The organism is Bradyrhizobium sp. USDA 10063 (assembly GCF_054063735.1).
The window spans coordinates 7,906,155-7,963,825 of sequence record NZ_JBSSGP010000002.1; the positions used below are offsets into that span (position 1 = coordinate 7,906,155).

General features: G+C 60.0%; 44 protein-coding genes and 13 pseudogenes (1 of these 57 only partly in view). 36 read left to right on the forward strand and 21 right to left on the reverse strand.

Annotation, left to right across the window (positions count from 1 at the left end; genetic code table 11):
- Positions 1–26 precede the first annotated feature (26 nt).
- Positions 27–458, reverse strand: a complete 432-nt coding sequence (locus tag ACVJGD_RS39215; RefSeq protein ID WP_456640603.1) for a hypothetical protein — start codon at positions 456–458, stop codon at positions 27–29.
- On the opposite strand from ACVJGD_RS39215, the gene ACVJGD_RS39220 reads away from it, so the two are divergent.
- The 10 genes and pseudogenes from ACVJGD_RS39220 to ACVJGD_RS39265 all read left to right on the forward strand — a co-directional run.
- Positions 387–1,994 (forward strand): 2OG-Fe(II) oxygenase, encoded by a 1,608-nt coding sequence (locus ACVJGD_RS39220; protein WP_456640524.1) that lies wholly within the window; start codon positions 387–389, stop codon positions 1,992–1,994. The two genes, ACVJGD_RS39215 and ACVJGD_RS39220, sit on opposite strands and share 72 nt — an antisense overlap.
- 553 nt (positions 1,995–2,547) lie before the next feature.
- Positions 2,548–2,823, forward strand: coding sequence for a hypothetical protein (locus tag ACVJGD_RS39225; RefSeq protein ID WP_456639179.1), 276 nt, complete (start codon positions 2,548–2,550; stop codon positions 2,821–2,823).
- A gap of 573 nt (positions 2,824–3,396) precedes the next feature.
- Positions 3,397–4,218 carry a hypothetical protein gene (locus ACVJGD_RS39230; RefSeq protein ID WP_456639180.1) on the forward strand — a complete coding sequence of 274 codons (822 nt, stop codon included), beginning with the start codon at positions 3,397–3,399 and terminating at the stop codon, positions 4,216–4,218.
- 294 nt (positions 4,219–4,512) lie between these two features.
- Positions 4,513–5,022: pseudogene (locus ACVJGD_RS39235) on the forward strand (DUF932 domain-containing protein); the annotation flags it as partial.
- Between the two features lie 94 nt (positions 5,023–5,116).
- A complete protein-coding gene (locus tag ACVJGD_RS39240; protein ID WP_456639181.1) occupies positions 5,117–6,091 on the forward strand; it encodes an ArdC family protein in 975 nt (324 codons plus the stop codon).
- 258 nt (positions 6,092–6,349) lie between these two features.
- Positions 6,350–6,601 (forward strand): annotated as a pseudogene (locus ACVJGD_RS39245) (ParB/RepB/Spo0J family partition protein); the annotation flags it as partial.
- A gap of 52 nt (positions 6,602–6,653) precedes the next feature.
- Positions 6,654–7,638 (forward strand): IS630 family transposase gene (locus ACVJGD_RS39250; protein WP_456640512.1). Its coding sequence is split into 2 segments (ribosomal slippage): positions 6,654–7,048 and positions 7,047–7,638, totalling 987 coding nucleotides; the frame shifts between segments, so codons are not numbered across the junction.
- Between the two features lie 84 nt (positions 7,639–7,722).
- Complete coding sequence (locus tag ACVJGD_RS39255; RefSeq protein ID WP_456639182.1) at positions 7,723–8,262, forward strand: IS630 family transposase; 540 nt, start codon at positions 7,723–7,725, stop codon at positions 8,260–8,262.
- Between the two features lie 57 nt (positions 8,263–8,319).
- Entirely contained in the window at positions 8,320–9,486 is a 1,167-nt protein-coding gene (locus tag ACVJGD_RS39260) for an IS110 family RNA-guided transposase (protein ID WP_456640525.1), read from the forward strand.
- A gap of 305 nt (positions 9,487–9,791) precedes the next feature.
- Positions 9,792–10,349: pseudogene (locus tag ACVJGD_RS39265) on the forward strand (IS630 family transposase); the annotation flags it as partial.
- A 229-nt stretch (positions 10,350–10,578) separates the two neighbouring features.
- On the opposite strand, the pseudogene ACVJGD_RS39270 reads toward ACVJGD_RS39265, so the two are convergent.
- Positions 10,579–11,660, reverse strand: a pseudogene (locus tag ACVJGD_RS39270) (IS630 family transposase).
- Positions 11,661–12,269: 609 nt separating this feature from the next.
- Here ACVJGD_RS39270 and ACVJGD_RS39275 point away from each other — a divergent pair.
- From ACVJGD_RS39275 to ACVJGD_RS39285, 3 genes are all read left to right on the forward strand, one after another.
- Positions 12,270–12,404 carry a hypothetical protein gene (locus tag ACVJGD_RS39275; protein ID WP_456639183.1) on the forward strand — a complete coding sequence of 45 codons (135 nt, stop codon included), beginning with the start codon at positions 12,270–12,272 and terminating at the stop codon, positions 12,402–12,404.
- Positions 12,405–12,416: 12 nt separating this feature from the next.
- On the forward strand, positions 12,417–13,004 hold the full coding sequence (locus ACVJGD_RS39280; RefSeq protein WP_456639184.1) for a 3'-5' exonuclease: 588 nt from the start codon (positions 12,417–12,419) through the stop codon (positions 13,002–13,004).
- Between the two features lie 122 nt (positions 13,005–13,126).
- Positions 13,127–13,867: a hypothetical protein gene (locus tag ACVJGD_RS39285; RefSeq protein ID WP_456639185.1), complete on the forward strand. Its 741-nt coding sequence runs from the start codon at positions 13,127–13,129 to the stop codon at positions 13,865–13,867.
- A 155-nt stretch (positions 13,868–14,022) separates the two neighbouring features.
- Here the strand turns inward: ACVJGD_RS39285 and ACVJGD_RS39290 are convergent, their stop codons facing one another.
- Positions 14,023–14,634 carry an IS6 family transposase gene (locus ACVJGD_RS39290; protein ID WP_456639186.1) on the reverse strand — a complete coding sequence of 204 codons (612 nt, stop codon included), beginning with the start codon at positions 14,632–14,634 and terminating at the stop codon, positions 14,023–14,025.
- Between the two features lie 57 nt (positions 14,635–14,691).
- On the opposite strand from ACVJGD_RS39290, the gene ACVJGD_RS39295 reads away from it, so the two are divergent.
- Positions 14,692–15,600 carry a ribonucleotide-diphosphate reductase subunit beta gene (locus ACVJGD_RS39295; protein ID WP_456639187.1) on the forward strand — a complete coding sequence of 303 codons (909 nt, stop codon included), beginning with the start codon at positions 14,692–14,694 and terminating at the stop codon, positions 15,598–15,600.
- Positions 15,601–15,612: 12 nt separating this feature from the next.
- On the opposite strand, the gene ACVJGD_RS39300 is transcribed toward ACVJGD_RS39295, so the two are convergent.
- The 5 genes and pseudogenes from ACVJGD_RS39300 to ACVJGD_RS39320 form a co-directional block, all read right to left on the reverse strand.
- Positions 15,613–16,287 carry a hypothetical protein gene (locus tag ACVJGD_RS39300; protein ID WP_456639188.1) on the reverse strand — a complete coding sequence of 225 codons (675 nt, stop codon included), beginning with the start codon at positions 16,285–16,287 and terminating at the stop codon, positions 15,613–15,615.
- A 118-nt stretch (positions 16,288–16,405) separates the two neighbouring features.
- Complete coding sequence (locus ACVJGD_RS39305) at positions 16,406–16,912, reverse strand: GNAT family N-acetyltransferase (RefSeq protein WP_456640526.1); 507 nt, start codon at positions 16,910–16,912, stop codon at positions 16,406–16,408.
- Positions 16,913–17,309: 397 nt separating this feature from the next.
- A pseudogene (locus tag ACVJGD_RS39310) lies at positions 17,310–17,858 on the reverse strand (transposase); the annotation flags it as partial.
- Positions 17,859–17,925: 67 nt separating this feature from the next.
- Complete coding sequence (locus ACVJGD_RS39315; RefSeq protein WP_456639189.1) at positions 17,926–18,315, reverse strand: group II intron maturase-specific domain-containing protein; 390 nt, start codon at positions 18,313–18,315, stop codon at positions 17,926–17,928.
- On the reverse strand, positions 18,312–18,614 hold the full coding sequence (locus tag ACVJGD_RS39320) for a hypothetical protein (protein ID WP_456639190.1): 303 nt from the start codon (positions 18,612–18,614) through the stop codon (positions 18,312–18,314). The genes ACVJGD_RS39315 and ACVJGD_RS39320 overlap by 4 nt, the downstream gene beginning before the upstream one ends.
- An 821-nt stretch (positions 18,615–19,435) precedes the next feature.
- Between ACVJGD_RS39320 and ACVJGD_RS39325 the strand changes: the two are divergent.
- From ACVJGD_RS39325 to ACVJGD_RS39345, 5 genes and pseudogenes are all read left to right on the forward strand, one after another.
- A pseudogene (locus ACVJGD_RS39325) lies at positions 19,436–19,935 on the forward strand (ATP-binding protein); the annotation flags it as partial.
- Between the two features lie 130 nt (positions 19,936–20,065).
- Entirely contained in the window at positions 20,066–21,283 is a 1,218-nt protein-coding gene (locus tag ACVJGD_RS39330; RefSeq protein ID WP_456639191.1) for a tyrosine-type recombinase/integrase, read from the forward strand.
- Positions 21,280–22,242 (forward strand): tyrosine-type recombinase/integrase, encoded by a 963-nt coding sequence (locus ACVJGD_RS39335; protein WP_456639192.1) that lies wholly within the window; start codon positions 21,280–21,282, stop codon positions 22,240–22,242. The genes ACVJGD_RS39330 and ACVJGD_RS39335 overlap by 4 nt, the downstream gene beginning before the upstream one ends.
- Entirely contained in the window at positions 22,161–23,276 is a 1,116-nt protein-coding gene (locus tag ACVJGD_RS39340; RefSeq protein ID WP_456639193.1) for a tyrosine-type recombinase/integrase, read from the forward strand. Before ACVJGD_RS39335 ends, ACVJGD_RS39340 begins: the two co-directional genes overlap by 82 nt.
- A gap of 110 nt (positions 23,277–23,386) precedes the next feature.
- Positions 23,387–23,530, forward strand: a pseudogene (locus tag ACVJGD_RS39345) (ATP-binding protein); the annotation flags it as partial.
- A 6-nt stretch (positions 23,531–23,536) separates the two neighbouring features.
- On the opposite strand, the gene ACVJGD_RS39350 reads toward ACVJGD_RS39345, so the two are convergent.
- Positions 23,537–25,639: a recombinase family protein gene (locus ACVJGD_RS39350; RefSeq protein ID WP_456639194.1), complete on the reverse strand. Its 2,103-nt coding sequence runs from the start codon at positions 25,637–25,639 to the stop codon at positions 23,537–23,539.
- Between the two features lie 511 nt (positions 25,640–26,150).
- Here ACVJGD_RS39350 and ACVJGD_RS39355 point away from each other — a divergent pair.
- Positions 26,151–26,267: pseudogene (locus ACVJGD_RS39355) on the forward strand (ATP-binding protein); the annotation flags it as partial.
- Between the two features lie 555 nt (positions 26,268–26,822).
- Here ACVJGD_RS39355 and ACVJGD_RS39360 read toward each other — a convergent pair.
- Both ACVJGD_RS39360 and ACVJGD_RS39365 read right to left on the reverse strand, forming a co-directional pair.
- Complete coding sequence (locus tag ACVJGD_RS39360) at positions 26,823–26,981, reverse strand: hypothetical protein (RefSeq protein ID WP_456639195.1); 159 nt, start codon at positions 26,979–26,981, stop codon at positions 26,823–26,825.
- A gap of 974 nt (positions 26,982–27,955) precedes the next feature.
- The gene (locus tag ACVJGD_RS39365; RefSeq protein WP_456639196.1) at positions 27,956–28,249 is read right to left on the reverse strand and encodes a PAN domain-containing protein; all 294 of its coding nucleotides are present in this window, start codon (positions 28,247–28,249) and stop codon (positions 27,956–27,958) included.
- A 1,604-nt stretch (positions 28,250–29,853) separates the two neighbouring features.
- Here ACVJGD_RS39365 and ACVJGD_RS39370 point away from each other — a divergent pair.
- Positions 29,854–30,723 carry an IS630 family transposase gene (locus ACVJGD_RS39370; protein WP_456640527.1) on the forward strand — a complete coding sequence of 290 codons (870 nt, stop codon included), beginning with the start codon at positions 29,854–29,856 and terminating at the stop codon, positions 30,721–30,723.
- On the opposite strand, the gene ACVJGD_RS39375 is transcribed toward ACVJGD_RS39370, so the two are convergent.
- Positions 30,656–30,940: a hypothetical protein gene (locus ACVJGD_RS39375; RefSeq protein WP_456639197.1), complete on the reverse strand. Its 285-nt coding sequence runs from the start codon at positions 30,938–30,940 to the stop codon at positions 30,656–30,658. The two genes, ACVJGD_RS39370 and ACVJGD_RS39375, sit on opposite strands and share 68 nt — an antisense overlap.
- A gap of 61 nt (positions 30,941–31,001) precedes the next feature.
- Between ACVJGD_RS39375 and ACVJGD_RS39380 the strand changes: the two genes are divergently transcribed.
- Genes ACVJGD_RS39380 through ACVJGD_RS39395 form a run of 4 tightly spaced genes read left to right on the forward strand, consistent with a single transcriptional unit; the run spans position 31,002 to position 32,824 of the window.
- Positions 31,002–31,370 (forward strand): hypothetical protein, encoded by a 369-nt coding sequence (locus ACVJGD_RS39380; protein ID WP_456639198.1) that lies wholly within the window; start codon positions 31,002–31,004, stop codon positions 31,368–31,370.
- Positions 31,367–31,687: a hypothetical protein gene (locus ACVJGD_RS39385; RefSeq protein ID WP_456640608.1), complete on the forward strand. Its 321-nt coding sequence runs from the start codon at positions 31,367–31,369 to the stop codon at positions 31,685–31,687. The genes ACVJGD_RS39380 and ACVJGD_RS39385 overlap by 4 nt, the downstream gene beginning before the upstream one ends.
- Positions 31,611–32,435 carry an IS701 family transposase gene (locus ACVJGD_RS39390; protein WP_456640528.1) on the forward strand — a complete coding sequence of 275 codons (825 nt, stop codon included), beginning with the start codon at positions 31,611–31,613 and terminating at the stop codon, positions 32,433–32,435. Before ACVJGD_RS39385 ends, ACVJGD_RS39390 begins: the two co-directional genes overlap by 77 nt.
- On the forward strand, positions 32,330–32,824 hold the full coding sequence (locus ACVJGD_RS39395; RefSeq protein ID WP_456637033.1) for an avidin/streptavidin family protein: 495 nt from the start codon (positions 32,330–32,332) through the stop codon (positions 32,822–32,824). The genes ACVJGD_RS39390 and ACVJGD_RS39395 overlap by 106 nt, the downstream gene beginning before the upstream one ends.
- A gap of 18 nt (positions 32,825–32,842) precedes the next feature.
- On the opposite strand, the gene ACVJGD_RS39400 is transcribed toward ACVJGD_RS39395, so the two are convergent.
- Together ACVJGD_RS39400 and ACVJGD_RS39405 are read right to left on the reverse strand one after the other, a co-directional pair.
- On the reverse strand, positions 32,843–34,612 hold the full coding sequence (locus ACVJGD_RS39400; protein ID WP_456637034.1) for an oleate hydratase: 1,770 nt from the start codon (positions 34,610–34,612) through the stop codon (positions 32,843–32,845).
- 176 nt (positions 34,613–34,788) lie between these two features.
- Positions 34,789–36,408, reverse strand: a complete 1,620-nt coding sequence (locus ACVJGD_RS39405) for an oleate hydratase (RefSeq protein WP_456639199.1) — start codon at positions 36,406–36,408, stop codon at positions 34,789–34,791.
- 518 nt (positions 36,409–36,926) lie between these two features.
- On the opposite strand from ACVJGD_RS39405, the gene ACVJGD_RS39410 reads away from it, so the two are divergent.
- Together ACVJGD_RS39410 and ACVJGD_RS39415 are read left to right on the forward strand one after the other, a co-directional pair.
- Positions 36,927–37,625 (forward strand): hypothetical protein, encoded by a 699-nt coding sequence (locus ACVJGD_RS39410; RefSeq protein ID WP_456637126.1) that lies wholly within the window; start codon positions 36,927–36,929, stop codon positions 37,623–37,625.
- Between the two features lie 282 nt (positions 37,626–37,907).
- A protein-coding gene (locus ACVJGD_RS39415) for an IS630 family transposase (protein WP_456639200.1) occupies positions 37,908–38,980 on the forward strand; the annotation gives its coding sequence in 2 pieces (ribosomal slippage) (positions 37,908–38,397 and positions 38,397–38,980; 1,074 coding nt in all).
- Positions 38,981–38,992: 12 nt separating this feature from the next.
- Here the strand turns inward: ACVJGD_RS39415 and ACVJGD_RS39420 are convergent.
- A complete protein-coding gene (locus ACVJGD_RS39420; protein ID WP_456639201.1) occupies positions 38,993–39,196 on the reverse strand; it encodes a hypothetical protein in 204 nt (67 codons plus the stop codon).
- Positions 39,197–39,366: 170 nt separating this feature from the next.
- Here ACVJGD_RS39420 and ACVJGD_RS39425 point away from each other — a divergent pair, with 170 nt between their 5' ends.
- Positions 39,367–40,140 (forward strand): IS3 family transposase, encoded by a 774-nt coding sequence (locus ACVJGD_RS39425; RefSeq protein ID WP_456639202.1) that lies wholly within the window; start codon positions 39,367–39,369, stop codon positions 40,138–40,140.
- Positions 40,141–40,700: 560 nt separating this feature from the next.
- On the opposite strand, the gene ACVJGD_RS39430 is transcribed toward ACVJGD_RS39425, so the two are convergent.
- Positions 40,701–40,991: a LexA family protein gene (locus ACVJGD_RS39430; protein WP_456639203.1), complete on the reverse strand. Its 291-nt coding sequence runs from the start codon at positions 40,989–40,991 to the stop codon at positions 40,701–40,703.
- Positions 40,992–41,030: 39 nt separating this feature from the next.
- Here ACVJGD_RS39430 and ACVJGD_RS39435 point away from each other — a divergent pair.
- Positions 41,031–41,579: pseudogene (locus ACVJGD_RS39435) on the forward strand (IS630 family transposase); the annotation flags it as partial.
- 463 nt (positions 41,580–42,042) lie between these two features.
- On the opposite strand, the gene ACVJGD_RS39440 reads toward ACVJGD_RS39435, so the two are convergent.
- Positions 42,043–43,215, reverse strand: coding sequence for an IS110 family RNA-guided transposase (locus ACVJGD_RS39440; RefSeq protein WP_456639204.1), 1,173 nt, complete (start codon positions 43,213–43,215; stop codon positions 42,043–42,045).
- Between the two features lie 81 nt (positions 43,216–43,296).
- Here ACVJGD_RS39440 and ACVJGD_RS39445 point away from each other — a divergent pair.
- Positions 43,297–43,878 (forward strand): annotated as a pseudogene (locus ACVJGD_RS39445) (IS630 family transposase); the annotation flags it as partial.
- Positions 43,879–43,885: 7 nt separating this feature from the next.
- Here the strand turns inward: ACVJGD_RS39445 and ACVJGD_RS39450 are convergent.
- On the reverse strand, positions 43,886–45,289 hold the full coding sequence (locus ACVJGD_RS39450) for a GGDEF domain-containing protein (protein ID WP_456639205.1): 1,404 nt from the start codon (positions 45,287–45,289) through the stop codon (positions 43,886–43,888).
- A gap of 597 nt (positions 45,290–45,886) precedes the next feature.
- Between ACVJGD_RS39450 and ACVJGD_RS39455 the strand changes: the two genes are divergently transcribed.
- Complete coding sequence (locus ACVJGD_RS39455) at positions 45,887–47,515, forward strand: putative bifunctional diguanylate cyclase/phosphodiesterase (protein WP_456639206.1); 1,629 nt, start codon at positions 45,887–45,889, stop codon at positions 47,513–47,515.
- Positions 47,516–47,741: 226 nt separating this feature from the next.
- Positions 47,742–47,935, forward strand: a pseudogene (locus ACVJGD_RS39460) (IS6 family transposase); the annotation flags it as partial.
- A gap of 1,566 nt (positions 47,936–49,501) precedes the next feature.
- Here ACVJGD_RS39460 and ACVJGD_RS39465 read toward each other — a convergent pair.
- Complete coding sequence (locus tag ACVJGD_RS39465; protein ID WP_456639207.1) at positions 49,502–49,669, reverse strand: hypothetical protein; 168 nt, start codon at positions 49,667–49,669, stop codon at positions 49,502–49,504.
- 1,262 nt (positions 49,670–50,931) lie between these two features.
- Here ACVJGD_RS39465 and ACVJGD_RS39470 point away from each other — a divergent pair.
- Positions 50,932–51,465, forward strand: coding sequence for a cytochrome b (locus ACVJGD_RS39470; protein WP_456639208.1), 534 nt, complete (start codon positions 50,932–50,934; stop codon positions 51,463–51,465).
- Positions 51,466–51,844: 379 nt separating this feature from the next.
- The gene (locus tag ACVJGD_RS39475) at positions 51,845–53,476 is read left to right on the forward strand and encodes a portal protein (RefSeq protein WP_456639209.1); all 1,632 of its coding nucleotides are present in this window, start codon (positions 51,845–51,847) and stop codon (positions 53,474–53,476) included.
- 101 nt (positions 53,477–53,577) lie between these two features.
- Here ACVJGD_RS39475 and ACVJGD_RS39480 read toward each other — a convergent pair whose 3' ends face one another.
- Positions 53,578–53,784: a cold-shock protein gene (locus tag ACVJGD_RS39480; protein WP_456639210.1), complete on the reverse strand. Its 207-nt coding sequence runs from the start codon at positions 53,782–53,784 to the stop codon at positions 53,578–53,580.
- Between the two features lie 854 nt (positions 53,785–54,638).
- Between ACVJGD_RS39480 and ACVJGD_RS39485 the strand changes: the two are divergent.
- Both ACVJGD_RS39485 and ACVJGD_RS39490 read left to right on the forward strand, forming a co-directional pair.
- Positions 54,639–55,511: pseudogene (locus tag ACVJGD_RS39485) on the forward strand (IS110 family RNA-guided transposase); the annotation flags it as partial.
- A gap of 293 nt (positions 55,512–55,804) precedes the next feature.
- A pseudogene (locus ACVJGD_RS39490) lies at positions 55,805–56,311 on the forward strand (IS630 family transposase); the annotation flags it as partial.
- Positions 56,312–56,382: 71 nt separating this feature from the next.
- Here ACVJGD_RS39490 and ACVJGD_RS39495 read toward each other — a convergent pair.
- Positions 56,383–57,671, reverse strand: partial view of a recombinase family protein gene (locus tag ACVJGD_RS39495; protein WP_456639211.1) — the 3' portion only. Its footprint extends 397 nt past the window's final position; the window shows 1,289 of its 1,686 coding nt (coding positions 398–1,686); its start codon lies beyond the right edge, outside the window; its stop codon occupies positions 56,383–56,385.

Below are 57,671 nucleotides of genomic sequence, written 5' to 3' on the forward strand. Positions count from 1 at the left end.
GAAGGTCCAGCACGTCGACCTGACGATTATTTGCTGAACCAGCCCTGCCGGGAGCTGCCATGTCGTCGATCGGTACCGCGTTGCTTAACAGCCTTCGTTCCGTCGAGCGTCCGGGTGACTTTTGCGTCGGCGGGACTCGGGAGATCTTCATGCCGACGATCGATGTCGACGGCGTGGGCAGGATCGCCTTTCCGGTCCAGCCCATCCAGGCCCAGCGGCTCGTCGCGAGCGCCGAGGCAGCCCCCTATGGGCGCGGCGAGGCGACGGTGATCGATCGCGAGGTCCGGAGAACTTGGCAGGTCGATTCCGCCAAGGTCCGGATCGGAGGGCGTCACTGGGACAAGACCTTGGCCGGACTGGTCGCGGATGTCGCACTCGGGCTCGGTGTGAGCGAGCCGGTTGCGGCGGACTTCTATAAGCTTCTTGTCTACGATGCCGGCAGCTTCTTCGTCGACCATCGCGATACCGAGAAGGTCCCCGGCATGTTTGCGACGATGGTGCTCGTGCTGCCCTCGATCCATAGCGGTGGCAAATTGGTCGTCAAGCACCTTGGCCGCGAGATGGTACTTGACCCGCGTCCCGAGGAACCGTCGGAGGTAGGCCTCGCGGCCTTCTATGCCGACTGCGTGCATGAAGTGCGGCCTGTTCAAACGGGATGTCGCCTGACCCTCGTCTATAATTTGCGTTTCGTCGGCAAGAGGCGTCCGCTGAAGGCGCCCGATTATCGCGCAGAGCACGGGCGGGTGGTGGAGTTACTGCGGGGCTGGACGAGCGCCGAGGACGAGCCTGACAAGCTGATCCTGTCCTTGGAGCATGTCTATACGCCGGCGGAGCTGTCGTTCAGTGCACTCAAGGGTGCCGATGCAGGCGTGGCGTCCGTGCTGGTCAAGGCCGCCGCGGAAGCGGACTGCGATCTCTACCTCGCTCTCGTGTCGATCGAGGAAAGCGGCAGCGCCGAACATACAGGCTGTTACAGCCGTCGCCGCTGGAGTCGAGACGAGGAGGATGACGAAGAATTTGAGGTTGCCGACGTCATCGACCGGGCGCTGTTCCTCTCCGAGTGGCGGCGACCGGATGGCAGCGAGGCTGGGTTCGACGATTTTCCATTCGATGAGGACGAGCTGTGCCCGTCTGACGCTTTCGAGGATCTGACGCCGGACGAGCAGCATTTTCACGAGGCGACGGGCAATGAAGGGGCGTCCTTCGAGCGCACCTATCGCCGAGCAGGCTTCGTGTTGTGGCCGATCCCGCGGAGGCTCGCGGTGCTGAATCAGGCCGGCCTCCGCACAACGCTGCCGTATCTCGAAGATCTGACGGCGCGCTGGGAGGCAAGCAAGGCATCGGTCCGGTCGCCCTTGTGGCGTGAGGCCGATGAGCTTTCACAGCACATGCTGCGCTCCTGGCCCCGTTCGTCCTGGCGAGAAGACGAAGACGCCGAAGCCGGCCGGATGCTCGATTTGCAGATCCGACTGCGCAACGTGCAGTGCATCGATGCATTTCTCGCCGGCGTGTCCGCCGAAGGCCATTACGCCGCGCCCGACAACGAAGCGATCCTGCGTGCTGCCGCCTTGCTTCCAGCCCCGCGTGTAACGGAGCTGCTGGTCCGGATTCTCCGACGTAACGCTCCGGCCCATCTGGCCGCTTGCGGAGATCTGGTGCTGCGCTGCACAGCGGCGCCCGCCGGTCGGACGTGTGACCTCATGCAGATCGGCACAGCCTTGATCGAGGCCCTGCCGGGCCCCCCCGACGAGGCAACAGGAGCGCGACCCCTGGACCCGGCCGGCGCCCGTGAAACCGGCCTTCGTCGCCGATCTGTTGACGGCGACAAGCCGAGTCAACGAAGGGCTCGCGGCGCGCGCGATCGAGCACCTGCTGGCCTGGCCGAAAACATACAAGCCGGACGACGTGCTCGTCCCCGCTGCTCGCGCGTTTGCCAAACTGGCGGAGAGCACGGCATGGCCGGCGGTGGGACGGCTCCGAGAGGCGTCGCTTGATCACCTGCGCAAGCGCATCGCTCTTCCGCTGGAGGCGCCACGGGACTGGACCAGGACCAACACGCTCACATGCAAATGTGACGAATGCCGTGGACTGGGCGCATTCCTGACTGCGCCGGATCAACAGCAATGGCACCTGAAGGCGGTCCAGGATCGGAGGAGCCATGTCCAGGAAAGTGTCCGAAGCGCGGCATGCGACCTTGATCTCACGACCGAAAGGCGTGGCAGACCCCATACCCTGGTAGCCACCAAGAACCAGGCCAGCTACGAACGGCGCGCAAAGCAGCGCCGGCACGATTTGGAGCATGTGTCGGCGCTGGGCGGGTGACCTTGGCCGTGCACCGCACGGAATGGGAAGTTCGAGTGCACAATTGAGCCGTAAGAACCGGATTCCACTCGCTGATCGTGTCGCCGAAACCGCAGCGGCGGAGTCGATTTTTGGAGTCGATTTTTCCCGCAACTATTTTGTGCCCAGCTGGTCGCTGGGCATAGCAATGCCGGCGAGCTGAGGCCGCGCGCTGATATCGTTCGGAATATTGGATAGTGGGTGCGGATGGACGAGAGCTTCTACATGCCGCAGGCGCAGCGCGCCCGCGATTTGGCCGAGAAGGCCGATCCGTTCACCAGGAACCGTCTGCTCGACTTGGCGGATCGATATGACGCAAAGGTCGGGAGTCCCTCGCGGGCATGTGCGCAGATGCGATTTCGCATTGCAGACAGGGCGCGTCCGCTGCCGCGAACCGGGCTCTATGAGCTGCGCTTACCGAGGCCCTTACGGGAAGCGGGGTCTCGGCCCATGCGGGTAACGATCCCATCGCGCAAGGCATAATGTGCTCCTCGCCGGGGGCACTCGGAAAAGGGGCTCGCCTTCGGCGATCGCTATCACTGCCCCGTTTCCCGGGTGCCGCTGCCAAGCCGGTCTCGTCGCTGCACTCGGACCCGCGTGCCCCTTCGGGTCGCTATGCTCACGCTCTCCGGGTGCCATTTCAGAGGGCGATGCGCTGCGCACACGCCATCCTCGCACGAATGATCTTGGCCATTCCGGTACTGGCCAATCGTACATCAGCAGCAGCCCGTAGCCATGTTGCATCGCTTCCGCACGATGTCCCCGAGGGCCACTCAACCGCTTATCCAATGCGTATCAAGCAGCAATAACCAAAGGTGGCGGGCTGGCGCTGTTCGGCACAATCTGCGCGGGTCTCTCAGATTGACAATTGGACCACAAAAGGAAAAGGCTCCCGTGAGGGAGCCCTTTCGGACGAAATAGATGTTTAGACTCAGGTCGTGGCTTTTGACAGCGAATGTCCCCGAAGCGACAACACTCCCGGAGTGCTTAGGGCTGCGTCTATCGCAAACTCCCTTGCCGGCGTCAAGTTCCATTTTTGGGGCGTCGAAGGACTAAATGCCTGATACCTCGTATGAATTTTTGGTTAAGTTCTTTGAGAACTATTTGCCATTCACTCCGACCCCGGGGCAGGTTGCTGTTTTTCAGAATGACCTCTCGGTGGTCAGCCCGTACCTTATGGAAGCGGCTCTGGTCGAGCTGAAGAATGGATCGGCAGGAAAACGACCAGGCATCGCCGGGGAATGGCGGCCAGCTCTTTTCCAGGTCTACAACCGCAAGGTGGCTGAACATGCCCAGCTGTTTGGGCTGTTCCATTCGTTCGAAACCGCTTTTCGGTCCACCGTGGCCGTCACACTGGAGCGGCATTACGATCACCAGCGGTGGTGGCGGAAGATCTATGATGAGTTGCGAAACGGCAGCAAAGCTCGATCCGTAAAGAAAATCGGAAATGTGCCAGTACCATCCGACGCTGCACACTCACTCGGCGAGATCATCTACGCCATCGACGGGGACCGATTTCAGCGAAATCTCGTTGGGGGATTTGTGAACGGTTTTCAGTTTGTCGAGGCTTGCGATCTTGGTCACATAGCGCGTCTGATTGAAGACCACTGGTCCATCTTTTCTTCGCGGTTCGTGCGCGGTCCAAACCGTCTCTCGCTGGATCACTTCAAGCGGAAATTCAAAACGGTTCGTGATGCTCGAAATGACGTATATCACCACAAGTCGATCGCACGGATGACCGATGTCGTCTTCAACGCAGAAGATCTACTTGACTATCTAGACTTCTCTCTGAATTTCGTATGCACAAAAATCGGTGAAGCTACGCCCACAAATTTGAAGTTCGCCGTTGCCGTTCAAGTTCGTCACCGAACTTGGTGAATCCGTAAAGGCCACTGATCATCTGCTCGAAAGATCGCTGCTTCATGTTCGTCGCAGCCGCCCTTGTCGCGATAGACGCCAAGGCCGCCGAACGCACGGATGCCGCGTATTCCGCCCTTAAATGCGCTTTGAGGGGAAAGCCTTCCCCTACGCCCGAGCCTGAGGTCTCGCCCGACCCCTTCTGCGGGGAGAACCCCGCAACGCCCCCTATCAGAGTGAGAGGGCGGACGGGCTTCGCCGTGACGGGTTGAGGAACGGAGGAGAGGCCTCCAGCGCCTGTCGTGGAGATGACCCATGACCCAAGTCGAAGTTCTGAGCGCTGGCCGCGACCGCGTCGGCGGCCACAAGGTGGACGTGACCCGCGGCGAACGCGTCAGCCGCGTATCGTCGGAATGGTTCTCGCGGCCGGCGGATGAGCGTTATCTATCCCTGTCGGGCCTCTATGTCGCGGTGCGTGGACGGGCCGAGCGAAGCCGGACCCGAACGGTCGAGAGCGCTGCGATCCGGGTCGAGGCCAGCCGCGACGATGCCGAGCGCCTGGCTCTGCTGCTGCCCGGTTCCGGCACGCCGATCGCGCCGACTCACTGGAGCTTCGGCCAACTTGCCAGCCTGATCGGAGCGCCGGCGGCTTACCTCCGTCAGCTTCCGGCGCCGCTGGCTGGCATCAACCTGCAGTTCGGCCTCAGCTCTCATCGAGCCGAGCAAGTCAAGACGCTCGAGATAGAGGATGGTCGCGTCGAGCTTCGCGCCGCTACCGGCCCCGAATATGGCCGTTATCTAAACAGTCAAGCTGTCTCACCCGTTTTTCACTGATCCCTTCTCATCGACGTTGAGCCTGACGCCGCCCGCAAGCCGTGGCGATCCCGTGCGCTCGCGTCGCTCCCAAGGAGCTATCACGATGTCATCAAGGATGCAGTCCGGAGCACGTGCCGATGTTTACACGCGCATCACCGCCGAGATCATCGCGGCAATCGAGCAAGGTGCAGGCGAGTGGCGTGCGCCGTGGTTTCACGACGGGACGAGTGTTGCCCGCCCAACCAACGTCGCTTCGGGCAAACGCTACCGCGGCATAAACACGGTGGCGCTCTGGGTCGCAGCCACGACCAGCCATTACAGCGATGGCCTGTGGGGCACCTATCGGCAATGGCGGGACGCTGGCGCGCAGGTGCGCAAGGGCGAACGCGCTACCACTGTTGTGCTGTGGAAGCAGGTCGCTCCGTCCGAGCCGGCTGACGACGATGACGATGATAATGGCGGCCATCGGCGGATGTTTGCCCGAGCATTCTCGGTGTTCAACGTCGCTCAGGTGGACGGATACGAGCGCCCGCCAACGAACGTCCTGCCAGAGAGCGAGCGCCTGACGCATGCGGAAGCTTTCATCGCCAACCTCGGGATCAAGACTGTATTCGGCGGATCCGAGGCTTACTACCTCCCGTCATCGAACACGGTATTCATGCCGGACTTCGCCTCCTTCCGCGATGCCGCGTCATTCTATGCTGTCTGGCTGCATGAGGACGGCCATGCCTCAGGGGCAAAGCACCGCCTTGACCGCGATCTCTCGGGTCGGTTCGGCTCGGCTGCCTATGCCGCCGAGGAATGTTGCGTGGAGATTCTCAGCGGGCTTGTCCTTGCCGATTTGGGCATAGCCCACTATCCGCGTCCCGATCATGCAGCGTATATTGCGTCGTGGATCGAAGTCTTAAAGGATGATCCTCGGGCTATCTTTACTGCCGCCAGCAAGGCGCAGCAGGCCGCCGACTGGATGCACGCGCAGCAGCCCGTATCTGCTGAGGAGCGTCAGACTTCATCCGCAGTCTCCGACGAGACGGATGCCTACCAGTCTCATTTTCCTCTTGTCGCTGGCACGTTGTAGCAGGGCGCGGACCTGAAGATGCTGGGCGTCCACGTTCTCCAGCTGGAGGTCCGCGCGAAGAAGCTGCTCGACCACGCAGCCTGGTACCCGGAAAGCCGGAGATGCGGAACGGCGTGTCTCCGGTTTCGTGGCTTTTCGGCTTTCCTGATTGCCGGTTTCGCAGCGCTGCCCTTGAGAGGAAGAGGGCGGCGCTGCGCTTCGTGACGGCTTGGAGGCCCAGAGAGAGGCTTTGGGTCGGGCCGTCGCGGAGTATCACCCATGGCTACTGCCGTTCGGAAGATCACCCTGTCGTCCTCGCGCGACATTCCCTTCAACAAGCTGGTGCTTAGCCAGTTAAACGTCCGGCGTGTGAAGGCCGGCGTCTCCATCGAGGAGCTGGCCGAGGACATCGGCCGCCGTACCTTGCTCCAAAGCCTCAACGTCCGGCCGGTCCTCGACGCCGAAGGCGCCGAGACCGGCATGTTCGAGATCCCGGCCGGAGGACGTCGCTATCGGGCGCTGCAGCTGCTATAGCGGTTTTCGCCCGATTTGAATCTGGGGGATTCCCAAACGGTTAGCGATGATGGAGACTGTGTGCATTGATTCTCCTTGCCGGCGGGGGCGGGCGGTGCCGAAGGCCTATTCTTGTGACCTGCGGGAACGCGTTATCGAGGCCGTGGCTGCGGGCGCGTCGCGGCGCGAGGCGGCCGAACGCTTCGAGGTGAGTGTAGCATCGGCGGTCAAGTGGGTGCAGCGCTGGCGGGACGATAACAGCGCCGCTGCGAAGCCGCGCGGCGGAAGCGTTTCGCCGCTCGAAGAGTTCGCAACCGAGATTTTGGCTGTGGTTGCTGAGCATCCAGACCTGACCCTGGTGGAGACGCTTGCAGAGCTGCGCAAGCGGAGAATTCGAACCAGCCGCAGCGCGCTCTGGCGCTTTCTCGACCGTCACAACATCACCTTTAAAAAAAAGCCTGCAGGCTACTGAACGGCAGCGAGAGGACGTTGCGCGAGCTCGCCGACGTTGGATACGAGAGCAAGGTTTTCTTGATCCCGCCCGGCTCGTTTTTATCGACGAGACTGCGGTCAGCACAAATCTGGCGCGGCTCCGGGGGCGTGCGCCAAGGGGTGTCAGGGTGATCGGCGCCGTTCCGCTGGGGTCATGGGAGACCATCACTTTCGTGGCGGCCTTGCGCCACAATAAAATGACTGCCCCGATGGTGATCGAGGGAGCTATGACCGGAGAAATGTTCCTCGCCTATGTTGAGCAGTGCTTGGTTCCAACCCTTCGGCGCAACGACATCGTCGTGATGGACAACTGCCGAGTTCACATGGCGCCTGCCGTTAGGCACGCGATTGAGAAGGCAAAGGCGAGCGTGCGGTATCTCCCGAAATACTCGCCTGATCTTAATCCGATCGAGCTGCCCTACAGCAAATTTAAGGCATACTTGCGTAAGGTCGCGGCACGAACAGTTCCGCATCTCACGCGCGCGATCCGTTCGTTCATCCCACAACTAAGCCCACGCGAATGCACCAACTATTTCGCTCACGCAGGCTATGCTTCTAAATGACAGGAATCCGCTTTAGTGTTCTGTCACTGACATTTGAATCCCGCCTTGTCGTGAACATGATTCACTCGCGGCATGGGAAACGACTTGATTGTACTTGATCGCAAGGCTCGCAGGGAACTGGAGCAACTGCTCACCGATGGAAACACGGCTCAAAAGATCGCGAAGCGAGCGAGGATCGTGCTGATGGCGGCGGACGGTCATGGCGTCGCGGCGATCATGCGTGAGGTCGAGGTTTCGAAGACCACCGTCTGGCGCTGGCAGGACTATTTTGCCGAGGCCGGTGTCGATGGTCTGATCAAAGGCCGCTCCAAGCCGCCTGGCCGAAAGCCGCTCAGCGCTGCCATGACGCTCAAGGTCGTCGAGAAGACCGTGAAGGAGCGTCCCGCCAATGCCACGCACTGGAGCGTGCGATTGATGGCGGAAGAAATGGGCATCAGCCACACGAGCGTGCAGCGCATCTGGGCCGAACACGGCCTCAAGCCGCATCTCGTGCGCAGCTTCAAGATCTCAAACGATCCCGACTTCGTCGCGAAGGTCGAGGACATCGTCGGCCTCTACGTCGATCCGCCGGAGAAGGCCCTGGTGCTTTCCGTCGATGAGAAGAGATCCCATGGGGGTAGCTAGCGACCGACGCTCTGTCAGAGAGTGAGGTTGCTGACCCACCCCACTCTGGAGGCGACCATGCAAATTATCACTGGCCCACAGCAAGCGCCGAGCGCTATCCGCACCGATCTTGGCGCGATTTTCGTCTCGTTGGAACTTAGTCGATCGACTTGGCTGATTACATCGTTGTCGCCGGGCGGCGCAGAAAAGATGTCGAAGCATACGGTTCGCAGCGGCGATGTCGCTGGACTGCGGGCGCGGTTCTGTCAGCTCAAGGACAAGGTGCAGGCCCGCACGGGGTATGTCGTTCCGATCATCGTGATTCAGGAGGCGGGTCTCGACGGCTTTTGGATCCACCGCTTGCTGCAGGAGGAAGGGGTCGAAAGCCACGTCGTTGATCCTGCTTCAATCGCGACGTCGCGCCGGCGTCGACGGGCGAAGACTGACAAGATCGACGGGGAGGCTCTGGTGCGCGCGTTGCTGGCGTATAAGCGGGGCGAGCCGCGGGTGTGCGCCATGGTTCGAGCACCGACCCCACACGAGGAGGATCGCCGCCGAATCTGCCGCGAGCGCGAGACGCTGACAGCGGAGCGGGTCGAGCACGTCAATCGGATCAAGGGGCTGCTCTTCGCCCAGGGCATCTCTGACTATGAGCCCTTGTTGCGCAAAAGACGGAAGCGGCTTGAGGAACTCAGGACCGGTGATGGTCGTCCGCTGCCTGAGCATTTGAAGGCGCAGATTGGACGTGAACTTGATCGGCTCGAACTCACGCTTCAGCAGATCAAGTCCGTGGAGGCCGAGCGGGATGCTATGCTCAGCCGGTCGGACGAAGGCAGGCCAGCGCCAGGAGCAATGTTGAAGAACTTGAAGGGGATTGGCCCGGAATTCGCCGGTGTCCTGTGGTCCGAGGGGCTGTTCCGAAGCTTTTCCAACCGACGGCAGGTTGCCGCTTATGCCGGATTGGCGCCGACGCCCTGGCTGAGCGGATCCGTCGCGCACGAACAAGGCGTCTCCAAAGCCGGAAACCCGCGGCTGCGAACAACCATGATCCAGCTCGCCTGGTTGTGGGTAAGGCATCAGCCCCGTTCGATACTGAGCCTGTGGTTCCATCAGCGCGTCCAGCTCAATGGTGGCCGAGTCCGGAAAGCGCTGATTGTTGCCTTGGCGCGAAAGCTGCTGATCGCCTTCTGGAAGTATGTGACCGCCGGGGTCGTGCCGGAAGGAGTCGAGACAACGGCCGCCTGAAAACAAACGCTTTCCCCTTCAATCTTCCGGGGCCTGATCAGCGCCGGCGGATCCAGGTGAGCGGACCGAAATTTGGCCTGGCTTAAAAAGCCGAAGAAGAGAATGGTCCCGCGCTCCTGAGCCCTTGCCCGACGCAAGCGGGATATTGGTGCGGCCGATGAGAGCGGCGACCGGATGTGAGTTTGAAGCGGCATCGGAGACGGGCCGGGTCATGCAAGCGGGCTCAGACCTTGGATACGCAGCAACGACCGGAGATATGCGATGAAACCCTGATCCGACTATCTTGACCTACAAATCCCCATGTGAGCCAAATCCAGGCGCTCGACCGCACGCAGCCGGGTTTGCCCTTGAAAAAGGGCCGGGCGGGCACGATGACCCATGATTACAAGCGCAACGGCACCACAACACTCTTCGCCGCGCTCGACGTGGCGGCCGGTACCGTCATCGGCGAATGTCTGGCACGCCATCGGGCAGACGAGTTCCTGTCGTTTCTGAAAACAATCGACCGCGAGACGCCTGCACATCTCGATCTGCATCTGATCCTCGACAACTACGCCACCCACAAGACGCCGGCCGTGAAGCGCTGGTTGGCGCGACACAGACGCTTCACGCTGCACTTCACGCCGATATCGTGTTCCTGGCTCAACCTCGTCGAGCGGCTCTTCGCCGAAATCACTCGCCAGCGCATCCGACGAGGAACCTTCAACGACGTCACCGAACTCAAAACCGCGATTGACGAGTGGATCGAGCATCGAAACCAAAATCCAAAGCCATTCAGGTGGACCGCCAGCGCCAAATCCATCCTCGCAAAGCACCGCCGAGCCAAAAAAGCGCTCGCCATCGCAAAAGCGGGATGCAAATGAATGAGTCAGAACACTAGCGCTTCCGGCCGTAAGCGGATCGCGGGCGGCATCCCCGGAGCCACAAACCCATCCGAGACCGGGCTGGGGCGTTGCTTGTGCGCTGAATGCCCGGAAACCAGGATGGTCTTTTCGGTGCGCCAAATGGCCGGCGCTGCCACCGTAGCAACTGTCAATGTACCCCCCAGATTCTCTATGCTAATGTCCCGACTCTCAAATGCCCTGTAATAACTCATGCTGCCTCGACTTTGACGAGTGCAGCACGGGCGCGGTTGATTTTTTCAAGGATCGCGGCGCCTTCGGCCTTCCAGGTGTAGGGTCTTGGGGCGGCATTGCGATCGGAGAGATAGGCTTCGATGTCACGGACGAGTTCGCCGATCGAGGCGAAGCTGCCGGAGCGGATCACGTCCGCGGTCAGATCAGCAAAGAAGCGTTCGACGAGGTTCATCCACGACGAAGATGTCGGCGTGAAGTGGAACTTGAAGCGCGGATGGCGTTCAAGCCACGCCTTGACCTTCGGGTGCTTATGAGTGGCATAGTTGTCCTGGATCAGATGGACGTCGAGTTCCTTGGGCGTTTCGCGGTCGATCTGCTTCAGGAATCTCAGCCATTCGACATGGGTGTGGCGCTCCTCGGTACGCGTGATCAGCTTGCCTTTCATCGCATCGAGTGCGGCAAACAATGTGATCGTGCCGTGCCGGATGTAGTCGTGGGTCATCGTGCGGGGGCGTTTCGGCGCAAGCGGCAGACCGAGCTGAGTACGCTCCAGAGCCTGGCATTGGCTTTCTCGTCGCAACATAACACCAGAGCCTTGGCCGGTGGGTCGAGATAGAGCCCGATCACGTCCCAGAACTTTTCTTCGAATTTTGGATCGTTCGAGAGCTTGAACGTCTTCACGACATGCGGCTTCAAACCGTTCTTCGACCAGATACGCTGCACGGTGCTGTGCGATATACCGGCATGGCGGCCCATGCTGCGCACGCTCCAGCGCTTGCGGCTTTTCGGCGGACGCGTGACTTCGGCGACAACACGCTCGATTTTCTTCTGTGGTATCGACGGCTTGCGCCCGCGACCGACCTTGTCATTGAGACCGTCGAGGCCGTGGGTCGCGAAGCGCGCGGACCATGTCGACACCGTGGGCATCGATGTCTTCAACCGCTCGGCGACACTCTCGATCTTCAGTCCTTCCAGACGCAGCAGGATGATGTTCGCTCGGAAGCGGTCACGATGCGCACTGGTCGACGCCTTGGTCCTGCGCTGCAATTCCGCCCGCACCTCCTCACTCGCAGTGATCATCTTGACTGGCCGCGCCATCCCTCAGCTCCCCGCTTGCCTGCAGCAACCACATTTATTTAAACTGATTTGCGAGACAGAACACTTATGTCTGGATTTCCCGCATACGGGGCCGCTATGCTTGCGTTTCGTTGAGCACAACTGCCCAAATGGACTCGCGGCCGAGGACGCGACTCGCATATTCTGCCCGCTTTGCGGCTGTTCCCTTTCCCCCCAGGCATCCTGTGGATTTTACCAACCAGCCTCTGCCCCGCGCCAACTTGACCTTCGATGTCGTCGACGACCTCGTGGGCGCTCATGCACGTAGTCGGCTGAAAGGAGCTCCGCAGGTCCGTTATGGAATAACCCACATCGCCGAATTGACGCGCGCAGATGGCCAAACCTTCGCGGCCGACGAGGCTGAGAACGTGCTGCAGAAGGTCTACCTCTTCCTCCCTTTCGCGCGAGGGGCTTGGGCGCCCGTCGTTCTCAACGTGGGATTCGATACGACAGGCAAGCGTGTCTACGAAAACTGGGGTGTGCGGATCGGTACGCCTTGGGAATCTTGCCGCGGCTGGTTCGATCGTAACCGCGGCCAAGCTTTGAGTGTCGTTTATCCTGGCTTTTGCGCTCTATTGCGCGATCCCGTAAATGATCTATGTGGGCGACAAGTACCGGCAAATCTACGAGTGGCGCGGCGCGGTGAACGCGATGAAGAAAATCGAGACCCAGGGTGAGACCTACCTCACCACCTCGTTCCGCTTTGGCACTGCCATCGCGGAATGAGCCTCGAAGCTCTTGCTCCTTCTCGGCGAAAAGCGGCCGCTCAAAGGCAATGCAGCGGTCAAGAGCCGGGTTGGGAGCGTTGAGCCGCGGACCATCCTGGCGCGCACTAACGCGACCACCATTGCCGCGATCATCGAGTGCCTGGACGAAGGAAAGAACCCTCATCTCGTCGGCGGCACAGATGAATTGATGGACATGCTGCGCGGCGTGCAGGATCTGAAGGAAGGTAAGCAGAGCACCGTCCCGGACTTTTTCGGCTTCGACAAATGGGAGCAGGTCGTCAAATTCGCCAAGAGCGGCGAGGGCGATCACCTGATGTCGTTTGTGAACCTGGTCGAGGGGCGGGGAGAGCGTCAATTGATGTGGGCCCTCAACCGCACCGTCGACGAAGAGCGAAGCGACCTGACCATCTCGACCGCCCACAAGGCAAAGGGCCGTGAGTGGAGTACCGTTCGGCTCATGGATGATTTTCTGCGCAGTCAGCCTGGAAAGCCGAGCAACGGCCCTGATCCGGCTGAGGTGCGACTTTTCTACGTTGCCCCAACTCGCGCAAAGGAAGCTGTAGAGGTTCCGCCGACCATCTTGTCGCTGATCAGATGATCGCGCCGTAGCTTAGTCCCGGCTATCGTCGGAGGCTCGACACGTTGTCGAGTTCGCGACGCGCGCATACGGAAACAGCCGAGACAAATCACCACTGGCAATTCGGCACGTTCGTTGCATAGATGAAGCTGTCCCGCCGCCCGAAGGCCCTGCAAAGCGTGGTGATTACAATGAGTGTTCCGAATTTGACGAAACTGGCGAATGCACTCGGAACTGACAAGGGCGACGAGGTTGCCGATGCCCATGGCTACACCAGCATTTACTCGTTTCTGTTCGAGGAATTCCGCCACGAACCCTTCACGATGGTCGAGATTGGACTGCAGCGCGGCAGTCTCGATCCCGAAGCACTGCTGATCCGCAAGGTCGAGGACATCCCGTCGATCAAGATGTGGCTCGAGTTCTTTCCCAAAGCCAACATTGTCGGCTGCGACATTTCCGATTTCAGCGCCTTTAAGATGGATCGCTTTCATTTCGAGCGGCTGGACATGGGCGATGCGGCAGCCTTGGAACGCCTTGCGAGCTTACTCCCGACGGTAAGGATCATCATCGACGATGCCTCGCACGCCGCTTACCACCAGCAGCTTGCTCTAGCGAAGCTTTTTCCTATCGTCCAGCCAGGCGGCTTCTACATTATCGAGGATCTGCACACGACTCACCCGATTGCCGCAAGATTACCACCCTGTAATTCGACCGCGGCGGTGGTTGAGAACTTCACGCACACGCGTCGCCTCGACATTCCTTTCCTGTCCCAGATTAAGCGCAGAAACCTCGAAACCTCTATCCGGAAGATGTTTATCCATCGCAACGATAGGGGACAGGTCAGCCGCTGGACCATGAAAATGGTCGCGTTTGAAAAGTGTTAGAGCGCCCAATCACCATATTTTCCGATGAGATGCCGACAGAACAAGGGACCGGGACACAGCGCACCATGTTAGCTCGCCGCGCGTAGCGCTTATTCCGTCCCGGTCTGCGGAGAAGAATGGCGAATGGTAGATGCTCTCGTAAGGGCATCGTCAACTTAATCAATCGCTGAACCGAAGAGAATCGGCGAAGCGCTTGTCGTGGAGATCTCGCGCCAAGTCGCAAAGGCTCGCTCGCGCGAAGCACGACGGAAGTCGGCGGTGACGGCTCCGGGATAGGGGATGTGGAAAAGGTTCGCGACCTGATCGTGAACTGACAGAAACCGTTGAGCCTGACGGGACGATTTGAAACGCGTCATGATCCGCTCGCGTCGCCGCGTCGGCTTATGAGAATTCTCGGCCCGATTGTTGAGAGCTTTGTGCTGGCGATGTTCGACGTGAAAGCCCATCTTCGCCCTCGCAGCGCCATACGAACGGAGCTTGTCCGTGATCATCACGCGCGGCGGCGTGCCGGCGGATTTCAAGAGCTTCTTCATGAGCCGCTGCGCAGCGCGCGAGTCTCTTCGGCGGATCCGATCGGAAAACGCCTTCCCGAATTTCCGTCCCCACTGGCGCACGGTTTCATAGGTCACGCCAATGCCACGCGCCGCCAGCATTTCCTCGACCATGCGCAAGCTTAAGGGAAACCGGAAATACAACCAAACGGCATAACTGATCACTTCCGGCGGGAAGCGATGGCGGGGATAAAGAGGATCCCTGGCGCTCCGCATGCCGCTCGTCTACCCCCTCGGCCGTTCCAATTCGTTAACTTGACGGTACCGCTCGGCATGCCCAAGAGCGAATTCGAGGCATTCCGCGGCTATGCGGAGATGCGCGCCAAGGCGGACTACATGCGCCAGTTCGGCGTCGACACCGTGGCCGATGTCGCCCGCACCCTGGCGATGTTCGGCGCCTTCACCGAAGGCATGGCGTTGTTCGCAAGCTTCGCCATGCTGCTCAACTTCCCGCGCCACAACAAGATGAACGGCATGGGACAGATCGTAAGTTGGTCAGTGCGCGACGAGAGTCTCCACTGTGAGGGCGTCATCAAGCTATTTCACGAATGGCACCGCGAAACCGGCGCGGTGACGCGCTCCGTCCGCGACGACATCGTCGACGTCGCCAAGACCATGGTGAAGCTGGAGGAGAACTTCGTCGATCTCGCCTTCGGCCTCGGCAAGATTGAGGGCATGCGGCCTGAGCAGATCCACGCCTACGTTCGCTATGTCGCCGACTGGCGACTGACCCAGCTCCGGATTGCCCCAATCTTCGGTTTCTTCGAGGCTAAGGAGGGCCGGTTCAACCAGCTCAAGGCGCATCCGCTGCCGTGGCTCGTCGAGATTCTCAATGGCGTCGAGCACGCTAATTTCTTCGAGCAGCGCGCCACGGAGTACTCAAGGCGGCGAGCCGCGGGAGCTGGGACGGCGAAGACGGGGTGTGGGCGGCTTTCGGCCGCATGTAGGCAACCCGAACAGCAGTTGGTGCGTCCGCTCATGGTAACATCTCGGACGTTCGCGGAAGTCCGCTCTGCTGCTGTGCTTCCGGGGGTACAGCGGACATCAAGCGGCATGATCCATGCCGCTCGCAGTTATGATGGGGTAGACGCTCCGTCGGCGGCAGCGTCGCATCGCTCATTTCCAATGCGGCCGACCCACAGAGCGGGCGCCAACAGAGGACGCTCTACGAGGCTACCGTAGACGTTGCCGTCGTCAATGGAGAGCTTTGTGGTTACGAGATAGAGCGCTCGTGACAATCTGCTCCAGTTGCCTTCGCAGCAGAGCCTTTACAGCCAAGTGTTCGATCGCGTTACGCTCGTAGTATCGAGCTGGTTGAGATCGGAGCTCGCCGTCGTTGAAGCAGACGCTACCGTGGCGCTCAAGCCCCGGTCGACGCGCGGATCTCAATCCGTCAATCGACCCACTGGACCTGACACGCCTGCTTGTGGCGATCAAGGCGCTCACAATCTTGCAACGCCACGGGCTTTCGAAGGCCTTCCGCAGCTGTCCCGCAGGAAAACGCGTTCCGTCAGCTCGTCCAAAAAGTGTTGCCCGAACTTCTGAAAGTGGAAGCTCGAGGGCGTTGTCTGCGATGACATAGATGCGCTTCTGCTGATCGCTCCACCCGAGCGCGACGATGGACCGGCACCTCGGGGATGGCGAGGAGTTTGCCGCCGCGAGGATTGGCCTCGTCCAGCCCCACTGACGGATCGATGCCGTGATCTGCTCGATTTGCTCGGGCGAATGGTGCTCCGAATTCCGCTCATACGGCCGTAAACGGTTCGAAGAAGGCCGGTACTGCGCGGCGTTGGCACTGGTCTCGGTGAATGCGGTCGCCGCAACGACTACAATGAAAGCAACCTTTGGCAACGCGAGCTTCGTGGACATTCCCCAGTCTCGATTCGGCGCGACCAGAGCGGTCGACACGGTTCTTTGACGGAGGCTGTCCGAGACCGGTTCGAGCGCGTGGCTCCACGCCCGCGTGAGCCGCGAGCGGGGAGGGACGTTACGTCGCAACGAGATCGCGGAGCATGTAGGTCGCGCCTTCGCCGTAGCATGCGAGCTTTGCGCACAATTCCGCATTCGTCGTGACGGGCCGAAAGCCGAAACGTTCCCATAGCGGCCGCGTGGCGTAGACCGAGACCAGCGCGAGAGCCGCAATGCCTGACGAGCGCGCGAGTTTCTCGATCGTCGCGACATAAGGGTGTGCCACACCACCGCGGGTGTCGGGCAGCACGGCGACGTCGTGAACATAAAGGCAGTCCGCATCGTCGGGCAATCGTTCGAGCAAGCCGTCGAGCGGCGGGATCCGATGCTGCTTCCAGGGATAGGCGAGCCCGTAGCCGACGATCGCTTCGTCCGCGGCGAGCACGCGGCAGCCATTGGGACAAAGCCGCATCTTTTCCGCGAATACCTCAGGGCGCTCGAACAGATCAGGATGGATGCGCGCCGCGATTGCGCTGATCGCAGCAAGGTCGGACGCGCGGGCGGGACGCCAATGCGGTTTGCTCATATCGGTCTGTCGATCCGTCTTATTCATTCCAGTTTATTCCGTCGCGACGATGCGCGCAGCGAAGAATATATTTGCCACCATCTCAGGAGTACCACGCCCCTCGACTCCCGAATCGTGATCCAGCCCAGATATGCCTGGCGCTGGCCGTTAAGCGCCTCAGAAACTTTGCGAAGACATTGTTCATAACGTGCAAGGTTGGTCCCCCCGCACGCTGACAGGAGTCAGTTTTATGTGGGCAAAGCGAAGAGCGCCAGATATGCGCAAGGTCCGCGGTCCCGCGATTCCTGCCCAGACCGGTTGCATCGATAGGCCCCCGTAGACACTGTCCGTCGTCAGATGAATTGAGACTGATCAGGCATTTCGAGAAGAGAGGCTCTGGCTCATCAGGGGTTAGAGTTTAAGCTGCTTGCAATTGATGCTGCAAGCTGCGGTTTGCGATGGTGTTGCGCTTGATGCGTTTTCGCTCGGCGAGGATCGCCTCAGCCCTGCCGCAGTAGACCTCGGCAGGAGTGAGGTTGTCGATGTTCTCATGATAGCGGACGTGATTGTAGTGTTCGACGAAGGCCCGTATCTGTCGTTCGAGGTCGCCGGGCAGGTAGTAGTTGTCGAGCAGAATGCGGTTCTTCAAGGTCTGGTGCCAGCGCTCGATCTTTCCCTGGGTCTGGGGATGATACGGAGCGCCGCGCACATGTTGCATGCCCTTGTTTTCGAGCCAGCTGGCCAGATCGTCTGCCACGTAACTCGAGCCATTGTCGCTTAGAGGCCTCGGCCGATGTGCGACGGTGCCGTGGCCGAGGCCAGAGGCCACGAGTGCCTGGTCGAGCGTGGCCGTGACGTCGGCGGTAGCCATGGTGGGACCAAGCCGCCAGGCGACGATGTACCGCGAGAAGTCATCGAGCACGGTCGAGAGATAGTACCACCCCCATCCGGTGATCTTGAGTGGAGTAAGAAGCGCGAGCGCGCTTCTCCTCCCCGAACCGTACGTGCACCTTTCAGCGCATACGGCTCTCTGTTCAAGCTTGGCCCATGGCCATAGCAACATCATGATAGTGCGAGGTGACAGTGCTGCGGGCTTCCTTTCGGAGGATGTATGGATTTTCCTCCGGATTGCGCCACCGGAACTGCGCCTTCGGGCTTGAGACAAGCCGGTAAAGTGCTTTTCCGTCGGTCCCGCCGCGTTCATTCCGACCAAACACGAGCCAGGTTTTCGCCTTGCCCGGTTCCGGGGTTCGGTACCATTTCCGCATCAAAGGTTTGATGCGAGATCGGTATTTGTGCCCCAGCCAATGCGCCATTTTCCAGAATACGACATGGTCGATGCGCCGGAATACGTACGCGGTGAAGTCGGTGAACTTGTAGAACGCTGCCCATCCCGCCAGTTGACGGTTCAGGCCAGCGATCATGTCGACCGTGCCAGTGGGCGTAGCCTGCCGTTGGTTTTCGGGATATAGATTCGCTTCACCGGCTGGGGGCGATAACTATCGTCCAGCAGGCTTTTCCGCAGGTCATCCAGATGCTGATCCAGTCTGACCTGCAGTCGTTGCTTATCCATTCCGTCAATGCCCGGTGTTCGTGCGCCACTTGACGCCAGAACAATCTGAGCGGCCTCGGCAAGCCATTCCCGGTTGGCAATCAGCCGAAGGAGCCGATCGAACCTTCGGTTCGAATCGCTCTCGGCCCATGTCGCGAGCTTGTGCTGCATTTCACTGATTATCAAAGGTCTTCACCTCGTTCGGTCAGGTAGTTTGCACTCCAAGCAGTTTGAACTGTTCCCCTTCGCCATGTGGCAGGCTTTCCCTGCCGCGGACTACTACGGGAACTCCGCCAGCATGGTGGACATCAGGGTCAACTCCCTTGCGACGCAGAGCATCGTGGGCATTCCATCATGCCTTCCCTCGTTCATATACTGGACGTCATCGTATTGGTGAGGCTGCCGGTCGCAGTCTTTTCCCTTGCTTTCCGCAAGTCGATGCCGAGGCCATGGTCTGGCTGCGTTCTCCCCATGCCCCCTCGCGAGCGTCCTTACATCTGGGCTCGCGTTCGGATGCAGGCCGTCATATCTGTCCGGCGACATCATCAGCATTCCACCTGTTAAGCCGTGTAGACGGAGGCGACATTTCAGCCCTCAGATGCGGGTGAACCGGTTCGTGTTCCTCAACCTTCCAATACTTCAGCCTCGGGGACCATCTCGGCTTAACGGCTTCGCCTCAATCCCCTTTACCTGCGGGCTACGTCACCCTGCCAGTTGACGACAGGTCACCGCCGCTTGGGCTCATGTCCCCTCACAGCAGGGAACAAGTCATTTTTTTTCAGTCCTCCTTTCTCTTTTGCATTCCAGTCATACGCTTCCCCAACTGCGGGGCGAGGCGCACGGTAGGTGAAGTCGGTCTGCCAGAGCTGATTGACGGCGGTCTTGTCCTTGAACTCGTTTCGCCGCCTTGATCACCACATAGGCCGGGCTGGTGATGAGGTCATACACACCAACATCAGAGGTTCGGACTACTACCACTAAAAGGGAAGAAAATGCTGACACACCCCACACTCCGCTTGCTTACCCAGCTCGGCCTTACCGGCATGGCCGAGGCCTCACGAGCCTCGCAGACAACGAGGAGGCCCATGGTCTCGCTCACGCCGAATGGCTGGCGTTGCTGCTGGATCATGAAGCGACCTGGCGTAACAACCGGCGCCTGGCGCTTCGTCTTCGTAAGGCAAAGCTGCGTCATCATGCCGTGCCCGAGGATATCGACTACCGCGCCTCCCGTGGGCTCGACCGCCGCTTGTTCGACATGCTGCTCAGGGGAGACTGGATCAAGAACCATGAGAATTGCGCCATTGTCGGGCCAACCGGCGTCGGGAAAAGCTGGCTTGGTTGTGCGCTTGGTCACAAGGCCTGCCGGGAAAACCACTCTGTACTTTACACCCGGCTGCCGCGGTTGTTCGAAGAACTCGACCTTGCCCGGGGCGATGGCCGACTCGCTTCGCGGATGAAGAGCATCGCCGCCGTCGAGCTACTGATTTTGGACTTATGTGCAGCGCGCAATGATGTGGAGCGATATAGATCTCCCCGCTATTAACAGCCGCTTCGACCGTCCCTACTCAACATAACTGACGACGGTAGCGTGGTTCTCTCTCGTTCATCCGAAGGAGGCAACCATGCTCGAACACTTATTCCGGAAGGTTCACGCGGGTTACACGGCATCGCCCAATGGCACTTTGTTGGAAGATTTCGCTACTTGGCTCATCTCGGCTGGCTACGCCCGATCTACGGCCTGCCACCACGTACGAGGCCTAAAAGAAGCTCTCGACCGGATGTGTTCAGCGCGGCTTGATTGCGATAGCGGCGTTTCAGGAGTGGTCTTGTCGCAGGCATTTGCCCCCGCATCATTGCAAGGCACCCGACGCGCCGTTGAACGTTTTCTCATCGCGAGACGGCTGTTCGTCAAAGAACCAATACCAGAGCCGTTCTCAGCACTTCTTGGTCGCTACAGATGGCATCTATCGGAGGTGCGTGGTCTTACTAGCGCGACCCTGGAACAGCATATCGCAACAGTGAAGAGCTTGCTCGCGCACGCTTTGCCAGCTGGCGCCCCGCTGCATGCGTTGTCAGCTGCCACAGTCGATCGGTTCGTAATGACCAAAGCGCAGCGCCTTAAGCGACAAACCCTACAGCACGTTGTCGCTCGCCTTCGTGCCTTTCTTAGGTTTTGCTTCGACCAGGGCGAGATCCGGCAACGGCTCGACGCAATTGACGCGCCGCGCGCCTACCGAGGTGAACGACCGCCTCGAGCTCTGGCTTGGCCGCTTGTAAAGCGGCTGCTGCGCTCCATCGACCGATCGGAGCGGCTTGGCTGGCGAGACTATGCGATCCTCCATTTGATGGCGCATTACGGCCTGCGGCCCTCCGAGATCATCGCACTGACGCTTGGTTCAATCGATTGGGATAGCCGTACGCTCCGCGTCAAGCAGTGCAAGACCAGATCAGATCTCGCGCTTCCTCTAGCCGAACAAACCATACGCATTCTCAGGCGCTATCTGCGCCGCGGCCGGCCCGGCGGGGCGCATCGTGAACTTTTCCTCCGCGCAAGCACCCCGGTAGGTCCCCTCACGCACTACGCCATAGGCGATCTCTACCAGAAGCGCGCACGTCAGAGCGGTCTGCCGCTGCAGGATACATCCTCCTACTGCCTGCGCCATTCGTTTGCGATGCGTCTGCTCGATCGTGGTGTCGGCGTCAAGGTGATCGGTGATCTGCTGGGTCACCACACCCTGGAGAGCACCTGTGTCTATCTCCGGCTGCAGACCGGGGCCCTGCGAGAGGTCGCGCTTCCTCTGCCAACGGCGACCATCGGCATCGAGGAGGACGCAGCATGAGCGCGACCTTATCGGCGAGCCCGTTCAACCAAGTGGTTGACCGTTATTTGCAGAGGCAACGTTCACTTGGGCGCGGCTATGTAATCGACGCTCTGCGTCTATTTATGGAGAAGAACACCTGTACTGACCTCGATCAAGCGCTCTTCGAGGGATGGTGCGTGTCACAAGGTCATCTTTCCGCAAGCACACGGCGCAATCGCCAGCGTATCGTGCGCAACTTTTGTCTCTATCGTCAGCGTACCGAGCCAAGTTGCTTCGTTCCGGATATCAATCGCTTCCCACGTCGTAGCCCCCATGCACCGCCGGTCATCTTTGGGGCGGCCGAAGTCGCCAGGATGTTGGCCATAGCCGATCGTTTGGCTCCGACATCAAGTTCGCCGCTGCGACCAGCGGTGATGCGACTTGCCGTGGTCCTGCTCTACACCGCGGGGCTCCGTAGGGGCGAACTGCTACGTCTCACCTTGGCCGACGTCGATGCCCGCCATGGCATTTTGCACATTCGTGCGTCGAAGTTCCACAAGTCGCGGATCGTCCCGTTGTCGCCGGATGCCTGTCGGGAGCTGAGGTTGTACCTCAGGAAGCGGTTTCGATCACCTCTGAGCCATTCGGCGGATTCACCCTTGCTTTGCAATACCAAGGGGCGCGTGCGCGGTTACACAGGTACCGGCCTGCGGGAAGGCGTCCAAACGCTATTCCAAGTCGCCAACGTTCGGGGCCCCGACGGGCGAATCCCGCGGGTGCATGACTTTCGCCATAGCTTTGCCGTTGGATCGCTGTTGCGATGGTACCAGCAAGGGGCGGATGTCCAATCCAATCTGCCAAAGCTTGCGATGTACATGGGGCACGTCTCAATTGTTTCGACGACCTATTACCTCCGTTGGATTCCACAACTTTCTGCTGCGGCCAGCGATCGGCTCGAGAGGCATTTCGGCCACCTCATCACAGGAGGTGCCGCATGAGATCCCAAAGACCTAACGAGCTCGGCAAGAGCATCGAGCGCTTCTTCCGGGAGTATCTGCCGACGCTCCGGGGTACCAGCGGGCACACCATACGCAACTACCGGGATGCGATCGTTCTGTTCCTTCGCTTTACTTCGTCGCAAACGGCCAAGGCTATCGAGGATCTCGATCTCGTAGATTTCACGGCGAAGCAGGTTCAGGACTTCCTGGCGTTTCTGGAGGCCGAGCGTCACAATGGAGTAGCCACTCGCAATGCGCGGCTGGCGGCGCTGCATAAGTTCGCTCGCTTTCTCGCAACCGAACAGCCCGCCTATCTCGCCGAACTGCAGCGCGTGCTAGGCGTACCGTTCAAACGCGGCGCGCGGAGCAAGCCGATCGAATACCTTGAGCCGCAGGAAGTCGAAGCGTTGCTCAAATCGATCGATCGCTCCACGCCAGCGGGTAAGCGCGACTATGCGTTGTTCGCACTGATGCTCAACACGGGTGCTCGCGTTCAGGAGATTCTTGATCTGCGGCTGTGCGACATCCGCACCGATCCTCCTCATCAAGTCTGGCTGCGCGGCAAGGGCGACAAAACGCGATTGTGTCCAGTTTGGCCGCAAACCGCACGACTTCTGCAAGAACTGTCGAACAGTGTTGCTCATTCGGGAGGCCGCGACGCTCCGCTGTTCGTGAACCGCCAGGGCAACAAGTTGACCCGCTTTGGCGTTCGTTACCTGCTCAAGAAGCACATCACGGCCGGAGCCAACGCAACCCGCACGCTGCAGCAGAAGCGGATCCATCCCCATTCCTTGCGGCACACGACCGCCATCTTTCTCCTGAAGGCGGGAGTCGACTTCGCGACCATCAGCCAATGGCTTGGGCATTCGTCGCTGAACACAACCATGACCTATGCAAGGGCGGACATCGATCTAAAACGCCAAGCGCTTATGCAGGTGTTCCCCGAGATCCTCTCACCGCCTCGCGCCGGGCACGTCTCTTCTGCGGCGATCAACATTGTTGATTGGTTGAGAAGGCTATTACCTACAGGGTAAATTATGTGGAGTTGGGGGCTGTCAAAAACCGGACCAGCGCTGATTGTCAACCCTCAACTCCACATCACTGCGCGCTGCACATAAGTCCAATCACGTTGAGCTCAACGTGATTGGACGACTGGGGCCTAAAGGCTATCGACGCCAATGCCCGTCATTATCTGCTCGAAATCCTTGAAGACCGCTACGGACGTCGATCAACACTCGTCACCAGCCAGCTCCCAATTGCCAAATGGCATGAGCTCATAAACGAGCCGATGAGTTCATGATGCCTCCTTCTTCGAACGCTTGGTGCGTCGTACCCGCTTGCGAAGCTGACGGATTTGGTCGTCTGAGAGCTCGATCTGCCATGGCTGGCCTTTGGTTAACTGACGACCTGCCAGCAATCCGCGCGCGAGATAATCGAACACCGTTTGCGGGGTTACGCCGAGCTGAGCCGCGGCGCCCTGAATCGAGAAGCTCCCATCGGGCCAGCGCATCGGATTCTTGTCCACGCCGTTGATTTTGACGGTAGGAATGCCCCAGCGGGTCCGCAACAGCCAGACATTCTCGCCTTTGAAGGCGCAGGCTCGGGCCGCGACGAAGCCTTCCTGATTGAGTATTGCCGCGATCTCGCCATCCATCTTGTGTTCAGCGTTCAACTCGACGATCCGTTGCCGCAACCGATCAATGTCGATGTAGTCGCGGTAGGTCTGAACGCGCCGTTGCACGTGATGCTCGCTGGTTGCGCCGGTCTGCCAGACGATCTTGAGCCACACCTGACCTCGGGTCCGCTTCTGATCAAGAACGACTTCGCGGATCACAAATCGCAGAATGCGCTTGCGATCGGCTGCCGACGTGGTGGCCGCGTTCCAAATCCGCGGCAGGTTCTCGCCGAGCGCTTGTAGCCCTGCGCGTTCCGCCGGGCCAATCAGAAGCGGCTCTTGCGCGCGCCAACGCGCATGCTCCTGCTCGACCGCCTCGACGACACGCAGCCTCTCTTCCCAAGCCCGCTCAAGTGAGCGCGCCACAAGACGGTTCTCGGGCTCTAGGGCGTCATACTGGCGCCGAGCGCGCTCGGCCTCGTAGCGGGCGCGCTCCACGCGAAGCGCCCACTGGCGCTCGAGCTGACGGCTCTCCTGCTCCAGTTGGCCCGCGGCTGCGAGTGCGATCTCAATCTGATCTGGCACCAGGGCATCGAGGGCTATCCGCTCAACCAGCGCGTCAACCGCCAAGGCCCGGACTTCCTGGCACATTGCACTGCCTTGCTGGTCCCGATCCGAGCGGCAGCAATAGACCGGATAGTCGGCATGCGGGCCCGTGTAGCGCATGCTCATGCGCCGTCCACAACGACCGCAGACCGCAATTCCTTGTAACAGGGCTGCCCCCTTGCGCGGTACGCCAGAGTGTCCTGCCTCATAGCGGCAGACGTTATCTGCCAGTCGCCCCTGGTTGACCATGAACTCCTCCCAGCTGATATAGCCTGGGTGAGCGGCGTGGAGGCAAACCGCCCAATCCGCGATCGCCACCTTGACCGTTCCCGTCAGCGATCCCGGCCGGCATCGGCTCGGATCCTTTTGCCGGCGGCCATAAACATACGCCCCAGCATAGGCCGGATTCTGAAGGATATTAAGGACGCGTGCACTATCTGGCGCACGCCAGACGACCTCGTGTGGAGATGGTCCAAGCAGCGGCCGAACCGGCAAGGACAATCCATTCCTGTCCAGGTAACGCATCACACGGCGCGCGCTTTGCAGTTCCCGGAATTTGGCAAACACCAGATGAAGACGGGCCTGCACCTCCTCATCGGGATTGAGAACAATTGTGCCCGCTCGATCATAGGCGAGCCCGCCTGGCAGCGGCAGCCGCAGTTCGCCCCGCGCCGCCTTCTGGCGTTCGCCTTGGTGAAGGCGCATCCGAAGCTGATGCAACTCCGCCTCGCTCATGATGCCGGACAAGCCCAACAGCAGGCGGTCGTGATAGGCGCGCGGATCGTAAAGTCGTTCGCCATCCGCAATGACCACGCCGAACACCGAGCACAGTTCGAGAAGCTGATGCCAGTCCCGGTTATTGCGGGCCAGGCGCGAAGCGTCGAGGCTCACCACAAGCCCGGCGTTGCCAAGGCCGATCTCGGCAATCAGCTTCTGGAAACCATGACGATCCACGCCGCCAGCACCGGATTTGCCCAGATCCTCGTCAATGACCTGGACGCGCTCCGGCGGCCAGCCCAGACCGATGGCGCGATCGACGAGGCGGTACTGCAGCTCCGTGCTCTCCTGGTGCTGGCGCACCTGGTTCACGGATGACTGCCGCACGTAAACATAGGCCAACTTGGCCCGGTGTGCGGTCGTGAGCCGCCCGTCAGCGGCGTTCGAGCTGATCAGCACGACCCAGTCCCCTTCCGGGCGCGCCGGGAACCGCTTGCATTCGCCGCAGCAGTGTGGCGAGGATTTGAGCGATCTGGGTTTGCGTCGCGGTCGACAGATTCGGCCACAGGCGCGGAATGTCGGCCGTCGGACGGCCGGGTGGATTTGCCAACGTCGGCAGGGGTCGATACGCAACGCGACCTGGAAGCGGTCGGTGGGGCATCGCGAATCACCTTCTCGTCGAGAAGGTTCAGACTCGCGCCCAAATGTTGCATCAATGGGATCAGCGTACGGACACTGATGCGTGGCAGATCGGCCGCGTTCGGGCGGGAAGCGATCGACGTCTCGGCAAGGTCCGTCGACGCGATCCGAACCCCCCGCCGCCGTCCGTCCGGCAGCGCGACAACGACGTAGGCGGGACCGCGCCCCGACCGCTCCTTCAGCACCTCAAGCCGGGGCCCCAACAGAAAATGATGCGGGTCGGTGATCGTGACGTGAGACACGACCCGTTCCAAAATAGGGGTACTCTGTCGTGTTCGGCGACCCAACTTACGCTGATGCCATACTTGATCGCCTGCTTCACAACGCTCACAAGCTCGAACTGAACGGTGACTCCATGCGTCGCCCGCCGGCTCTTCCTCGGCCTTGATTACATCGTCGGCCGATGAAGACTGCGACTGCCGCCCGCGAAGCTGACTGGCCGCTACGGCACCGTTGGGGGTGCGCGTCCAGTCAGCTTCGCTCCGTCGAGCGACACCATCAAACATGAGACCTGATCGCTTCGGCAGCCGCTTGACCGCGGGCTAACGATAGTGCCAATTGCCTTTAACGATCGGGGGCTTCACATGCGCGCGATCAGATTGGAACGCTGCGCGGCATCAGATTGGAATACCTGCGCGCGATCATTGGAATCCGCAATAAGGCCGTTTCGGGAGGGGCGATCAAGCTCATGCGGGTCTGTACTCATGATGACATCAGGGGCCCCCGAGGTCTGTCGCTCGCTGCAAAGCTGAAGGACGAATAGTATCGGCGATCAGGTCGCTTCCGAACTCAGCAGGCCCCGCGAAGAGATGCTGAAGTCACCGATGACGGGGCGAGCTGAGCCGCCTATTCCAAGAAGGCGAGACGCGACTGGTCGAGACTATCAGTCGGGGATCGTGGGACTGACTCCCGAGTGGAGGGCGATCGTCCCCGCGGACACAGATCAGTTTTCGCGTTGTCCCTTCGACTTTGGCAGCGCCTTCTCCTGCTGCTTTAGTCGAGCAATAGCCTCGTCCACCTGCGCTTGGCGAACAGCTCGGCGCCTCTCATTGAACTGCTTGTATTGCTCGACAGCGTGGGCCTTGGCATCGCCGGTCTTCACGCTGCCGCCTCCCCGGAGAACACTCCTGCCGAGAGACTGCAATTGACCCTCTAGCAATGTTTCGATTTCTGCCATCGTGCTGATACGACCGATATCCAGTTGATCTCCAGTTTCTCGGTCAGCTTGATCATGTGCACCGGCGGCGCGTAGCGGCCCGCCGCCGGGGGACCGGCAGACTGGGCATGCCACGAAAAGCCCGGCAGACACGCCTGCCGGGCTAATTCGCAAATATGATCACGTAATTGGATACGGCGATTAAAAGCCAAATCTTGTTACGCGGAAATGAAATTCGCGTCAGTAAGAATGCGGAGACCCCACGGGGGCGCACAGGTGTGCACCGGGGTGAGCACTACCTGAAGGTTGACGTCACGTTTCCTCCTTCGGCCGATGCGCTCAGCCCCTTCCGCCTGCTTCTGAAACTGCTTGGCTTCCTTCACCGTCCGAACTTCCGGAGCACCAGGCAGCCCGTTGAAGGTTCTCTAGCTGTTTCAGTTGGAACAAATTCGCCGCGACCTAGTTCCGTCCGCCAACCTTTCTCGCCCGGTGGAGTGACGGGCGCCCTCAAAATGCCGGGCGTGTTATCCGAGTCGCACGCGTGAACATGATTTTCCTGATCATGCTGCGCTATCCATCATCACGTCCAACGGGGCCATGTGATGCACTGGCCGGGTTCTTGGTCGTTGTCTGCTGCCGCGGTAAGCGCTCTGGGTCTGGGAAGCGACTATCCGCTCCACCGCTGGGGCTGGGGGCGTAGAGCGGCGGAGCGGTAGCCACCAGAGGCGCCGTGTCGCCTCCGGTAGGGGCATCGCGGAGGGGCGGCCGCGAACGAGATCGGAGAACGTTGGCGCATCGCGGGCAAGCTGGCTGAGACGGCGGTCGGTTGACTTGCCCGACTTATGCGAGATGATGCTGGAGGAACGTGCATGCGGCAAGCTTGCACCCAGAATCGTCCGCTCGCCCATTCATGCAAGCTGCTACGGCGCTTGCCTATGGCCGGACACGCAGCAGAAATTGTCGGTTGGTGCCGGCGCCGCGTTCTTCAACCAACAGCGCGGGGTTGCACCTTGCCAGCCACTGCGGGCGAAGGTCCACGCCGCGCAGCCCGAATTGGCCTGGCAAGCACCCTGGCAGTTCTCAGGAACGCTGTTCGCCGGCAGAGAGAAGCTGCCGATATCGGCGCCTAACCGGTCCTTCCCATACTCGATGGACTGGGCGAGGGCCGGAGCGCTAAGGAGAGCTAGCGCCAAAGCGACGAGGGGGGCTTTCATCTCATTAATCCTCCTACATGGTGTGCACTGATCTGTGTGCACTGATCTGATTTTTGTTCGTTAGAAGCTCGCCTGCCAGCGCACCTGCGGCGAGAGATGCGGGGAGGGAGCCTCGGTTTGAGCATGGCCGCAGATAGGTGCCGCTGGGCTCACACTGGCAATCGAGCACGGCTGGGCCAGTGATGCACGATAGCGGGACATTGTGTCCTCCTGTTTGTCGCCGGCTCTGCATCCGTCATATGGGCTTTGCAGGATTTACGTCAGCTTGAGGCGGCGAGTTGTCGTGCTTTCGTGCGACCAAGAGAAGGGGACGGCTCCGGCACCGCGGCTTCGGAGGACCTGCGGGCCGGAGCCGCCTGCTTGCTGCCCAGGATACCGGCGCCCCCCGTTCGGAGGTCCGTTGGCGGCAGCAGCTCCGATCAAGCCAATTGCGAAAGGAGCTTCCGTTTCAATCATAGAGCTACTCCTCACGATCGAATCTGATTTCCGCATGTTTAGGGACGCAGCGGATGCTCCTAAGTGAGCGAGTGCGATCGGAGTGGCACCCGTCCCAACATGCCATTTCATGCCGGCTCGTGCCGGTCGGGTTCAGAGAGTAGAAGAGGCGGACCCGGCGCAGAGTAGATGCGCTGGGTACACGCGCTGGGTCCGCCCCTACATCACCGGTTGCTTCGTGATGCTCCTTGCACGAAGCAAGCGGCGTGCCGCACTGAAATTGCGGCGCTTCTGCAAGCGCTTGATACAAGTCTCGTCGAGACGCTTGAATCGTGCGTCGCGTCACGTGCAGGAATTGTCTCAAGGCTGACGATCGGCGCTGCGTCATATCCGACAAGGTCGGTTGTGAGTTCGGTGGCCTACACAGCCCGGCAATCGTTGGCTCGGGGCATCGCGCGGCGCGAGCGCCGTACCGCTGGTTGATTTGGATCAAAGCGGCATGTGCCGTTCTTGAGGTAATCTTCAACAGCGGAAATCAGATTTCAAGTGGCGGCCGTCCACGCGCTTCTTTCACCATCAAGCGCTAAGCTTCTAAGTAGGGCACGGAATGCCGGAAGGCTTCGATGCTGTCCCCAGTCCTGATTACCCTTACGATCGTTGTCATCGTAGTGATGGCTTACTCGTGGGTACGAAGTTGACAGAGCGGCGTAATGACGAAGCCCCGTGGGGCACCTCTTCCTTTTCGTACCCCAGTCATCTTCATTTCGCGACCATTGCGATTAAAGGCCCTTCCTGAGGATGTGCGATCCCGTTACGTGTGTGCACATCGAACGATCGCCCGCGCCCGACTCATCCGCGACACCACCGACGCCATCCGTCATCGGCCTTCCCGTAGCGCGGCGCTCGGGGCATATGAAAAAGCTAGTAGGAATCCGCTATATATCCGTCGACAAAAGGAGATCCCTTCACCTGCAATGGCTTGCATTTGAAAATAGCGCGGATTGAAGGGTTAAATGACCTCCGGGTGTCGAAGACACCGGACAGCGTCGGCAGGCCCTCCGGAATCACCGTATTTTAAGGGGGCCGCCTAGTGTTCTGTCTCGCAAATCAGTTTAAATAAATGGTTGCTGCAGGCAAGCGGGAGCTGAGGGATGGCGCGGCCAGTCAAGATGATCACTGCGAGTGAGGAGGTGCGGGCGGAATTGCAGCGCAGGACCAAGGCGTCGACCAGTGCGCATCGTGACCGCTTCCGAGCGAACATCATCCTGCTGCGTCTGGAAGGACTGAAGATCGAGAGTGTCGCCGAGCGGTTGAAGACATCGATGCCCACGGTGTCGACATGGTCCGCGCGCTTCGAGACCCACGGCCTCGACGGTCTCAATGACAAGGTCGGTCGCGGGCGCAAGCCGTCGATACCACAGAAGAAAATCGAGCGTGTTGTCGCCGAAGTCACGCGTCCGCCGAAGAGCCGCAAGCGCTGGAGCGTGCGCAGCATGGGCCGCCACGCCGGTATATCGCACAGCACCGTGCAGCGTATCTGGTCGAAGAACGGTTTGAAGCCGCATGTCGTGAAGACGTTCAAGCTCTCGAACGATCCAAAATTCGAAGAAAAGTTCTGGGACGTGATCGGGCTCTATCTCGATCCACCGGCCAAGGCTCTGGTGTTATGTTGCGACGAGAAAAGCCAATGCCGGGCTCTGGAGCGTACTCAGCTCGGTCTGCCGCTTGCGCCGAAACGCCCCCGCACGATGACCCACGACTACATCCGGCACGGCACGATCACATTGTTTGCCGCACTCGATGCGATGAAAGGCAAGCTGATCACGCGCACCGAGCAGCGCCACACCCACGTCGAATGGCTGAGATTCCTGAAGCAGATCGACCGCGAAACGCCCAAGGAACTCGATGTCCATCTGATCCAGGACAACTATGCCACTCATAAGCTTGACTTTTGCCAATTTTGGCGTGGGTCTATCGACCGCGCGCGATGCGGAACATGGGATCGTTCTCTACGATCTCGTGAGCGCTGGTCAACATGAGTTTCATGCGCCCCATGTTGCCGAAGGGCGTCCAACGATCTTTGACGTTCGACCAATAAAAGAGCTCGAAGCGGTCGGTATCTGGGATCGGTCGCAGCCGGGCAATCGGATTTGAGCTGCGGCGATCGAGAATCGTATAGGCGCTGCCGCGCTTTTCCACGTTGTGATGCGTGAACTGGGCCGCGATCTGGGCAAGGACGGGGTCGGGCTTGGACATGACGGTCAATGTGCGCGACGACCGATGGGCATGCCAAGATGCATGAACCTGCCGATTCAATTTGTCGCACACCGGCAAGATTGCCGCGATTCACCGCGCCGATTCTACGGATGCGATGCAACCGTCCCGTCTTCTCCCCAGTTCTTCTGATCCGCTCCCACCTCGCTTTGTGGCCCGGCTGGCCGGCTTTGCCGACGTGTTCACGCGCCCAACCTGGTCGCACGTGCCGTTGCTGCTGGCCGGCGCTATCCTGGCGCCTGGCCGGCGCACCGTCGCGGCGGCTCTGCGCTTTCTGGGGCGAGATCGCGAGCCCGACTTCTGCACCTTTCACCGCATCCTCAACCGTGCGGCATGGTCGTCGCGGGCGGCCGCAGGACGTCTCCTTGTCGTGCTGGTCCGCAGCCTGGGTGCCCGCGCACGGCCCGGGTGATCGGGCTCGATGACACCATCGAGCGGCGCTGGGGCACCAAGATCAGCGCCCGTGGCATCTATCGTGATCCGGTCCGCTCCTCCAAGGGGCATTTCGTCAAGGCCAGCGGTTTGCGCTGGCTGTCCGCCATGCTGTTGGTGCGCGTGCCATGGGCCGACCGCATCATGGCGCTCCTCCTTTCTGACCCTGCTGGCCCCGTCCAAACGCTTCTATGCCGGCAGACCGAGACAGCCCAAGACCCTGCTCGACCGGGCCCGCCAAGCCGTCTTGCAGATCAGTCGCTGGCTTCCTGGACGCTCTATCGTGCTCGTCGCTGACAGTGCGTTTGCGGCCGTCGAATTCCTCGCCGCCATTCACAGCCGTGTCTGCGTCGTCACCCGCTTGCGGATGGACGCCAACCTGTTCGACTTCCCGCCGCCAAAACCCAAGGGCCGCGGTCGGCCGCCGATCAAAGGCAAGGCGCAGAAGAAGCTGTCCGCCGTCGTCAAGGATCGCAAGGTCCGCTGGCGGGGCTGCCACATCAGCCTCTGGAATGGCCGAACCAATCGCCTCGTCGAGATCGCTACCGGTACCGCCCTCTGGTATCGAAGCGGCGTCAAGCCGCTGCCCATCCGTTGGCTCCTCGTCCGTGATCCGATCGGGGAACTCGAACCGCAAGCATTCCTCGCCACCGACCTCAACGCCAAGCCGCACGACATCCTCGCCTGGTTCGTCAGCCGCTGGCAGCTTGAAGTCACCTTCGAGGAAGCTCGCGCTCACCTCGGTGTCGAGACCCAGCGCCAGTGGTCGGACAAGGCCATTCTGCGGACCACGCCGATCTTGCTCGGCCTGTATTCCCTCGTCACACTATGGACGCACGACCTCGCAAAGGCGCGCAAGCTCAAGCCCAGAACCACCGCCTGGTATCCGAAATCAGTCCTCACCTTCGGCGATGCGATCGCGGCGGTCCGACGCGAAATATGGGCTCATCAAATTTCCTTCATGTCCCGGCCTCACCGAGATGCCATAGAAATTCCCCGCCATATCTGGCACCGCATGCAGGACGCTCTCGCCCACGCTGCCTAATTCGGCCAAAGTCAAGCTTTGCCGTCGTATCGCTGCCGGCTCACGCGCAGTTATCAGCCCCGTCTATATGGGTGAACCAAAGAGGCTCGGTCCTTTCGATCCAAACGCTGGACGCATTGACAGGCAATTTCACAGGAACGTATGTGAATAACGCGGCTGGATTTTCTTGCCGAGGACAGCCTTACGCTATGGCGGGTAAGGTCGCGACGAGCAAAATAGATTTCTACGTCAATTGGACATCACCCACAGCGCCGAACTGCAGAACAATCACGATCTGGAATGGCCGTATAGCCGGTGACACAATTCCAACTCGCTGGAAGCTGTACTATGTAGGGTCGGACTGGAACTTCCACAGAATGATCGGCGGGGACCTCTTTACGAAGAGGTAGACCAACAGCGAACCGGCACTATGATGGCGGGGGCTTAAGGCGCGTTGGCTGGCCCGTGACAGCTCGGTTGCCTTCGATCTTCTTCAGCAATAGTTTGCGTAGGAACGCCGGTTCGGCAATTTGAATTTCCTTGCCATCACGCAGTCTGCCGATCGCGGCAAACAGCTTGCGAATATCATACGTCGAGTTGAACACCTCCGGTACACCGCGTTCGATTGGGAGAAGTGTGTAGGCAGCCTCCATCGCCGTGCGAACCGAATATTCGGTCGTGAAGACACAATCTCGCTCGGCTGATTCCGCGAATTGCCCGATGAAGGCGAAATTGACGGCCCCCTTAGGCACAACATCTGGCCGGTCACCCGCCCGCCGCGGCATGAAAAGAGAGGTGACGTAGGGCATCATCACCGGCACCGTGTTTGCACCCGTCGCGGCGAGTTCCGGTACGTCCTCAACAGGCACACCGAGGTGATAGAGCCATTCCTGCGTGATCTCCTCGCCTGTGCAGGCTTGCATCGGTTTCTTCGCGAAATCGCCGGCTTTGTAGACGAAGAGGCCATAGAGCCAGACGACGATCTGGTCGCTGGGCTGGTGCTTGAAGTGCGGCTGGCGGTTTACAGTCCAACTAAGCAGCCAGCTCGAATCTTTCGCGGTAACGATCCCTCCCGTGACGACCTTGCCACTGAACGGATCGCGTTTGGCGACCTTGGCGATATATTTCGGAATGCGCGCGTCCAGGGTCGTGACCGTCGCCGATTCCCATTTGGTTGCAGGAATATTGCCGCCGAACACGTCGGGGCGGCCGAAGGCGACGTCCTTGGCCGCAATACGCCGCCACAGATCCCAGGCGGGCGCCGGGCCTTCGTCGAGCCTGGCAGGCGTGTGATGGTCGCCGTTGTCCGAGTTTTCGGTCAGCGACCCGATCGTCATGAATACAAGATCGTCGGTGCCGAGATCGACTCCGCCCGCGACGCCACCCTCCAGCCAGTGGATGCGTGTGGCCTGCTTGCATCCGGGCTGTATCTCGAAATCGACATCGCTGACTTCGACCCCGTAGCGGAAGGCGACGCCCTGCTCCTCCAGCCATTTGCAGAGCGGCAGAACGAGCGATTCGTATGGGTTGTACTTGGTGAACTTCAGTGCGCTGAAATCTGGCAGGCCGCCGATATGGTGGATGAACCGGTGCAGGTAGAGCTTCATTTCCAGGGCGGAATGCCATTCCTCAAAAGCGAACATCGTCCGCCAGTAGAGCCAAAAATTACTGCTCAGAAACTCCTTCCCGAACACTTCGTCGATGCGCTTGTTCTCCATCTCCTCACGGCTAGCCAAAAAGATGGCGAGCAGCTCCTTCTGGGCCTTGTCCGTCAGCGTGAAGAGGCCGTCGGTATGCGCATCCTGTCCCCGGCTCACCGTCGCCCTCTGCAGCGAGTAGTTCGGATCATCCTTGTTCAACCAGTATAATTCGTCGAACACGCTGGCGCCTTCGATTTCCAGCGAGGGGATCGACCGCAACAAATCCCATAGACACTCGAAATGATCCTCGATCTCGCGGCCGCCTCGGATCACGAAGCCCCTTTCCGGCTCCTGGCTACCATCGAGCGCCCCGCCTGGTCGTTTCAGCCGTTCGAGGATGGTGATCCGGTCCCCACGTATATGCCCGTCGCGGATCAGGAAGGCCGCGCCGGCAAGCGCCGCCAGGCCCGCACCGATGAACCACGCCGTCTTGTTGTCCGCACTGTTGGGTTTGCGGGGGCGGGCAAAAGCTTCGTAATTTCCGCTGCTGTAATACATGGCAACAATCTATCCGATTGGATTGGACGATCTCCCGGTGACATAACTGAACTTGTCGCCCTCTCGGCGACCAGTAGGCAAGCGTGAGCCGCACCCATCCCGCGAGCCCCGCCAGTCGGCAGAATGACTTTTTCGTTCACGCGTCCCATGACACGGTCCTTGTTTTGTGTCGTCGATCAGCGGCGGTACAGCGTGTTCCAGGCATCCAAGAAGACACGAGGGTCATGCTGGCCCTTGTAGAATGGTGAGATGGGACGCTTGACGCCGCGCAATCCGAATACGGCGATCTGGGCCGCGCGGACGGAATATTCGACGGTAAAGACAACGTCGTCGGGAATCTCGCAGAACTGGCCGATGAAGGCGAGGTTGCGTGATCCGATGGGAATGACCTTCGGGCGGTCTCCTTCCGTGCGCGGCATGAACTGGGCCGTGACATAGGGCATCATCGCCGTCACGACGCGCGAAGTGTCCAGAACGTGCGCAATGCTCTCTGCGAATCGCAGGTGCATCAGCAGCTCGATCAAGATCTCGCGGCCCGTGCACTCCGACATCGGCTTGCGCACGAAGTTGCCCGGCCTGTCCGGGAAGAGACCATAACCCCACCAGACCCAAACATGCTTCGGCTGCTCGTAATAGTGCGGTTGATGATTGAGGACGACGGTCAGCAGCCAACTGGAATCCTTGATCGTTACCAGGCCGCCCTTGCCAGCCTTGCTGCCGGAGAAGATTTCAAGCCGATCGAAGAAGGTCGGGTCGTCGGCCGTGACCGTGAAGGATTCCCATTTCGACTGGGCGATATTGGAGACGAAGGCGGCGGGGCGACCGAAGTCCGGACTTTTGGCAGCCAAGCGTTCCCACAACTTCCACGAACCGCCGCTTCGCTTAGTCCTCAGCAGTGAGACCGTCTCCATTGACCCATAGCTGGTATCCGAGGTCATTGAACCGTTGGTGACGAACACCAAATCCTGTTCCGCCAGGTCGATGGCGCGGTCCTCGCCGCCTTGCCGGTAGTACAGACGCGTCGCGGTCTTCTGGCCGCCTTCGATGGTGACATCGATGTCGGTCACTTCCGCGCTCATCTCTAGCCGCACGCCCTGCGCCGTCAACCAGGCAACGATCGGACGGACTATAGCATCGAACTGGTTGAACCGGGTTCGGTAGATCCCCGCCATGGTGTCAATGGTCGAGAACAGATGCAGGAACCTCAAGCAGTAGCGCTTGAACTCGACCGCGCTGTGCCAAGGCGCGAACCCGAAGGTTGTGCACCAGATGAACCAGAAGTTGCTCCGGAAGAAATGAGGGTTGAACCAATCCTGGATGGTTCGAGCGTCGAGGGCCGATTCAGATGCCATGCAAAGGGCTAGCAGGTCGAGGCGATCTTTCTTGCTGAAACCCAGATCGGATACATCGACGATCTCGCCGCCGCAAACCAGACGCGCTTTGTCGTTCCAGAAAAACTCTTGATGGAAATCCATTAGTTCGTCTTTCGCCGACTTGGCAGGATCGCTGATCGAGGGAATGAAGGAGAGCAGGTCGTAGGTGCAGTTGAACTTTTCTTCGAACATGCGTCCGCCGCGCATGACGTAACCCTTGCTCGCATCGCCATGTGCGTCGAGGCTGCCTCCGAACCGTTCCGTCTCCTCGAACAGGACGATATTGTCGCCTGATAGCCCGCCCTCCTTGATGAGATACGCTGCTGCCGCCAAGGCGGCGATGCCGGTGCCAACCAGGTAGGCATTGCAGGGAGCACTCTGCGCCGCTGGATCAACGCCGGGCGAGGGGGACGCAGAGGGCATGAGGTTCTCCGGAGGTGACTGGTCGGAACATGGAGCCTGCTTCAATCAGCCGATGGAATGTCAGATAATCCGATCGCAAAAGCGGAACTCCCGCCATCTATAGTGCAAAGCTTGCGCCGCCGAAGGCGCTTCCGGAGTGCTGCCGTGACATCGGATGTCCCTCGCATGCGCTCTTCACTTAGGCGACAGCGCCCCCGAATGATCTGTAGATCGACTGAGCCGCTCATAACCAGCAATGCCCGTGCCAAGTGCGAATCTGGTCAGGGCTTGCCTGAAGGGAGGCAAGACCAATGTTTCCCGCCAAGCCGCGGGACGTCAGCTGGCTTGTCAGGTTTCCAACATTTGGGTGTTCAACCGAACAGCAGATGAGACGGGAAGCAACAGAAGGGAGCCGCAGTTGAGATGCGCCAACCAGCTGGGAATACGAAAAAGAAATCAGCACCGGCCGTTTGGCACGCGCCTTGAAATGAAAAAGCCGTTCACCGTGTGATGGCCCTGCAAGAATAGGTGACGTTGCAATGAGCGCCCCGAATTTGACGGAAAGAGCCAATGCCCTCGGAACTGACAAGGGAAGTGAGGTTGCCTACGCCCATGGTTACACTAGCTTTTACTCTTTTCTGTTCGAGGAATTCCGGCACGAATCTTTCACGATGATCGAGATCGGATTGCAGCACGGGCATGGCTCTCTTGATCCCGATGCACTGCCCGGTCGCAAGGTCGACGACATTCCATCCATTAAGATGTGGCTGGAGTTCTTTCCCAAAGCCGAGATTGTCGGCTGCGACATTTCCGATTTCAGCGCGTTTAAGATGGACCGGTTCCGTTTCGAGCGCCTTGATATGGGTGATGCGCTAGCCCTGGAACGTCTTGCGAGCTCACTCCCGCCCGTAAGGATCATCATCGATGACGCTTCGCACGCCGCTTACCACCAACAGCTCGCTCTAGCGAAGCTGTTTCCCATCGTCGAGCCTGGTGGCTTTTACTTTATCGAGGATCTGCATGTCACGCACCCGATTGCCGCAAGGCTACCGTCCTGCAATCCGACTGAGGTGGTGGTTGAGAAGTTCACTCAGACGCGTCAGCTCGATATTGCGTTCCTGGCCGGGATCGAGCGCAGAAACCTCGAAACCTCAATTCGGAAGATGTTCATCCATCGCAACGATAAGGGAGGCGTCAATTGCTGGAGGATGAAAATGGTTGGATTTGAAAAGTATTAGAAGGGCAATCAATATTTTGCGTCAATCAAGGTGCCAATCTAGGCCCTCCGGGTCATTCTGCTCCAACCACGTCTCGGCTGCGTCCTGGTTCGCCAAGCCTCTGTCGGTCTAGCTATCAGGCCGCGATTTTCGCCTAACCGTGATTTGCAGGAACGGTATTTCGTCGATCTTTGCTTCCGTGAGATCCTCCAGCTTATACCAATCCGCTGAGGTGCTGACTCACGGCGGGCCTTCCCAAATCAGAGGATCGATGATTCAACATGGCAACTGGAGGGAGTTGCCATGGGCCAGCCGATTGCGGTTCGAACGGATTTTGCAGCAGTTGAGGTGCGCCGGCTCGCGCGGCGGGCGAAGGACAGCGATCAGGTCCGGCGCCTTCTGGCGATCGCTGCGGTGCTCGATGGGGCATCTCGGGCGGAGGCCGCCAAGGTCGGCGGGATGGACCGGCAGACGCTTCGCGACTGGGTGATCAGATTCAACGCGCAAGGGCCTGATGGCTTGATCAATGTTCCCGCGCCAGGTGCGCCGGCGAAGCTGAACACGGAGCACCGGGCGTTTCTGGCGCGGATCGTGGACGAAGGGCCGACTCCGCCCATCCATGGCGTGGTGCGCTGGCGGGCCTGTGACCTGATCATGCGGCTGTATGAGGAGTTCGGCATCTCCGTGTCAGACGATACGGTCTATCGAGCCCTCAAGGACCTCGGCTTCTCACACGTCAGCGCCACCCGGCCGAGAGCGTACAAGCAGGATGGCGAGGCGATCGAGGCATTTAAAAAAACTTCCACGCTCGCGTGGAGGAAATCCGCAGCAGCCTTGCGCCGGACACGCCGGTAGAGGTGTGGTTCCAGGATGAGATGCGGGTGGGGCAGAAGAACAAGCTCACCTATCGCTGGGCTAGAAAGGGATCGCGACCGCGGGCCGCTCACGACCAACGCACGCAATCGACCTACCTGTTCGGTGCGGTGTGCCCGGAGCTCGGAACCGGCGCGGGACTGGTTTTGCCCTTCTGCAACAGCGAGGCCATGCAGCTTCATCTCAACGAGATCGCAAGCAAGGTCAGCCCTGGCGTCCACGCCATCGTCATCCTCGATCAGGCCGGGTGGCACGGAGCGAAGGAGCTGAAGATCCCGCACAACATCTCGCTGATGCCGTTGCCGCCGCGTTCGCCAGAGCTGAACAGCCAGGAGAATATCTGGCAGTTCATGCGCCAAAATTGGCTGTCAAACCGCGTCTTCAAATCCTATGACAACATCGTCGATCACTGCTGTTACGCCTGGAGCGCTCTCATCGATCAGCCGTGGAAGATCATGTCAATCGCGCTCCGCGATTGGGCCTACATCGGTCTATCAATTTGAGGATTGGTATTATCAACCGCCTTCAGCCTTTGATGCTGCATTCCTTGCGGCGGGCTTTCTAACGCTACACTCCACCATTTCCCCTCCGTCACTGACCTTGACCTGCCCCACCTTGAGCGCACCGTTTTCTTCATCGTAGGCATGGGCGGCCTTGCGCATGAGCCCCGGCTGCGCGGCCGAAAAATCGGGATTTGTCCGAAGTTGCGTTACAGCCATCGGCAATGCCGCCGGGCGGTGAGGATCTTCCGCAATCCGTCGAGTATCGCCAGTGGAGCTTGCTCCCGTTCGTGGACGCCCTGAGGATGGTAGATTCCTCTGAAACGGACCCCGATTTTGGGACCATGTGCTTAGTTGGAAGGGGCTGCTCCGTTTGATAGACGGAGCGCATGATGACGCCGAAAACGAGACGCAAGATTGACGCGGCACAGAAGGCAAAGATCGCGCTGGAAGCCGTGCGGGAGCAGGCGAGGGTGGCCGATCTGGCCCAGCGCTATGAAGTTCACCCGAACCAGATCTATGCCTGGAAGAAGCAACTGCTGGAACAGGCGGCCCGGGCCTTTGACGCGGGGGGCGGGCGGGAGAGCGACGACGCTCGCGAACGCGAGATCGAGAAGCTGCACGCCAAGATTGGACAACTGACAGTCGAGCGCGATTTTTACGCGGAGGTCCGGAAGATGAGCACGCCGGACCGTCGAGGAATGCTCGATCGCGCCGACATGACGCTGTCGATCCGCCGGCAATGCATGTTGCTTGGCATCGCGCGCTCTGGGGTCTACCGGCCGCCACGGCCGGCCAACGACCTTGCCCTGATGCGGCGCCTCGACAAGCTGTTCACCGCCTGGCCGTTCCTGGGCTCGCGGCGAATGACCGCGATGCTGAAGGCTGAGGGGCTTCCGGTCAATCGCAAGCGCGTGCAGCGGTTGATGCGCAAGATGTGCATCGCAGCGCTGGGACCAAGGCCGAACACGACGGCGCCGGGCCACGAGATCTATCCCTATCTGTTGCGCCACATGACGATCGACCGGCCAAACCAAGTATGGGCGGCCGACATCACGTATCGTGTGCCTCGCCCCACAGTTGGGGAACCGTACCAACCTTACCGAGGCAAACCTCCGCTACCACCGCTCAAAGCCGGCGCGTTGTACCCCGCCAGCGGCTGAACGACCGAGATCATCATCGATCACTTCGATCTCTGACCAGCCGAGCGCCGTCAGCCGGTCCCGCATGGCGTGTTGTAGTGCGCAGCTCCTGATGGGCTGAGGATTGGCGCACGTAAAGAATCGCCTTGCGCTGCAAATGATGAGGCCTGACCTTGTCAGAGATCATGATCAACCTCCTTTGCGCGCGGCGTCGCCGTCGTCGCAGCATGGTCGAGGATCAACCGTGTCATCAAACTCGTGAGGGCCGCCTGGGCTTCCGCCGGCAGCTCCCGCCATGCGGGCGCGCCGGTGGCGTCGTTTGACAGGCCGCCCCCGAACAGATCTGGCTCATAGCGCGACAATCTGGGTGCCAGTCTGAGCGACGTCAACCAATCGAGAGCCGACGCCCCTTTTTCGTGGCGATCGCCTTGCGCGAGATGCCCGATCCTTCCGCCAGCTCCGTCTGGCCCCATCCCAAGAGTCCTGGTGCGGCGCGGCCCTGATCAGCGACGACGTCAACAACTCTTCTTGCATCTTGCGCGCGGCTCGCCGCATTAACTCCAAGATTCCCATGCTTATTGCTAGCAGCTCGTCAGAGTGATTTTGACGGTTTGATACCGAGCCAGCTTAGGATCGGCAAGTTTTCGGGCGGCGAGGATTTCGATGCTTCTGGGGGCGCCGGCTTGACGGCGAATGAGGCCGTTACGTTCGAGCGTGACGATCATCTGATGGACCGAGGGCGGGCTGACACGGAAGTGGCGCTGCATGTCGGTTTCGGCGGGTCGCCGTCCGAACATGTGCGAGTAGGTATAGATGAAAGCCAGATAGTGGCCTTGCTTCTCGGTGAAACGTGCGCCTGATTTTTGACTCATGGATCGATTCGTCCGGAGCCTCCGACAGGGAGGCGAACGATGAATGTACGATACCGGGGCGCATTGAGCCAAGCCGAGCGACAGGAACTGACGGCGATGCTGAGCGGCGGCACGCATGCCGCCCGCAAGCTCAAGCGGGCGCAGATTTTGCTGGCGGCCGACGGGGGGCGCCGCGACGAGGAGATTGCCCGGACTGTGAGTGTCAGCCTCTCCACTATCGGCCGGACCAAGCGCCGTTTCGTGGAAGGCAATCTGGAGCGGGCCTTGAGCGAGGAGTCGCGTCCGGGCGCAGAGCGCAAGCTGACCGGCAAGCAGGAGGCCCTGCTGGTGGCGACGGCATGCGCCAAGCCGCCCACCGGCCGCAAACGCTGGACGCTGACGCTGCTGGCCGACACGATGGTCAAGCTCACCGATCTCGACAGCCTGTCGGGCGAGACCGTGCGCCGCCGGCTGGCCGAGAACGACCTCAAGCCGTGGCGCAGGGACATGTGGTGCATTCCCCGTGTCGACGGCGAATACGTCGCCCGCATGGAGGACGTGCTCGATCTCTATGCTGAAGCGCCGGATCCCGAGCGGCCGCTGGTCTGCTCACATGGGGATTGAGTGTGTCAAGGTGGTTGGTCAGCTCTTTGTTCGATTGCAGACCAGCTCTTCGTCCCGACCTTGGAGCTTTGGAGAAGGCGCGCGCAGATCAAGTCAAGGCCGGCCCGTAGGGCCGCCGCGCAGCGGCTTGACCTTGACTTGATCGAGCACGCCATCAGGCTGATGTGGTCGAGTGTAGGCTGGCCAGATAACTCCTTTTTCGATGGCGATCCCAGGTCGAGCCGGTTTTGGCAATCTGGTTTACTTGCCAGATCAAACTCACATTCGGTCGTCGCGCGAGGCAACTGCACCAACATTCCGCTTGCGGCGGGCAGGCTCGAGAGGACGAGACCATTCTTCGATGCGGCTTTTTGAGGCCATGCAGACCATCGGTTCGTCCACCCGGATCGGCCGAGGCTGATCGAACCTCGGCAGATTGGTTTTGAGTTTGCGGGGGAGAGTGCTTGTGTTAGGCGACAGACTTCATCACGGCTCCCTCAATCACGACGCCAGCGGTTACGTACTTCCACAGAGCTACGAGCAGCTTGCGGGCCAGCGCCACGATCGCACGCTTGCGGCCGCGCTGGCTGTGCGCCTTGAACCACTGCGTCAGAGCCGATTGTTCCTGGTGGCGCACCCACAGCCAGGCGAGCTGGACCATGGTTGTGCGCAGCCGCGGATTGCCGGCCTTCGACACGCCCTGCTCGCGTTCGATACCGCCACTCCGCCATGGCGTGGCCGCAAGACCGGCATAGGCAGCAACCTGACGACGGTTGGCGAAGTGGCGGTAGAAGGCCTCCGACCAGAGAACCCCGGCGAAGTTGGCGCCCATTCCCTTCAAGGCGAGCAGCATTGTGACCGGGGCCGGTGCGCCCTTCTTCTCGCCCGCTGGCTTTCCCGCCTCGACCAGGAGAGCATCCTGCGCGGCCTCCACTGCCTTGATCTGGTCGAGCAACAGTTCGAGCCGATCGAGTTCGCGACTGACCTGCGCTTTGAGATGCGGCAGCAGTGCGCGCCCGTCCCCCGTACGCAGGGCCTCAAGGCGCGCCCGCCGGTCGCGCCGCAACGGCGCGTAATCAGATATCCCTTGCGCGAACAGAAGGCCTTTGATCCGGTTCACATGCTCGATCTGCTCGGCGATCAATGTCCGCCGCTCGCGGCAAATCCGGCGGTGGTCCTCTTCTTCCGGAGAGGGAGCAACGACCATCGCGCACACCCGCGGCTCGCCGCGCTTGTAGGCCAAAAGCGCCCGCAGCAGCGTCTCGCCATCCAGCCTGTCCGTCTTGGCCCGCCTGCGCCGGCGCGGAGTCGCGATCGAGGCCGGATCCACCACGTGGCTCTCGATGCCCTCGTGCTGCAGACTGCGGTGAAGCCAGAACCCATCCAGCCCCGCCTCCTGGATCGTAATGATCGGATAGCTCTCACCCGTTCGGGCCCGCGCCTTGCGCTTTAGCTCCGCGAACAGCTTCAAGAGTTCCGCAATATCGCCGGCCTTGACGCTGTGTTTGGACATCTTCTCGCTCTTGCCGGGCGACAGCGAGGTAACCAGCCAAGCCGAACGGCTCAGTTCCAACGACACAAAAATTGCCCCAAACTGCGTGCGGATAGCGGCCGGTCCGTCGGAATGATGATCGAGCAACATCGTCGTCTCCAGGTTGAATGGATTCAGCAACCAACCTCAGTCTGGCCTCAGACCTGGTCGCTATCCACTCCCCATGGAATCTTCGACAAGACCCCCGTCCAGCTGATTGGCGAGGTGCGCCAGCCGGTCCCTCCCAAGCCAGGCCAGCGCGAGCGCTACGACTGCGAGTACAAGCGCAACGGCACCGCCAACCTGTTCGTCTTCCTCGACGTGAACCGCCCCTGGCGCAACGTCAAGCTCACCGAGCGCCGCGCCGCCCTGGACTACGCCCACTGCATGCGTGAGCTTGTCGACGTCCATTATCCCGACGCCGCCTGCATCCGTGTCGTGCAGGACAATCTGTCGATCCATACCGCCGGCGCGCTGTATCAAGCATTTGCGCCTGCCGAGGCCCGGCGCATCCTGCGCCGCATCGAATTCCACTACACGCCAAAACACGCCAGTTGGCTCAACATGGTTGAGTGCGAGATCAGCGTGCTGCAGCGCCAGTGTCTCGGCCGCCGCATCGACGATCCCAAAAGGCTCCGAAACGAGATCTCAGCATGGCAAAAGCGGCGGAATAAAACCCGAGCTCGCATCAAATGGATGTTCACAACCGACAAAGCCCGCGCCACACTCGGCCGCGCCTATCCAGCCACCGCCAAAGAGTCAAAATCACTGTGATAGACCACTAGGCGACAATCACACGATTGCGACCTTCATATTTTGCGCGATAGAGCCGCTGATCGGCGACGTTCAGGAACCCGTCAAGCGTGACTCCATCGCGACCGAACTCTGACACTCCAACACTGATTGTGACGCCGACCGGCGGTTGGGCTCCGACGTCGAACGCAGCGCCTTCGATGGCCGATCGAAGGCGCTCGGCTACCGCGCAAGCCGTGTCGAGCGTCGCTCCCGGCAGCAACACCATGAATTCTTCACCGCCCACGCGCGCGACAGAGTCGTAGGGGCGGATCGCCTCCAAACACTTTCGCACGAATACGCGTAGGATCTCATCGCCGACACTGTGACCACGTGAATCATTGATATCCTTGAAATGGTCGAGGTCAATCGACAGCAGAGACAATGGAGCACCGGTTCGTTTGGCCCTCGCGATCTCAGCACCTATATGCTCGATGAAGTGGCGCCGATTTCCGGCACCGGTCAGTGGGTCGGTGGCGGCAAGGCGTTCCAACCTTTGATTGCTCAGTTGCACTTGCTGTAGCGCCCTTTGCGTCTCGGCCATCGATTCGGCCAGACGGGCCGTCATTTCTTCCTGGCTATAGATGGTCGAGAACGATTGCGTCGTTCGGAAAGCCTGGACAACGCCATAGCTGAGCAGAAAGAACCCGCCAGCAAAGATCGCGTGGGCGAGCCACCACATATGATTCCACGGCGCCGCCAGAATGAATGCGAGCGACGATAGCGCAGACCACGCGACCGAAATGCCGAAAACAAGCATGAGCGGCGAGTGTATCCGTCGCATAAGCATGACCGCGACGTTTAGCGCGCTGAAGAACAGTGCGCCGCCCTCCATGGACAAGCGTACCGCCGGGTGACCCGCATAGGGGGAGTAGGCGATCAACGCGACGGCTACGTCCATCGTCAGGAACAGGCCAATCCACATCAGCCATGCGAGCGCATCGGAACGCTTCTCGACCTCGTCTGACGGCTGGTTGTAGCTGAGCAGCCCAACGAAGAGCAAAATCGACATCGCGAGACGCGACGCCGGTCCATAGAGCAGAAACAGCCAAATGTTGCGGTGTGCCATCCCGGTGAAGGCGCCGTGCGGGGAATAGATCAATACGAAGCCGAGAAAACCCAGCGTCAACCAACGCAACAGAGGTTCGCCTGAAGACCGATAGCAACACCACGTCACATAGGTGATGAACAGTCCTTCGAGGGTGGCGACGGCAATCACGAATTCGTGGAACAGGTGATTCTCGAATTTTAGCGTGGGATCCTGCTGGAAATAAAGGTAGACGATGAACTGAGCGGGCATCAGGGCAAAGGCGATGAGGAGAAGGCTCATATACGCCTGTGTGACCAGCCGGAGCGCATTGGGCGGCTCGTGTACCGCGAGATTCGTGCTCATATGCCTATACCGTCCCCATGATGATACCTGCGTCGTTTCATGGACTGTCGGTGCTTCGCCGGCCGCGAGTGCGCGGTTAAACCGGCACGATACTCGGGAGTCGCACAGCCAGTCGAAAAAGATTTCATGGCATCAATCGTAACACGCCAAGCCCTTCAATTCCAGAGCATGCAACCTCCCCGGGAGGCTCAGCAACGTCGCACGAGACACCGCCTCGTGGTTGGCGCGTACCCATGGAGGCGTGAGAGATCATGTCCACCTACCAATCGCCATAGCTGCTAGAAGCCATAGCTGCGATGCTCCGCCATCCGTTCGCTCTCCGCCACTCGCGCGCCCCAGAGCTCTCGAAATCTTGAAACGGAATCCTGAGGGCGCAAATCGTGGCTTCGGCCGCGCTGACGAGGTGCAAACTGGCCGAGCCGATCGCAAATCACTTTTGCCGGGAACAATCATCGCGATCCGGCGGCGCGTTTACCGTCGCGGCCGGCGAAGCGTTACTCAAGTTCCGACAATCGGCGCACAAAATGTGGTGTTGGTTTCACATTTGTGCTACCTGTAAAAACCTCACCAGAACCCGTCAGCGAAGGTTCGACTGTGATGAGTTTGTCACCACGATCGCGCGTATCGCACGCCGATTGGTTCGATTGGCGTCGTTCTGCCACAAAGGATTTCATTGCTCTCTTTGGGGGCGTCCTTCTCGCTTCGACCTTGGCGCATGTCTATCAGCTTGGCCCTCGCTTGTTTCAGCTGGGACTGGGCTATACGGATTTGGCATTCGACGACATCGTCTTCATTATATTCTTCGCGTTGTTCCTGAGCGTTGCGCTGACTATCTTTAGTGTTCGCCGCTATCGAGATCTCGTCCGCGAAACCAAAGCACGAACCATTGCAGAAGGAGAAGCGCGCGATCTGGCGCGACACGATCCTTTGACCGGCCTGCCTAACCGTCGCCTGTTTGATGAAAAACTTGATGCGTGCCTTTGCCTCGCCAGCGACACGCACCAGGTGGCCGTTCTGATGCTTGGCCTTGATGGCTTCAAGAGGATCAAGGACGCATATGGCCACGCAGCGGGAGACAAGGCGTTATGCGAATTTGCCAACAGTGTCGCCGACATCTTGCGCAAGGATGGCGTCCTGGCGAGGATTGGGGGCGACGAGTTCGGGATTATCCTGCCAGACATTAGCTCCCTCGACGATCCCACCAATCTGGCGCGCCGCATTGTGGCGTCCGCCGCCAACACTTTCGCGATCGAGACAGGGTCAGCCGAGCTTGGTGTTGGAATTGGTATCGCCATCGCTCCGATTGACGGCGTCAATCTCGACGAATTGGTCAGGCGCGCAGAACGTGCACTTTATCGCGCACAAGGCGATGGCAGGTCGTGTGTTCGGTTTTTTGAACCAGAGATGGACATGCATGTCGAGCGGCGCATCCAGATCGAGCGAGAGCTTCGTAGCGCTATCACGGCCGATATTATCGAGCCGCACTACCAGCCATTGATTTCGCTCAAAGGCAATTGCATCATCGGGTTCGAGGCCCTGGCGCGTTGGAAAAACAGAACTTTGGGGCACATTCCACCCGATGTGTTTATTCCGATTGCAGAAGAGACGGGCCTCATCAACTCTCTTGGAGATCAGCTTTTTCGCCGCGCCTGTTTCGATGCCAATGCATGGCCCGAGACGTTTACGCTTGCCTTCAATATTTCGCCCATTCAATTGCGTGATCCCGCGCTTGGACAGCGCATTCTATCGATTCTTAGGCAAACCGGGTTCAGTCCGCTCCGCCTGGAGATTGAAATTACCGAGAGCGCGTTCGTAGAGAAGACCGGGGTTGCGAAGACCGTGATTGATGAACTTCGTCAAGCCGGCGTCCGCATCGCGATCGATGATTTCGGAACTGGTTATGCTACGCTTAGCCAGCTGCTTTCGTTTCGTCTCGACAAGATCAAGATAGACCGCAGCTTCGTGTCGCATCTCGACGACAGTGCCGACAGCCGGGTGATCGTTCGTGCTATCCTTGGCCTTGCCAAAGGATTTGGCTTGACGACCACGGCCGAGGGCATCGAAGACGAAGGCCAGCTGGCCTATCTGGTGGCCAATGGTTGCACGGAAGGACAAGGCTACCTGTTTAGTGGTGCCGTCCCGGCCGCCGGTATCACCGCGTTGCTTAATCGAGAATCCGGCCGCACGGCGGCTGCTGAAGATGGGACAAGAAGTCTGCACGCGTGATTCGGCGTCCTCGGTTCTTCGGGCAGCTTCTGCCACAAGCGTTTATAATGGTTCCTCAAGCGTGACCCGGAAAAGTGGATATCGGTTTTCCAGGTCATACTCAAAGATGGAGCAGGATCCCAGCCCTGGACTTAATCCGATTGAAGCTCGCTCTGGCCCATATGAGGACCGGAGCAGGTGGCCTCAAGTTAACGAATTGGAGCGGCCGAGGGGATAGACGAGCGGCATGTCGCTTTATCGCCGCCCTCGCTTCCTGCCAGAAGTGATCAGCTATGCCGTTTGGTTGTATTTCCGTGTCCTTAAGCTTGCGCATAGTCGAGGAAACGCTGGCGGCGTGTGGCGTTGGCGTGAACTATGAAACCGTGCGCCAATGGGGGACGGAAATTATATAAGGCGTTCTCCGATCGGATCCGCCAGCGCGCGCTCGCGGCGACAGGTCACGAACCTTTTCCACATCCCCTATCCCGTTGCCGTCACTGCCGACTTCCGTCGGGTTTCGCGCGAGCGCGCCTTTAGACTTGGCGAGATCTTCACCACAAGCCTCACGGCCGAATCTAGAACCTCTGAGAATCGCATTCTTCGGCTCAGCGTTCGATTAAGTTGACGCTGCCGTGCACAGTTCATAGCTCACCGTACAACACGTGCTCGCTCTTCGTCGATTTCATAATGGCGGAGGTTGCGAACGTTAAACGATCCGCCGCTTCCTTGAACCCGCGACGCTGCGCGCGCTTTTGGGCAAGAAAGAGCTGATCGGCTTTCAGGGCGGCGGGGAACCTGTCGCCATAGCCAATTCTGGGCGCTCTCGCGCACGCTCGACATCCGCCTCGATACGCGGCCTCTCTCAAGGCGTCACCATCCGCTTTCGCGCATCGCTCGGGCATACATCGTGCCACCTTGACCCTGCATGTCGGAAAAGCGTTGTGGTTGTCAGGTTCTCGACAGCTGCCGTCGCTAGAAGGGTCTCCAGCCGGCGATCAGCTGATCGCAATGGAAGAGCACCGGAATGCGCGTGTCCAGATGCTTGGAGGCGGCATGTTGGCGCGTCAGCGCTGGTCGTTGAGTTCCGACGTCGAGAACACGTCTCAGCTGAAGCCCCGTCGGTCTGCCGGCTCGATTCCGCCGGCACATCCGATCCGACGCTCGCTTATGGCGCCGGATGATCTTCGTATAGAGTTGGGCGAAGAATTCGGTCGCGGCTTCCGTGCTGCTGACGAGCACCACTCCTGTATCTCAGACGAGCGGCGTGTCAATCAGCACAGGAATGAACCCTTACGGGATGCTGCATACCGACAACCATAATGCACCTCCAGCACAAGCAGAGAAGGCGCTCACCGAAGATGCCAAGCTCAGGCAGCGCGCGCATCCAAGTCTTCGTCTCGGTCTATCTCGTTCTGCATCAAGCGCAATCTCGAGTCATGCATATGCGAGCCAAGAGCTCGGGATTGATGGGCAAGAAAAATTGGCCGCTTGATCGACAAGCGGCCCAAGTCTAGGGAGGAAACGCCCAAGGAGGGCGCGATAGCAAAACGCTACCGCACTGCACACGCAAGTACTTTCGTCGGTCCGAACGACGCATCCCCATCGAGAGCCGATAGCCGTCGTGTGACAATTCTGTTCGCGCTTAGGCAGAGAAGCCTCTCGTGCTCTTGGATGGAGAAAACAGAGTGGGTTTCGGTAATCTTTGCGCGGGACCACAAAGAAGAGTTTCTGTCCGGCAAGGGCAACGAGCTATGCTGTATTTGCGTAATGAGGTGCTCGGCGGCCTGGTTTAACTCGACACGTTTTCTATCGACATCATTGTCGGGGAAGCGACGCGAGAGAACGGTATTGTTACGGATCACGCCGATGCTGTTGACAGCTTTGTGCGCGGCAGCAATCAACTTTCTATTGGCGACTTTCTCAGTATCTTGATCTGCCTCGGCAAAGATTCCCACTCGATTCGAGGACGTCTGCGTCAACGTTTTCCAGTGGATAATCGCTGAGACCCTAGACCCAATAGGCTCGCAGCCCTTCTTTGCCGGCAACTATCATGGTGTTGCTGCAGTTGCATTCAACAAAGGCATCGTCGGCGAAAAATTCTAGAATGTGTTCAAGGTCCCCGGCTCGGTGGGCGTCAAGCAAATCTACCGCGGTGGCCATGGTGTCGATCCTCATAGATCGGCTCCTGCAGGCGAGCGCCAGTTGAAGGCCATCTGAACGCAGCCTTCGGAATTAGCGACTTTCGAAGTGGCAGCCGAGCCGGGCGAGGCGATGGAGTTTAGGTCGGCGCCAAAAGGCGCATTAGGATGTTTTGCGGCACCGCGGGACAAGTTTAACTACCACCAGTTCGATCATTGTGCTCTTCTTGGCGCGCAATCTCTCGCTGATCGGTAGCCCCCCATCAGCCGAGAGGGAGCGGCCCCGGCGTCGACCCACGATTGCGCCGGGGGACAATCGCGCTGGTCGCCTTGTGCGGGAGCTGCGGAGCGGAGAGGCCGAGCGAGCTTCGACGGGCTGGTTCAATCGCTCGTATTTAGGGAGGAGGCCGCTATGGCTTGCTCCACTTCCTTAGCCAACGTTCGGTGGTAGTCAGCAAGTTGGCAAACAATGCGTTTTTAGTCGCGTTAGTCGCGAGCTTGCTGATTAATTCGCACTCTTCGGCGTCATTCCGAAGCTTCTCCAAGTACGCCTGCACGTCATTCATTTCGGTCGGGCCCACACATTTAGAGCTTCGACTAACTCAGCAGCCCGTTCGGCTTGCCGCGCTTGCTCGAGGAGCTTGTCCCGCTCGGCGCCCGGTGACAGACGTCTGGCGCGTGCGCGAGATTGCTGGGCTGTGCTGGTCAGCCGCTCCTGAAGTGAGCCGATCGGTTTGGATCGATTACGCTTTCGTTTGACTCCCATCGATAATGGTTAGATCAGGAGGATGTCCACGTCATTGATTTGGATCAAATGTCCAAGGCTTGGTCTCTCCCACCATCAGTAGGGCCCCGCGACGGAGCCTTGGCCTCACCCAGAAGCGCTATACGACGTCTAAGGAAAGGATGAGAATTGGGCCGAGCTGCCGTCCCCGACAAGGGACGAGATTGCTCGTGCCCACACGGCTGAACCGTCGTTCGCCGCGGGGCTCATCTGGGCACCCGATACCGAATGGTCGGAGAAAGTCATCTCACAGGCCGAGACGTTCCCCAAGTGGAAGTTCAAGGACTTGGTGGACGCGACGACACCGGCAGTCACATGGCTCCGCAAGCATGGGCTGATGTGTTCAGCCACGAGGCTGCGGCTGAGATACGCGACCAGATGATGCATCGGCCGAAGGAAAAGTCGCTCTACGACGCATAGATCTTGCGCTCGTTCCGGCGAAAACGGGCAACCGCCCTGCACTTGGTTGATCGAGATCAAAGACTTTCTACCTGTCCGCGTGCAATAGAGTGGCCATGAGCCACTTGGTCAAAAACGCCGAACGCTATGATCCTACGACGGTCTGGCTGCATTGGATCACCGTCACTCTTGTCGTAGCCCTATGGGGGATCGGTCAGGCCGGGGAGCTGTTTCCGCGTGGGGCGTTCCGCACCGGAGTGTGGTCCACGCATGTGCTGTTAGGCGTTCTCACCGCGTTCGTTCTTGTGACGCGGGTTGCTTGGCGAGCGCATTTTGGACGCGTGCTGCCGCCTACCGAAAGCGGCGCTCTCCAAATGATCGCAAAACTGACGCATCAGGCATTGTACGTCCTGCTTGGCCTCGTAGTCCTCACCGGCATCGTTAATGCATCGTATCGCGGCTTCGATGTGTTTGGACTGTGGTCAGTGCCGCAGTTCGGCAGCGGCGATGCGGCGACCCGTCATAGCATCAACGAGTGGCACGAACTCGTGGCCAATGCGCTAATGTTGGTTGCGGCAGTTCACGCCTTGGCGGCCTTCGGACATCATTACGTGTGGCGTGACCATCTGCTCGACCGTATGCGGCCGTAGCGATGCCAAGGCTCGGCTGGAGCGCGAATTGCCGGGGCAAATCAAAGCTCTTGAAAACGTCGCATAAGGCCAACTGATGGCGCGCTTTGCCGGCCGCAGGACCGAGACAATCGGCCCGGTCGATCTGTGCCGGAGCTGCTTCCACGACACGATGCACAACGCGGGCTTCGCATTCACCGCTGCACCGTCCCCCCCACCCCAGCCCGGTGTTGGCGCACCCGGCGGCAGTCCCCCGCCTCCTCCCGCTGCCGCCGGGATGCAGCGCCCTCCGATGCCTGCGCCCGGTCTTGCGCCGACTGGTGGTGCAGCCGCTGTACCTGGCCCTCAGGCTGGTGGGCCCGCGCCGCAGCCCGCTCCGCAAGCCCTGCAGATGCCTCCGATGCCGGCAATGCCCGTCATTCCGGAAGAGGAAGAGCGTGACGCGATCGAGGATGCGCTCGAAAAGGACATGAACCACTACCTGAGCGTAGTGGACAAGGGCTACGTTGCCGACAGCGACCAGATGTTCTTCAATGTCGACTTCGGTGGCTTTGGCGTGAAGAAGGTCTATCACGATCCGCTGAAGCGCCGGCCGGTCTCGCGCTCGGTTGACGTCGAGGATTTCATCGTCTCGAAGGACGTGGCCGACCTCGCCGATGCCGAGCGCATCACGCATCGCATCCGCATGCCCAAGTCGACGATGCGCCGGATGCAGATCGCGGGTGCCTATCGCGACATCGAGCTGGGCCGACCGACGCAGCAGACGACCGACGACAACTCGGTCAAGCAGACCAAGGAACAGGTCTCGGCCGTCAAGAAGTCCGCTGATCCGCGCGATCTCGATTACGAGGTCTACGAATGTTATTGCGAATTGGACCTTGATCAATTCGCCCCGAAGCAATTCAAGGGCAAGAAATTGCCCCTGCCTTACAAGGTCTCGATCGAGAAGAACACCGAGCGCGTTCTCGAAGTCCGCCGCAATTGGCGTGAGAGCGACGAGGAATGCTTGGCAAAGCAATACTTCGTCGATTTCCCCTACATGCGGGCATTCGGCTTCTATTGCATTGGCCTGTTGCACCTATTGGGCAATACCACCAAGGCGCTCACCGCATTGTGGCGCGAGTTCATCGACGCCGGCATGTTCGCCAATTTCCCGGGCTTCCTGTATCTCAAGGGCGCGGGCAGGCAATTGACGAACCAATTCCGCATTGCTCCGGGCTCGGGCGTGCCATTGGATGCCGCGGTCGACGATATCACCAAGGCGGTGATGCCGTTGCCCTACAAATCGCCCGACGCCGCATTCACCGCATTCGTCGAGCATGTTGAGCAATTGGGCCAGCGTCTCGGCGGCACCGCACAAACGCAAGTCGCGGAGGGCAGGGCAGACGCTCCGGTCGGCACCACGCTGGCTCTGATCGAGCGGGCCTCCAAGCCCGTGAGCGCGGTCAACAAGCGCCTGCACGCGTCGCAGGCCCGCGAGTTCGAGCTGCTGAAAGAGCGCTTCCGTGAAGACCCTGAGGCATTCTGGCGCTTCAACAAGAAGCCGGCGATGAAGTGGGAGAAGGATTTCTTCCTGAAGGCGCTGGAGGACTACAATCTTGCTCCCGTCTCTGATCCGAATAATCCGACTAAGCTGCATCGCATGGCGAAGGCGGAAGCGTACCGGCAAGTGGTGATGGGCGCGCCGCAGGCCTTCGACCCGAAGAAGGCGATCCTGAAGTACACCGACGAGATTGGCATCAGCGGCGTCGAGGAGACGCTCTCGCCGAACATCGGCGCGATGAGCCAGCCGCAACAGCCTCCGGTCGACCCGGCCAAGATGGCGGGCGTGGCAGCCAAGCACGCCAAGACGCAGGCGGATGCTGCGAACGCGGCGCAGGATCGTCAGGCCGATCTGGTCAAACAACAGCGCGAGCTGGAAGACAATGCGGCAGAACGCGAGAACAAGATCGCCGTCTCCCAGATCGAGCAAGGCACCGAATCTCGAACCTTCGAGAATCGCCTCCTTCGGCTCGGCGGTCGATTAAGTTGACGACGCCGTCGGACCCTCTGATCCGCTGCATCATCTCTGAAAAGACACAGCCTGTTCGTCTTAGCAATTTTTTGCGGGAGATCGATCACCAACGGACCTGATCAGACCCGCAGGTGTTCTGCGCACCTTTTGCCACGCTTGGGGTCGACTTTGATTTCGTAAGAAATCTTTTGGCCTTCTGCCAAACCAGAGAGTCCAGCGCGTTCTATGGCGCTGATGTGGACGAAAATGTCGTTTCCGCCGTCATCTGGAGCGATAAAGCCGTACCCCCTTTGACCATTAAACCACTTCACAGTACCCGTTGCCATACGATCACTTCCTTTGCTGCCGCGCCCAGTCCGTGCGCTGGTTGGTGATAGTGCCGAGAATGGAGCAACCGGCATGCCGGATCGAAAATGCTGATCCTACAAGGATGGTGAGCGTCCGATCGACGAGAGTGGACGCAAAGCTGACAATCGTGTGCGATTGCCAACATCCTCAGGCTGGCTCGATCAGATGGGATTACACGGAGGCAGCACGCGGCGCGGCCGGTAAGTTCTGCAACGCCTTGATGCGAGCGCGGTGTTCTGCGTTGAAAATTGTCGACCCATTTAGCTCGCATATCGCGGGCTGTCGTAGCTGCCATCAACAACCAAGGCATGCTGTGCGCATTCCAGGGATGATGATGCTGCGCGGACCGGCATCACGTGCGCGCAGGAGATCCGGCGGCTATACAAGATGAAGATTGGGCAATTGAGCTGCCGAACCCCGACCGGGACAAGGTCGCGCGCGCTCACACGGCTGAACCGTCATTCGCTGCCGGGCTGATCTTCGCGCGGACACGGAATCGGCGGAGAAGGTTATCTCGCAGGCAGAGACGTTCCCCAAGTCCAAGTACAAGGATTTGGTCGACTCCACCGCGCAAGCGGTGACGTGGCTGCGCAAACATGGGCTCATCGCTCATAACCATGAGGTGGCTGCCGAGCTGCGAGAGCAGATGATGCATCGATCGAAGGAAAAGCCGCTGTACGACGCTTAGCGAGCTATTTGCCAGCAACGTAGGAGCGTGATCTTCCCGGCGGCATCGAACTCCCGAAGCGCATTCACAAGGCCACCGCCGTAAGGTAGGAGATGGACGTCCCATTGCCTGCCGGTTGGAGGTCGTGCAATTCAGATGCAGGATATCCTCGAGCCGACAAGCATCCTTGTGAACAGACGTGCACGGCGGGCCAAAACGGACCGGCTCGACGCAGAAGGCATGCTTCGCGTGCTCGCCACCTGGCTGGCTGGCGACCGGCAGGTGTGTAGCATGGTGCGCGTGCCGACGCCCGAGGAGGAGGACGCCAAGCGCCCGCACCGCGAGCGCGAACAGCTTGTTCACGACAAACAGCGCATCGAGAACAGGATTGAGGCGCTGCTATTTACACAGGGCATCCGGGGACGGCCGTCTTTGCGCTCCTGGGAGCGCGACGTGGCCGCGCTGCGAACCGGGGACGGCCGTGCCCTGCCGCCATTGTTGCGGGCCGAACTTGATCGCCTGCGTCGGCGACTTGTCTTTGTCCTAGAACTGATCCGCGAACTCGAAGACAATCGCGCTCGAACCTTGGAAGAAGCAGAAGTGGCTGACAAGACGGTTGGCAAGATCACCGCCCTGCAACGCATCCGCGGGATTGGGGAAAACTTTGCCGCGGTGCTGGTGCGGGAGGTGTTCTACCGCTCCTTCGACAATCGCCGCCAGCTTGCCAGCTATGTCGGCATCACACCCATGCCCTATCAAAGCGGCGGCATGGATCGCGACCGAAGCATCAGCCGAGCGGGTAATCCGCGAGCACGCACCACGATGATCCAGCTCGCCTGGCTCTGGCTGCGTTATCAGCCCGACAGCGGGCTGGCCAGTTGGTTCCGTGAGCGCGTCGGCACGCTGCAGGGACGCACGCGACGGATTGCGATTGTAGCGATGGCGAGAAAGTTGTTGATCGCGTTGTGGCGCTACGTGGAGACTGGCGTGGTGCCGGATGGCATCGCGCTCAGGACGGACAGCGTGGCCAAGGCATAAGCTGACAAGGATTGCTGCAAGCGGAATGTCGCCGGCGGCAATACGGGGAGCGCGACCGTCTTCCTCCTTGGTGGCCACAGGCTGCCGCGTTTCAGGTGGGTCGCGTCTCGTCGGGGCAAAGCCTCGTGCAAGAGGCATTATGGTGTGGGTCGCAAAGCCGGCCCAACCGCATGTAAGGTGACGCAGCACGTGCTGCGATGCAGACAGCCCCGAACCCGGACGTGCCATAAAACACCACGAAAAGATAGGAGGCGCCATCGCAGAAGGCGTTGACAGCCGAACCCTCATGTAAGGATGAGATGCGGGTGGGGCAGAAGAACAAGCTCACCTATCGCTGGGCTAGAAAGGGATCGCGACCGCGGGCCGCTCACGACCAACGCACGCAATCGACCTACCTGTTCGGTGCGGTGTGCCCGGAGCTCGGAACCGGCGCGGCCCTGGTTCTGCCCTTCTGCAACAGCGAGGCCATGCAGCTTCATCTCAACGAGATCGCAAGCAAGGTCAGCCCTGGCGCCCACGCCATCGTCATCCTCGATCAGGCCGGGTGGCACGGAGCGAAGGAGCTGAAGATCCCGCACAACATCTCGCTGATGCCGTTGCTGCCGCGTTCGCCAGAGCTGAACAGCCAGGAGAATATCTGGCAGTTCATGCGCCAAAATTGGCTGTCAAACCGCGTCTTCAAATCCTATGACAACATCGTCGATCACTGCTGTTACGCCTGGAACGCTCTCATCGATCAGCCCTGGAAGATCATGTCAATCGCGCTCCGCGATTGGGCCTACATCGGTCGATCAATTTGAGGATTGGTACTACTTCCTTCACTCACCTACAAACCAAAAACCCGTTGACATCAGCCTTCGGGGGGCAACCGTCAATCTAAGCGGCCAATCGAGGGATTGCCGCTTCCATCAATCGCAAGAATCGGGTGTTGCGTGTCCCCGCAACCAACGATTCTTGCGAAAGCAAGGCACCCAAAACCCCGGCTTCCGCAAGGAAGTCGGGGTTTTTCTTGTTCGCGGCGAACCGAAGGATCGCAGCCAGGTCGCCGCGCAGCACGATCGCAAGTTCGGCCTGGCACAAGCGTCACCTGATCGACCAGCGTCCGGAACAGCTCAGCCGCCTCGGCCGTGCCGTCCACGCTCAGTAGGCTCTCATAAAGCGCGGCGACCCGCTGGGGGTATATCTCCGCCATGTTCGGATGCAGAAGGGGCGGTGGTTCCTCAGCGTTCGCCGGCAACTCGGTCAGTTCGGCCTTGCGGGCTTCAAGACCACCAATCTTTTCCTTGAGCTGAGCGCCGGGCACACCATCCAGGATGGCTTGGATCGCTCGATCCAAGTCCCGTTGAACGCGTTCCAACTCTTTGCGCTGACTGATGATGTCTGCGCTGCGCTCAATCCGTAGCCGGTTCACCTCGCGAGTAAATTCGTCGCAGAACTCCTTGAACAGCTCGGGCTCCATCAAGTGTGTCCGGAAGCCGCTAAGCACGGAGGCTTCAAGGGCGTCTCGCCTTATGTTCAGGCGGTTTTCGCAGGTGCCCTCATTCCGCGAGGTCGCGCAGCCAAGCAGATCTTTCGAGATCATCGTATAGCCGCCACCACAGCAGCCACACTTCACGAGGCCGGCAAACAGGTGCTTCGGGCGCCGCCGCTCATTCAACGGGTTGTCACCGGGCTCAGACGCCTCATAGGCGAGTGATTTTTGGCGTGCCTTCACCGCATTCCAAACTTCCTGGTCGATGATGCGCATCGCCGGAACCTCCTGAATCACCCACTCGGATTCAGGATTGAGACGCGACACCCGCTTTCCCGTATCCGGGTCTTTCAGATAGCGGAGCCGGTTCCAGACGAGGCGCCCGACATAAAGTTCGTTGTTGAGGATGCCGACGCCGCGCTTCGGGTTGCCATGGATCGTTGACGGCCCCCATTTGGCGTCCTGTGGTCCAGGCACGCCTTCCTTGTTCAGCTCAAATGCAATCGCGCGGGACGACTTGCCGGCAATGTAGTCTGCAAGCATACGGCGTACGACGGCAGCTTCCGCCTCGTTGATCGTCCGATCGCCCCGGATCGGCTCGCCATTTGCCGCGAACTGCTTCACCACGTCATACCCAAAGCAGAGCCCGCCACCGGACTTGCCATCCGCGCCGCGGCCGCGCAGCTCGC

What these genes read in the sequence shown, in the direction of transcription:
- ACVJGD_RS39275 (WP_456639183.1), top strand. Translation starts at nt 12,270, where the DNA reads ATGATCTATGTGGGCGACAAGTACCGGCAAATCTACGAGTGGCGCGGC.
- ACVJGD_RS39285 (WP_456639185.1), top strand. Translation starts at nt 13,127, where the DNA reads ATGAAGCTGTCCCGCCGCCCGAAGGCCCTGCAAAGCGTGGTGATTACA.
- ACVJGD_RS39300 (WP_456639188.1), bottom strand. Translation starts at nt 16,287, where the DNA reads ATGTCCACGAAGCTCGCGTTGCCAAAGGTTGCTTTCATTGTAGTCGTT.
- ACVJGD_RS39215 (WP_456640603.1), bottom strand. Translation starts at nt 458, where the DNA reads ATGGTCGACGAAGAAGCTGCCGGCATCGTAGACAAGAAGCTTATAGAA.
- ACVJGD_RS39475 (WP_456639209.1), top strand. Translation starts at nt 51,845, where the DNA reads ATGCCGGCAATGCCCGTCATTCCGGAAGAGGAAGAGCGTGACGCGATC.
- ACVJGD_RS39290 (WP_456639186.1), bottom strand. Translation starts at nt 14,634, where the DNA reads ATGCGGAGCGCCAGGGATCCTCTTTATCCCCGCCATCGCTTCCCGCCG.
- ACVJGD_RS39225 (WP_456639179.1), top strand. Translation starts at nt 2,548, where the DNA reads ATGGACGAGAGCTTCTACATGCCGCAGGCGCAGCGCGCCCGCGATTTG.
- ACVJGD_RS39375 (WP_456639197.1), bottom strand. Translation starts at nt 30,940, where the DNA reads ATGTCCAAGCCCGACCCCGTCCTTGCCCAGATCGCGGCCCAGTTCACG.
- ACVJGD_RS39370 (WP_456640527.1), top strand. Translation starts at nt 29,854, where the DNA reads ATGATCACTGCGAGTGAGGAGGTGCGGGCGGAATTGCAGCGCAGGACC.
- ACVJGD_RS39425 (WP_456639202.1), top strand. Translation starts at nt 39,367, where the DNA reads ATGATGACGCCGAAAACGAGACGCAAGATTGACGCGGCACAGAAGGCA.
- ACVJGD_RS39320 (WP_456639190.1), bottom strand. Translation starts at nt 18,614, where the DNA reads ATGCAGCACAAGCTCGCGACATGGGCCGAGAGCGATTCGAACCGAAGG.
- ACVJGD_RS39405 (WP_456639199.1), bottom strand. Translation starts at nt 36,408, where the DNA reads ATGCCCTCTGCGTCCCCCTCGCCCGGCGTTGATCCAGCGGCGCAGAGT.
- ACVJGD_RS39455 (WP_456639206.1), top strand. Translation starts at nt 45,887, where the DNA reads ATGAGTTTGTCACCACGATCGCGCGTATCGCACGCCGATTGGTTCGAT.
- ACVJGD_RS39420 (WP_456639201.1), bottom strand. Translation starts at nt 39,196, where the DNA reads ATGGCTGTAACGCAACTTCGGACAAATCCCGATTTTTCGGCCGCGCAG.
- ACVJGD_RS39400 (WP_456637034.1), bottom strand. Translation starts at nt 34,612, where the DNA reads ATGTATTACAGCAGCGGAAATTACGAAGCTTTTGCCCGCCCCCGCAAA.
- ACVJGD_RS39465 (WP_456639207.1), bottom strand. Translation starts at nt 49,669, where the DNA reads ATGAGGATCGACACCATGGCCACCGCGGTAGATTTGCTTGACGCCCAC.
- ACVJGD_RS39450 (WP_456639205.1), bottom strand. Translation starts at nt 45,289, where the DNA reads ATGAGCACGAATCTCGCGGTACACGAGCCGCCCAATGCGCTCCGGCTG.
- ACVJGD_RS39330 (WP_456639191.1), top strand. Translation starts at nt 20,066, where the DNA reads ATGCTCGAACACTTATTCCGGAAGGTTCACGCGGGTTACACGGCATCG.
- ACVJGD_RS39295 (WP_456639187.1), top strand. Translation starts at nt 14,692, where the DNA reads ATGCCCAAGAGCGAATTCGAGGCATTCCGCGGCTATGCGGAGATGCGC.
- ACVJGD_RS39240 (WP_456639181.1), top strand. Translation starts at nt 5,117, where the DNA reads ATGTCATCAAGGATGCAGTCCGGAGCACGTGCCGATGTTTACACGCGC.
- ACVJGD_RS39365 (WP_456639196.1), bottom strand. Translation starts at nt 28,249, where the DNA reads ATGAAAGCCCCCCTCGTCGCTTTGGCGCTAGCTCTCCTTAGCGCTCCG.
- ACVJGD_RS39480 (WP_456639210.1), bottom strand. Translation starts at nt 53,784, where the DNA reads ATGGCAACGGGTACTGTGAAGTGGTTTAATGGTCAAAGGGGGTACGGC.
- ACVJGD_RS39315 (WP_456639189.1), bottom strand. Translation starts at nt 18,315, where the DNA reads ATGATCGCTGGCCTGAACCGTCAACTGGCGGGATGGGCAGCGTTCTAC.
- ACVJGD_RS39430 (WP_456639203.1), bottom strand. Translation starts at nt 40,991, where the DNA reads ATGAGTCAAAAATCAGGCGCACGTTTCACCGAGAAGCAAGGCCACTAT.
- ACVJGD_RS39260 (WP_456640525.1), top strand. Translation starts at nt 8,320, where the DNA reads ATGCAAATTATCACTGGCCCACAGCAAGCGCCGAGCGCTATCCGCACC.
- ACVJGD_RS39395 (WP_456637033.1), top strand. Translation starts at nt 32,330, where the DNA reads ATGGGCTCATCAAATTTCCTTCATGTCCCGGCCTCACCGAGATGCCAT.
- ACVJGD_RS39410 (WP_456637126.1), top strand. Translation starts at nt 36,927, where the DNA reads ATGAGCGCCCCGAATTTGACGGAAAGAGCCAATGCCCTCGGAACTGAC.
- ACVJGD_RS39230 (WP_456639180.1), top strand. Translation starts at nt 3,397, where the DNA reads ATGCCTGATACCTCGTATGAATTTTTGGTTAAGTTCTTTGAGAACTAT.
- ACVJGD_RS39305 (WP_456640526.1), bottom strand. Translation starts at nt 16,912, where the DNA reads ATGAGCAAACCGCATTGGCGTCCCGCCCGCGCGTCCGACCTTGCTGCG.
- ACVJGD_RS39440 (WP_456639204.1), bottom strand. Translation starts at nt 43,215, where the DNA reads ATGTTGCTCGATCATCATTCCGACGGACCGGCCGCTATCCGCACGCAG.
- ACVJGD_RS39470 (WP_456639208.1), top strand. Translation starts at nt 50,932, where the DNA reads ATGAGCCACTTGGTCAAAAACGCCGAACGCTATGATCCTACGACGGTC.
- ACVJGD_RS39335 (WP_456639192.1), top strand. Translation starts at nt 21,280, where the DNA reads ATGAGCGCGACCTTATCGGCGAGCCCGTTCAACCAAGTGGTTGACCGT.